Source organism: Parabacteroides sp. AF48-14 (assembly GCF_003477465.1).
In the GTDB taxonomy this organism is placed as follows: domain Bacteria; phylum Bacteroidota; class Bacteroidia; order Bacteroidales; family Tannerellaceae; genus Parabacteroides; species Parabacteroides acidifaciens.
The window spans coordinates 1-57,671 of sequence record NZ_QUDI01000026.1 but is presented as its reverse complement, the minus strand read 5'-3'; the positions used below and the strand labels follow the sequence as shown (position 1 = coordinate 57,671).

Here is a 57,671-nt window from a genome sequence, read left to right as displayed (position 1 = left end):
AGACGATGAAGAACTGATGGTGAAGCTCGTTCATCTGTTTGAGAAGATTTTCATGACTGTACATCATGTCGAACATATAGTCCAGCTGTTCGCGGGACAAGATGGAACCATAGGTCGGCTCCCAGATTTTAGATGCCAGATCTTGAATTAATTGGCAATCATTAACAGTTGCTTTCGTAATTGAGAACATTATTTCCTACTTTTAGATGAACAAAAGTACAAAAAATGAGGATATATTCGCAACAATTAAATTTTTGGATTGATTTTATGTATATGACAATGTTAATTCATAAAAAAGAATAACTTTGTAGGCGTTTAATACCTATACATGGGGAACAATTTAATAAAAAACATATAGAAATGGATACAAAGATTCAGGAACTGACCGACAAAATCTACAAAGAAGGAGTAGAGAAAGGTAACGAAGAAGCAGGGCGAATCATTGCCGATGCAAATGCTCAGAAACAAACGATATTGAGCGATGCGGAAGCAGAAGCAAAACGTATTGTGGCAGCTGCCGAAAAGCAGGCGGCTGAACTGAAAAAGAATACGGAGGCCGAGTTGAAATTGTTTGCTACCCAATCTGTAGAAGCGCTGAAAAGCGAAGTGGTAAACCTCATTACCGGAAAGATAACCTCTTCCAATGTGAAAGCGATCGTTTCTGACACTGCGTTCATGCAGAAAGTGATTCTGGAAATGGCAAAGGAATGGGCAAAGAAGGAAGCGATCACGATCCAGACTGCCGAAGCCGATGCGCTCACCAAATATTTTACCGCCAACGCCAAGAGCCTGTTGGACGGCGGCGTGAAGATCGAGAAAGTAAGCGGGCATGACGCCTCTTTCACGATTGTTCCGGCTGACGGCTCCTATAAAGTAAGTTTCGGGGAAGACGAGTTTGTCGCCTTCTTCAAAGAATTCCTTCGTCCTGGGTTGGTAGAAATGCTGTTCTGATATGGGTAAGTATTATTGCTTGATTGCAGGACTCCCCAATATCGCGCTCGACGATAGTAAACTGACCTATTCCGTCTGTGACTTCAGGCAGGAATTGGACGGCGTACTGACGAAAGCCGATAAGAAGCTGATCGATCTGTTCTTCCTCAAATTCGATAATAAGAACCTGATCGCTCAAGCTAAACAGCCGGATTCCGATCCGGACCCGCGGGGATGTATCACGTATGACGAATTCAATGCTTTGCTCAAAGCGTTGAAGGAAGAAGAAAAGCCACCCAAGAACGACCGGATGCCTCCTTATTTCAAGGAATTCTTCAAACTGTATCTCGAAAGCGAAGGGAAAGAGGACAAGCAGGATGTTCCATGGGAAGACCGCCTGGCCACGCTCTATTATGCGTATGCGATGAAAAATCATAACAAGTTTGTTGCAGACTGGTTCGAACTGAACCTGAACATCAACAACATGCTTACCGCGATAACCTGCCGTAAACATGGCCTTGATAAAGCCGAATACATCGTTGGAGACAATGAAGTGGCACAGGCGCTCCGTACGTCCAATGCCCGCGATTTCGGGCTGGGGGATACGGTGGACTATTTGCCCGATTTGCAGCGCATCGCCGAAGAAACCGATCTGATGGTTCGCGAAAAGAAAGTGGACCTGCTGAAGTGGGAATGGCTCGAGGAACATACGTTCTTTAAACCGTTCGATATAGAGAGTGTATTTGCATACCTGCTGAAACTGGAGATGATCGAGCGTTGGGTAACGCTGGATAAGGGGACAGGCGAGAAAACATTCCGCGAGATAGTGGGAGCAATGAAGAAAGGCAGCGAGAATGCCCTGGAAGAATTTAAAAGAAACAATGATAAATAAATTATGGCTACGAAAGGAATTGTAAAAGGAATCGTTTCCAACCTTGTGACTGTAGAGGTGGACGGACCGGTTTCCCAGAATGAAATCTGTTACATTTCCGTAGGAGGCGTCAAGCTGATGGCGGAAGTTATTAAGGTAATAGGTAAGAATGCTTTTGTACAGGTCTTTGAGAGCACCCGCGGTATGCGGGTGGGCGACGAAGCCGAGTTTGAAGGACATATGTTGGAGGTAACGTTAGGACCGGGTATGTTGTCGCGCAACTACGACGGTTTGCAGAACGACCTCGATAAAATGGAGGGTGTTTTCCTGAGACGCGGAGAATATACCTTCCCGTTGGATAACGACAAACTGTGGGATTTCAAACCGCTTGCCAAAGCGGGTGACAAGGTGGCGGCCGGTGACTGGCTGGGCGAAGTGGATGAAAACTTCCAGCCGCATAAGATCATGGTCCCCTTTACCTTTAAAGGTGAATATACGATCAAGAGCCTGAAAGAAGCAGGACAATATACCATCAATGAGGTGATCGCCGTCCTGACGGACGAAGCCGGGAAAGATGTGGAAGTGACCATGATACAGCGTTGGCCGGTAAAACGCGCCATCACTTGCTACAAGGAAAAGCCGCGTCCTTATAAACTGCTCGAAACGGGTGTCCGTACGATCGACACGGTGAACCCGATCGTGGAAGGCGGTACAGGGTTTATCCCCGGGCCGTTCGGAACGGGAAAGACCGTGCTCCAACATGCGATCTCCAAACAGGCGGAAGCCGACATCGTGATTATCGCTGCCTGCGGTGAACGTGCGAACGAGGTGGTGGAAATCTTTACCGAGTTTCCCGAACTGGTCGACCCGCATACTGGCCGTAAACTGATGGAACGTACCATTATTATCGCCAATACGTCAAACATGCCGGTGGCTGCCCGTGAGGCTTCCGTTTATACGGCGATGACAATTGCCGAGTACTACCGCAGCATGGGGCTGAAGGTATTGCTGATGGCCGACTCCACTTCCCGTTGGGCACAGGCATTGCGCGAGATGTCCAACCGTCTGGAAGAACTTCCCGGACCGGATGCGTTCCCGATGGACTTGTCGGCAATCGTGGCTAACTTCTATGCGCGTGCCGGTTATGTACATCTGAATAACGGACAGACAGGTTCCGTGACCTTTATCGGTACGGTATCCCCGGCCGGTGGTAACCTGAAAGAGCCTGTGACGGAAAATACGAAGAAGGTGGCCCGCTGTTTCTATGCCTTGGAGCAAGAACGTGCCGACCGCAAACGTTATCCGGCTGTAAACCCGATCGACAGTTACTCCAAATATCTGGAATATCCCGAATTTCAGGAATACATCGCCAAGCATATCTCTCCGACCTGGATCGACAAGGTGAACGAGATAAAGACCCGTATGTTGCGCGGTAAGGAAATTTCCGAACAGATCAACATCCTCGGTGACGACGGTGTGCCTGTGGAATATCACGTGACGTTCTGGAAGTCTGAGCTGATCGACTTCGTGATCCTGCAACAGGATGCCTTCGATGCGATCGATGCGGTGACGTCGCTGGCCCGCCAGGAGTTTATGCTGGATAAGGTTGTGAAGATCTGCCATACCGAGTTTAAGTTCGATACTTTCCTCGAAGTAATGGACTACTTTAAGCAGATGATCAACATCTTTAAGCAGATGAACTACTCCGAGTACGAGAGCGAACAGTTCAAGAAGTTCAACGATCAACTTGACGCACTGCTTGCAGAGCGCGCAGATAAATAATAGAAGCGTATGGCAACAAAAGCATTTCAAAAGATATATACGAAGATTACCCAGATTACAAAAGCGACCTGTTCGTTGAAAGCAACAGGAGTAGGGTATGACGAGCTGGCCTCTGTCGACGGCAAGCTGGCTCAGGTGGTAAAGATTATCGGCGACGAAGTGACCTTGCAGGTTTTCTCAGGTACGGAAGGTATCCGTACGAATGCCGAAGTCGTTTTCATGGGAAAGGCGCCTTCGTTGAAGGTGGGCGACCAGTTGGCCGGCCGTTTCTTCAATGCATACGGTGATCCGATCGACGGCGGTCCCATTCCCGAAGGTAAAGATGTGGAAATCGGCGGTCCGTCTGTGAATCCGGTTCGCCGTCAGCAGCCTTCCGAGCTGATCGCTACGGGTATTGCCGGTATCGACTTGAATAATACGTTAGTGACGGGACAGAAGATTCCGTTCTTCGCCGACCCTGACCAGCCTTTCAACCAGGTAATGGCAATGGTAGCCTTGCGTGCCCAGTCGGATAAGATTATCCTGGGCGGTATGGGTATGACGAATGACGACTACCTGTTCTTTAAGAATACATTTAGCAATGCCGGTGCGCTGGACCGTATCGTTAGCTTTATCAATACGACGGAAGACCCGTCTGTTGAACGTATCCTGATCCCGGATATGGCACTTTGTGCGGCTGAATATTTTGCTGTCCAGAAGAATGAAAAAGTACTGGTGCTGCTGACCGATATGACGAACTACGCGGATGCTTTGGCAATCGTGTCCAACCGTATGGACCAGATTCCGTCGAAGGACTCCATGCCGGGTTCCTTGTATTCGGATTTGGCGAAGATATACGAAAAGGCCGTGCAGTTCCCTGCCGGCGGTTCTATCACGATTATTGCCGTGACGACTCTGTCCGGTGGCGATATCACGCATGCCGTGCCTGATAACACGGGTTACATCACCGAAGGTCAGTTGTATCTGCGTAAGGACAGTGATGTGGGTAAAGTTATCGTCGACCCGTTCCGAAGCCTGTCCCGTCTGAAACAGCTGGTAACCGGAAAGAAGACGCGCGAAGACCATCCGCAGGTGATGAATGCCGCCGTCCGTCTGTATGCTGATGCCGCCAATGCAAAGACGAAGATGGAGAACGGTTTCGACCTGACAGACTACGACAACCGTACGCTGGCTTTCGCAAAGGACTATTCAAGCAAGTTGTTGGCGATCGACGTCAACCTCGACACAACCGAGATGCTCGACGTGGCTTGGAATCTGTTCGGTGAATACTTCCAGCCTGCCGAAGTGAATATCAAACAGGCGTTGGTAGACAAATACTGGAAAAAATAAATCCATGCCCATGAAAATGGAAATGCATGCCCAAGGAATTTAGTATGCATGGTTATGGAAATAATATAGATAATTATGGCAATAAAGTTTCAATATAATAAAACCTCCCTTCAGCAATTGGAAAAGCAGCTGAAGATGCGCGAGCGTTCCCTGCCGACGATCAAGAGCAAGGAAAGCGCCCTGCGTATCGAAGTGAAGCGCACCAAGGATGAAGTGACGAAATTGGAACTTCAGCTGGAACAGGAGATACAGAGCTACGAAAACATGGTCGCTTTGTGGAACGAGTTCAACCCCGAACTGATCGCAGTCAAGGATGTTTCGCTCTCCACGAAGAAGATCGCCGGTGTGGTCGTCCCTGTATTGGACGAGATCCAATTCGAGATCGGCCGCTACAGCCTGTTCAATGCCCCTGCCTGGTTTACCGACGGTATCGAGCTGCTGAAAAAGCTGGCGCGTACCGGTATCGAAGCCGAGTTCTCGGGTATGAAGCTGGAGTTATTGGAGCATGCGCGGAAAAAGACCACTCAGAAGGTGAACCTTTTCGAGAAGGTACAGATTCCGGGCTATAAGGATGCGATCCGCAAAGTGAAACGATTCATGGAAGACGAAGAAAGTCTTTCCAAGTCGTCACAGAAGATCATGCGGGCTAATCAGGAAAAGCGTAAAGCAAAAGAAGAAATAGAGGAGGCTGGAGCATGATAGTAAAGATGAGTAAATATGCCTTTATGGTATATCATAGAGAATATGATGCATTCCTCGCGACTCTCCGGGACCTGGGCGTCCTGCACGTGAAGGAGACGAATTCGATTCTGGACAATGCGGAACTGCAAGCCTTGCTGGCTGAACGTAAACGCGTCAACCAGGCAATCCGTTTCTGCAAGGCCTTGAACGAACAGTCGAAAGACACTGTGTTGGCACTGGCTCGCGAATTGCCGAAGAAGGACGGTTTGAAGCTGGTTGATAAGCTCGAAGAACTGCAGGAGCAGAAAGTACAGCTACAGGCAGCACGGGCTTCGCTGGAAAAGGATATCGCCTATATGGATATATGGGGCGAGTTCAGTTATGCCAATATCAACCGCCTGAAGAGAGCGGGATATGACGTGACATTCTTCAGTTGCCCGACATCCAAATACGAACCGAAGTGGGGGGATGAGTACAACGCCTTTCTGGTGAACAACTTCCAGTCGGTGACCTATTTCGTTACCGTGACGAAGACCGGCACTCCGATCGAGATCGACGCCGAACGTCCGAAGATGCCGGACCGCGGATTGGCCAAGTTGCACGCAGCCTACGAGCAGCTGATGGAGAACTTCAAGTCTCTGGATACCCGCACGAAGGAGTTTGCAGCCAAGCAATATAACACGCTGATCGAACTGGACAAAAACATCCAGAACGAATTTAACCTCTCGAACACGTTGGTGCAGACTGGCCGTGAGGCAGGTGACAAGCTGATGATCTTGGAAGGATTTGTCCCGACCGAAGATGCTCCGGCAATGGAAGAAGCGCTTGAAAAAGACGGCTATTACTTCCAGCCGATGGCGATAGAAGAGGGGGATAAGGTGCCGATCAAACTAAAGAATAACAAGTTCAGCAAGCTATACGAACCGATCACGAAGATGTTTTCGCTTCCGAACTATACGGAGTTTGACCCGACCCCGCTGTTTGCCCCGTTCTTCATGCTCTTCTTCGGGCTTTGTTTCGGAGACGGCGGATACGGGTTGCTGGTGATGCTGGTTTGTACGTTCCTCAAACGGAAGGTGAATCCGGATTTCAAGCCTTACCTGACTTTGTTCCAGTATCTCGGCCTTGCAGCCCTGATTGTCGGAACGTGTACGGGTTCGTTCTTCGGTATTGCGTTGGCCGATGTCCCGGCGTTCTCGAAGATGAAAGACTATTTTGTGAGCAGCGACAACCTGATGACTTTCTCTATCGTCATCGGTCTGGTCCAGATTATCTTCGGAAAGACGGTGGCTGCCTTCAAGACGAAAGCGCAGAAGGGGTTCAAATACAGTATTGCGCCTTTTGCATGGGTGTTGGTCATCACTTTCCTGGCATTAGCTTTCGGATTGCCGATGTTGAATATGCATCTGCCTGAAACGGTTCAGACCGTCTTTGTCGGTATTGCGGTTGTCGGCCTGGTAGTGGCTTACCTCTACAATTCGCCGGGTAAGAATATCTTTATGAATTTCGGGACGGGGCTTTGGAACACCTATAATATGGCTTCCGGGCTGTTGGGTGATACGCTGTCGTATATCCGTCTGTTCGCGATAGGTCTGACAGGCGCTATCCTGGGCGGCGTGTTCAACTCGTTAGCTGTGGATATGACGGAAGGTATGAATGTCGTGTTGCGTGCGGTCTGTATGCTGATCATCCTGCTGATAGGCCACTCGATCAACATCGGGCTTTGTACGATCAGTTCGCTTGTCCACCCGTTGCGTCTTATCTTCGTAGAGTATTATAAGAATGCTGAGTTTGAAGGCGGTGGAAAAGAATACAAACCGTTCAAGAAAGCATAACAAATAGGGAGTCGCTCCCTGGTAAAAAGTAATTAAATAATAACAAAAGAATAAATTAAAACAATTATCATTATGGAACCAATTTTATTAGCTTACATTGGAATCGCGTTGATGACAGGTCTGACTTTCATCGGTAGTAGTTATGGTGTGACGATTGCGGGTAACGCCGTAGTCGGAGCAATGAAGAAAAATCCGGATGCGTTAGGTACGTATATCGCCCTGAGTGCATTGCCTTCATCACAGGGTTTGTACGGATTCGTCGGTTACTTCATGATGCAGAAATTCCTGGTTGACAGTATTACGATGTTGAATGCGACAGCTATTTTCGGTGCAGGTCTGGTGTTAGGATTTGCCGGTTTGTTCTCTTCTATCCGTCAGGCAGAAGTTTGTGCGAACGGTATTGCCGGCGTAGGTGCAGGACACAATGTGTTCGGTGCAACTATGGTTATGGCCGTATTCCCTGAATTGTATGCAATTTTGGCTTTGCTGGTTGTTATCCTGATCGGCGGAACTCTTCCGGTTTAAAAACGAATGTATAAACAGAATCCCTTATCCGGTTCTCCGGGTAAGGGATTTGTTTTCTTAAAAAACAACGTTAGATGAAAAAACATTTACTATTGGTTATGCTTTGTGCGGGGATGCTGCACGGGGCAGGAGCACAGGCCCAGGACGTAGAACGTTTGCCGGGTTATGTGCAGGCGGAGCGCTTTACTAAAGAGAAACTGAACACAATGCTGTTCTCTACCACGGTCGATCCGCACTGGTTCCAGAAAGGAAACTGTTTCTGGTACGAATATAAAACAAGTGAAGGAAAAGCCTGGTATGTTGTCGATCCGGTGGCAAAGACCAAACGGCCGCTGTTCGACCTCGACGACGTGGCAGCCCAAATTACGGAAATTGTGAAAGATCCATTCACCGCCCAGCAACTGCCTATCCAGAAGTTGGAAGCGCAGGAAGACGGCCGCACCTTTACTTTCCACATCGTCTCTTCGCAGGATGCCAAGAAAGATACGACCGACAAGAAAGAACCGAAAAACAAGAAAGAGCTTTTCTTCTTCTCCTACGACTATCCGACACGCAAGCTGACCTGGCTCGAGGATAAGAAAAAGGAAACCGAATATCCTGACTGGGCCTCTTTTTCACCCGACGGCAAGACGGTTGTCTATGCCAAGGACTTGAATCTCTACCGCATGACCCGCGAAGACTACGAGAAACTGAAAAAAGACGATAAAGACAGTACCGTGACGGACATCCAACTTACCACCTTCGGCGTGAAGGATTTCGGTTTCGGTCAGCCCTACAGCCTGCTCAACACCGACACGCTTTGCAACGGCAAACGGAAAGGCGTCTGGGGCGTATGGTCGCCCGACTCCCGCTACTTCGCCATTACGGTGGAAGACGAGCGCGAGGTGAAAGACCTGTGGGTGATCAACTCCATGGCTTCGCCCCGTCCGACGCTGGAAACATACAAATACCAGATGCCCGGAGAAAAGGAAGCTCCCCAATATCATCTCTTCCTTTTCGATATGAACGACAACAGCCATAAGGAGATTCGTACCTCCGCTTTCAAGGACCAGACCTTGCGTGTGGCACGCCGGCCATGGCAACAGAGAGACCGCGACCGTAAAGAGGTGGCAAGCGTATGGTTAGGCGACAACAACCGCTTCTTCGTTACCCGTTCGAGCCGTGACTTGCACCGTATCGACATTTGTTCCTATACGATCGGACAGGATTCGATCCGTCCGATTATCGAAGAACGGATGAACACCTATCAGGAAGTGCGTCCGTTGGCCGCTCTCGCAAATGGCAAGGAACTGATTCAATGGAGCGAACGCGACGGTTGGGCCCACCTGTACCTTTATGACGGCGACGGCAACCTGAAGAACCGCATCACACGCGGTCCCTGGCATGTAGACCAGATCGTGAAGGTCGACGAAGCCAAACGTGTCGTTTACTTCCTGGCTAACGGAAAAGAAAAGGATGAGAATCCCTACTACGAACACCTCTATCGCGCTAATCTCGACGGAAGCGGCCTGCAAATGGTGACGCCCGGCGACTACTTCCATATCGCGAGCATGGACGACAATGCATCGTTCGTGGTCAACAACTACTCGCGCGTCAACACCATCCCGCGTACGGACTTGATGGACGCGAGCGGTCGCAAACTGATGTCGCTCGAAGAAAGCGATTTCTCACAACTGCTGGCTGCCGGCTACCAGTTCCCCGAACCCTTCAAGGTGAAGGCGGCAGACGGTGTGACCGATCTCTACGGCGTGATGTATAAACCGTTCGACTTCGATTCGACACGGACGTATCCGATCATCGACTATGTTTATCCCGGTCCACAGGTGGAAGCAACCGTTTATCCGTTCAGCCGCATGGGCGTCCGTACGGACCGTCTGGCACAGGCCGGATTCATCGTCGTTACTGTCGGCAACCGTGGCGGACATCCGAGCCGTTCGAAATGGTATCATAACTTTGGTTACGGCAACCTGCGCGACTACGGCTTGGCAGACCAGAAGGCAGCTATCATCCAGTTGGCAGACCGTTGCAAGTTTATCGACATTAACCGTGTCGGTATCCACGGCCATTCGGGTGGTGGCTTCATGTCCACCGCAGCGATTCTGCAATATCCGGACTTCTTCAAAGCTGCCGTTTCCTGTGCCGGTAACCACGACAACCGCATCTACAACCGTTGGTGGAGCGAGACGCACCATGGCGTGAAAGAGGTGGTCAGCGAAAAGGGCGATACGACCTTTGTCTACAACATCCGCACGAACGAAGAGATAGCCGGACAGCTGAAAGGCCACCTGATGCTCGTCCACGGTGACATCGACAACAACGTCCATCCGGGTAACACCCTCCGCGTGGTAGACGCCCTGATCCGTGCCGGCAAACGCTTCGACATGCTCATGCTCCCGCAACAGCGTCACGGCTTCGGCGACATGGACGAATATTTCTACTGGCGCATGGTCGACTACTTCTCCCACAATCTCCTGGGCGAACAGGAGACGTCGGTGGATATACCGAAAAGGTGAAAATAGTTGAGAGTTGAAAGTTAAAGAGAGAGGCTTCGCTCCGGGATAATCCGGATGGCGAAGCCTCTCTTCTTTTTTAACGATATAAGTAACCTCCTTGTAAGTAGTTTGTCGTTAGTATTCAATCCTTCAGCCCTGTGTTGTTATGGCAGGATTCCGATAAAACAATCGTAAGAAGAGGATATAAACGTGTCCTTTTAGTTTATTAACTAAAGAAATTAGTTTGAAAACTAAAATATTTAGTTTATTTGCCTGAAAGAATTAAAATATCATGAAACGACTGACTGCAAGAGAAGAAGAGATCATGGGCTATTTCTGGACAGAAGGCCCGTTGTTTGTGAAACAACTGCTCGAATTTTACGGCGAACCGAAGCCGCATTTCAATACCCTGTCGACTATCGTGCGCGGCCTGGAGGAGAAAGGATTCCTGGCGCATCATACGTATGGCAACACCTACCAGTACTACGCTGCCGTCTCGGAAGCGGACTACAGCCGGGGTACATTGAAAAACGTCATTGCCAAATATTTCAACAATTCCTATCTCGGCGTCATCTCGTCGCTTGTCCGGGAGGAGGAGATTTCGGTGGACGAGCTCCGGAAGCTGATCGACGAAGTGGAGAAGGGTAATAAGTAAAACTGCGCAAGTATGGGAACATTTTTAGTCTTTCTGTTGAAGTCGACCTGCTGCCTGGCGGCGTTCTATCTTTTTTACCGCCTGCTGTTGAGTCGAGATACGTTCCATCGGTTCAACCGGATGGCGCTGCTCAGCGTGATTGTCTTTTCCGTTGCTATTCCCTTTATCCGTCTGGTGACGGACGAGCCGGTGGCTGTGCAGCGCACGATGCTTGACATCGAACGGCTCCTGTTGATGGCTGCTGCACCGGTTGAGGAGACAACGGCACCGGCAAGTGACATGACGCTCTGGCTGACGGCCTTGTTTGCAATCTATGTGGCGGTTGCCTGTTTTTTGCGGGGCGGTTTCTCTATTCCGTCGGGCAGATTGTGCGTCTGATCCGTTCGGGTGAAGTGACGGCTCTGGACGGCGGCGTGCGGCTTGTTGTGGTCGACCAACCGGTCAGCCCTTTCAGTTGGATGCGCTACATCGTCATCTCGCGCATCGATATGGAAGAGAGCGGGACGGAGATTCTGACGCACGAACAGGCGCATATCGAGGCATGGCATTCGTTGGATATGTGGCTCGCCGGCGTATGTGTCGTCCTGCACTGGTTCAACCCTGCCGCCTGGCTGCTGAAACAGGAGTTGCAGAACGTGCATGAGTTCGAGGCGGACGAAAGCGTGATCCGGCATGGTGTGGATGCGCGGCATTATCAGATGTTATTAATCAAAAAAGCGGTCGGCACACAGCGTTTCACCTCTATGGCCAACAGCTTTAACCACAGTAAACTTAAAAAACGAATTACCATGATGCTAAAACAAAAATCAAATCCCTGGGCGCGGTTGAAGTACCTTTATGTCCTGCCCCTTGCCGCTGTTGCGGTAGTGGCGTTTGCCCGTCCGGAAATCTCGCGCTCTTTAGAAAAGATCTCAGCGGTCAACGTCCCGGAATTTCTTCCTGTTGTGGAGGCCGACCCTGTTATGGAAGCTGTTCCTGTTATAGACGCTGCTCCGATAGCGAAAGCGAAACCAGTCCCCGCGCTTGACGCGGGGCCGCAGGAGAACAGGCCTGTTTCGGTAAATACCGTTAGTGCTTCTGCGATCCCGCGTCAGGCGCAGGAACAGGCAGTACCGCAAGATACCGTCCGTGTAGTGGGTTATGGCGATATGCCGACGAACGTTGTAGTAGCAGACTCACTGGCCCCCCGTCCGCTCTTCATCATTGACGGCGTGGAGATGCCGGATTTCGATGCGAATACGCTCGACCCGTCTACGATCAGCAGCATTTCTGTCCTGAAAGATATGAAAAGCATTGAGCTTTACGGGAAGAAAGGAGAGCACGGCGTGATCCTCGTGACGACGAAAATAAGACCCGATCTTCAGCCGGAAGGTACGCTTCGCGGTACGATAGGAAATTTTAAGTTCCGTAAGCTGGAAGGTATCAAAATGCGTCCCGCTCCCCGTCCCGGTTCACATCCGGAGCCGGACCCGGTGCTCTTTATCGACGGCAAGGAATATCCTTACGACAAGCTCTCCGAACTTGATGAGACAAGGGTTCAGTCGATGACTATATTGCCCAAGAAATCAGCGGTAAAGAAATACGGGGACAAATATGCGAATAGAAGTATAATGGAAATAACCTTGAAGAAAGAAAATGAATAAGAGTTATCTGTATCAGGCGACCCTCGTGGCTTGCCTTTTCCTGGGCGCTTGCAGCGGGGATAAAACGGAGAGTGGACAGTTGGAGGTCATTCCTTTGGGAGCAGCTTTCGACCAGCAGGCGGAGTTGAAGACGTCGGACTGTTTCAAGAAGATACGCTATGTCCCGTTGGAGACGACGGACAGCGCGCTCGTGGGGCCGGGAGCTTGGGCAACCGTTCTGAACGACTGGATCGTGGTGACCTCCGGGCGTAAGCTTTGCCAGTTGTTCGACAAACAGACCGGGCGATTCATCCGTAATATCGGCCATGTGGGTGAAGATCCCGAAGGCTATTCGACAGTGCATGGCGGGTGGCAGAACCCCGGCACCAACAAGCTCTTTTTCCCCGGCTGGAATGGCAAGATGGTTGCTTACGGGGCGGATGGTAGCTTCGACCATATCTGGACGCCGCCGATTGCCGCTCCTGCATTTCCGGCGGTTGCTTCCTTTGATTATCTGGATGCAGACTTGATTGCGGGCTATTATTCGGCTACCGACAGCTTGCCGGCGCGCCTCGCCCTGTTTCGTGGCGATGAAATTGTCCGCGAACAATGGTTGCCGATAGACAGCCAGGGCGAAAAGGCTGTTGCCCCGGATGAGATCGCGTCCATTTCCGTCCAGAGGGATGGGGGCGACGGGGTGCTTATCATCAAATATAAGGACAACCGCTCTTCTATCACGTCGCTCGGCAACGCTTGTTTTTGGCATAACGATGGCGAACTTTATTTCAGGCAGGCGTTTAACGACACGATCTATCAGGTTTCGGCCGACAAGGAGTTTCGGCCGGTGCGTGTGCTGGATCCCGGTGTGCATGCCTGGGTTTACAACGAGCGGTTTGACGACAAGAAAGATGCAATCTATCCGGGGAAATTCATGGAGAACGAGGACGTTATCCTGTTCCGCTTCCTGACGAATGTCTATACTGACAATAGTAAAACCTATAATGCCCTTTACCGGAAGGCTGACGGAACGGTGAAAGTATATCCTTTCGAAGAAAAGATAACCGATGACCTGAACGGTTTCCTTCCCCTGCAACCGATCTCTATCTCTTCCGCCGGTGAATTTGCCGCCGTGCTCCCCTCCGAAGAGGTCGTCCAGTGGTTTGAGGACAATGCCGGCAAAACCGATCTCCCTGCCGCAGTTTCCGCCCTGAAGAAAGTGGGCGAGGAGGACAATCCGGTGATTGTCATTATGGAATAGGCAGACGTCTGTATTGTCATGGAACACTGATAACACTGATTAGGTGGATGGCCACGGATCTGTTTTATCCGTGTAATCTGTGTCCCATGACAATACTATAGTTTACTTTTTTGTATATTTACCAGCTAATAAATGGATAGTATGTTATGGAAAACTTTAAAGTCGGAATAATTGGAGCCGGGCATATTGCCCGTAAGATGGCGCATACATTGCGCGATATGGAAGGGGTAGAACCGTATGCCGTAGCCTCACGTAACTTCGGGAATGCCGAAAGTTTCGCACGTGAATGGGGTTTTACGCGGGCTTACGGGTCGTATGAAGAACTGGCGGATGATCCGGAAGTACAGTTGATTTATATCGCCACTCCCCATTCCTTCCATTTCGAGCATGCCCGGATGTGCATTGGGAAGGGCAAACCTGTTTTGTTGGAGAAAGCTTTTACGGCCAATGCCCGGGAAGCGGAGTTGCTGATCCGGCTATCGGAAGAGAAACAGGTTTTCCTGACAGAGGCGATCTGGACACGTTATATGCCTTTCTCCGCGACGCTTCGTGAGCTGGTGGACAACGGGACGATCGGACGGGTGATGATGCTGACCGCCAACATCGGTTATCCGATTGCAGAGAAGGAACGCATTGCCAGGCCGGACCTATGCGGGGGCGCTTTGCTGGACATCGGTGTCTATCCGATCAATTTTGCCATGATGCTTTTTGGTACGGAGATTACGGGGATTACCTCGGCTTGCGTGAAAGGGGAGACGGGCGTGGATTTGCAAAACAGTATTACGTTTGTCTATAAGAACCACCGGATGGCTGTCCTGCAAATGACAGCTTTCTGTGCGAATGACCGGCAGGGGGTAATCTCCGGGGATAACGGCTACATCATTGTCGATAATATCAATAACCCGCAACAGGCAGTCGTTTATTCGATTAACCATGAGGAGGTGGCCTGCTATACTTGTCCACCGCAGATAACAGGCTTCGAATATCAGGTGCAGGCATCGATCGATGCCATCCGTGAGGGAAAGATCGAAACGCCTTATATGCCGCATAGCGAAACCTTGCGTGTCATGCGGATGCTGGATGATCTCAGGTCGGAGTGGGGGGTACGGTTCCCTGCGGATGAATGATAAGGAGGGGGTGTAAAATATCCTTGTCCCCGCGCTTGACGCGGGGTCGCAAAAGAACAGGCCTGATCAATCAGTTGTTTATACTGCCGGTTCTAATGCGATCCCGCGTCAAGCGCGGGAACGAGGCAATTTTACACCCCCCTCTTACGTTAAATAACCTCATGTATGCGGACGTCGTCCGATCCCTCATTACATAATTCTATTTTCTTTACCTTCTCCAATGCTTCCTTGTCCAGCTTGATGTAACCTGCCGGGCCGGAATAGAGAACCTGTTTGGTTTTCCCTTTCAGCGGAGTCCCTTCCACTACGACACGGCTGCATGATGAGCCGGACAGGTAGAGTTCGAGTGAACCGCCTTTGCCATTGTCGATAGCAATACGTGAACCGGCTGGCAGTGTATTGGCTGACTCCAGGTTCTTGTCGTACATCAGGCGGGCGGGATCGATAGAAGTATCTTCCTTCGTCGTCACTGTAAAGTCGTAGAGATAGATTTGCATCTGCTTGTCCGTCGTGTTACGCATACGGATGTAGCGGGCTTCCGGTGCGATCTGCTCCAGCTGAAACGGGGTTGGTCGGCAGGAATGCTGGTGATAGCTGTCCATGTCTTTCCGTTGGCGGACCATTCGAATAGGCGTCCGCTATTTTCACTCTTCGGCAGGCTGAAGCTGAATGAGGTCGCCTCCTTCTGCAATTCCCAGGCAAGGCCGAAGGATTGTCCCGGCTCGATACGGAGCACTTCGTTCAGACGGTTGTAGCCGATCTGGTCTGCACTCTCTTTCAACGGCTGGTATTTCAATTGTTCGATATCCGTCAGGATGGAGGCTTTGCTCATTTGCGCTGTGGCCTGGTCTGCTTGATCGGGGAACAGCAGGTTACGGCCTGTCTGTAAATAGATTTCCTGTACAAACGGGGTCAGGACACGTGAGCCTGTCTTCACTCCCTTCTGATAGGGATTCTGATTGTATGTCCGGTCGATGGTGCGCATACTATCGAGCAGGGAGGTGAGGGAGAGATAGGTTTGCCAGGTGGCGGCACGATCCTCACCTTGTCCGGCCGAGGCAACGGCAAGAGCGGTCTGGCCGGCCTTGCCCAACAGATGGAATTGCATCAGCCAGGGTTTTATCTCATCTATCAGCGCCTTGTTGCTGCTTGTTTCGATAGCGGCAGGGGCTGCAGTGATCTCGGCAAACAACTGGTTCATCCGGTCGGAGGCGTCGGCATTATAGTTGTGCCGGCGGAAGTCGCGTAGGAATGTTTCAGCATCTCCGGCGTAGCGGACGGATTCATCCCGGCGATAGCGGTGGCCGTTAGGTCCCGGGTCGCAGTTGTTCTCACAGAAGGTGCGGAAGGCTTCCGGTGCTTCGGGCAGGATGAAGCGGCAGGCATCGGTGAAGTTGCTCTCCGGATTGTAGGCTTTCATGTTCCAGGCATAGTCAGCGACACCGAAGAGGGCCACCTTCGAGGCTTCCGCCCGTTCCATCGGGTTGGCAACGAAGCCCGACATGGCGTGTACGGCCTCCGGGTCAAGTCCATAGGAAGGTCCCATCAGCAGGTGGTCGCGGCAGTAGTCGCTTACCGGGAAGTTCCACCATACGTATGACGGGCGTTGGATACGTTTGTTCACCCATTCCTGCCCTTCGAGGGTGATGTCGTGGATGACGCTGTTGCCTGTCCACATCACATGGATGGCGGGATCGAGCGTCCGGCCCAATACGTCCAGATAGTCGCTTCCCGCCCAGGCACGGTTGTATTCCGTCGGGCACATGATAAGGGGGCTTACCCTTTCCTTCTTCTCGATAAACTCCTTTTGCAGGAAGTTGAGCAGGTCGGCTTGCTTGTCGGCCTTGGCCCCTTCGCCTGATATGTCGTCGAAGAAGACGGCGAAGGAACGGACGCCGAGGTCGTACATCATGCCGAACTTATTCAGGACGTTCATCCGGTCTTCGTCCGTCCACTGGATGTCTAATCCCGGGTGGATGGCCCAAACGAAGTCCACTTTGTTGGCGGCAGCTTCCTTCACCAGGTCCTTGATCTGGGCGGCCTCCTTCTCCGGATAGGGCTTGCGCCAGTTGGGAGAGCTGTGGTAAGGATCGTCCTTCGGGCCGTAGATGTAGGTGTTCATCTTCATCTTGCCGTAGAAGCGGAGCTGCTCGATACGGTCGGCATGGCTCCAGGGATCGCCGTAGAAGCCTTCGACGGTACCACGGAAAGCAACGTCGGGATAGTCGATGATGGTGCATATCGGCAGTGTCTGATTTCCCTGTTTATCTGTCTGAACCAATTGTCTCAGGGTTTGGGCGGCATAGAAGAGACCGCGGCTGTCTGAGGCGGCAATGGAGACTTCCGTAGGAGTGACAATCAAGCGATAAGCGCCGGATCGTTTCAACTCCGGTGCTTGCCCCTCTGTCATTGTGATCTTGAGGGGCAGGGCATCGGGCTTGTCAGTGACAGTCAACGTTTCTCTGATCAACCGCATGGCATCCGTGTCCGGGTCCTTGATCCCGGAGAGGGCAAAGCCATGAGGCGCATTCAGGCGGTTGGTCGACAGTGTAACCTCCTGCGGTTGCGGGTGGATGACCGGCAACGGGTTTTGTGCTTGCAGCGCACCTCCTAACAGGAGGGCGGCGGTTAGATTTAGTAGTTTCATATTGGGGTAATTTTAAGTGTTTAATTAGTGAACCTCGAACAACAACGTCTTCCCATTCACGTCGCTCCACTCCGTCAGGAGCTGGCGCAGGGCGGTGTATTCGGCAGGGGTATAGAGTTGTTTGCTGAGTTCGAGGCTGCGGGTGACGGTTGCTGTCTTGCCGCTCTTCTTGACAGACAGGGTGAGGCTACCGGCGGCGTTACGGATCGTCCGGTTGGCTTCCGGGGTGCGCAACTCCATGTTGTCGGGACATTCGACGGTGTAGGTGTAAACCTCATTTACCTGGCGGGGCAACAGGATGTTCTCTTTCCGCTGGCTGTTCAGGTATCCGTAACCCAAGTGTGAGAAGCCGTAGGCGGCATCCGGCAATACGATTGTCGCATATCCGTTCTGCACTTTCAGGGGCGCCGTGTTGTTGCTTTCGCTGTTGCCTGTCGTGAAGTAGGGCATCAGTGCATTGCCTATGGATTCTTTTGTGGATGTTACCACCTTGCCGTCTTTGAATGTCAGGGCGATGTCGCTCTTGATCTGATAGTCCTTAGGGACAGCGATAGCGACAGGCTTTCCGTCCGTCAGGCTGAAGAGCGGTGTCCGGTCGAAGTTCACCGTCTGTGGGCGACGGGTGGAATAAGTGGAGAATACATATAAGTCTCCGTTCACCATGCAGGATACAAACAGCTGGTCGATCGCTTTCAGTGCCAAGCCCTTGTCGGCGTGTGCCTGATAGGTTGCCATTGGTTCGGCTTTGAACCCTGCGCCGCTGAGCAAGCCGGCGAGCAGGTTGGCTTTCTCGGCCTCCGTCCCGTAGGCTGTGTTTACGATTTCGTAGGCGGGGCGCAGGCGGTAACCGGTCTGCTCGAGCGTCAGCGTGTTGTTGGCGATGTGATTGGTGGTGTATTCGAGGATTGCTTTCAGCTTGTCTTCATCCTTGGTGATGCCTTCTGTGAGGCTTTCGGCCAGGGTCGTGAGCTGCATGTCGCCGACGGGGTTGAACTGTTTGAACAGGGTGGCCAGTGCATCGCCTTCAGTCGCATAGGTCGTAGCCGCAAGGAAGGGCACATCGCCATTGGCAACCGAAACGAACGGTGCACGGGAGGCAGCCGGAAGGTTGCGCAAAGTCCAGGCTGTCGTACGCATCCCGTTGGAGAGCGTGACGGACGGTTTCGTCTTGTTGCCGGCCAATGTGAAGGCTAACTCTTTGTCGGCTGGCGTTACGATCGTAAGCCTGTATTCCTTGACGGGGGAGGACTGGAGCAGGGTTTCGAATACATCCACCTCCGGCAGGTAGCCCGGCTTGGAAGTGACTGTGTAGTCGAGATAGATCGTTGCGCCCAGCTCTAATCCGGTGTGGACAACCACCATTTCTTTCAGGTGGTTATAGGCCGGAGCGTCGGCTGCATTGCGGGGAAGGACTTCCACGAAAGCATTGTCCGGCGTCTTGATGACGGTACCGTCTTTCTGCCGGGTGTATGAAGAATTAATCTTCAGCTCCTGGTATTGCGGGTTGTAGACGATGAAGCTCTCTCCGTATGTGCCGTTCATGGCGGTGTGGGTGAAGAGTGTCAGTTCCATGTTGCAACGGAACTCCTGGCTGCCGTTGGAGTGGAGCGTCCAGGTCTTTTCCAACTTCTTGTATTCTGCCTCCGGGGCGCCGAACGCGGTGACTGTCACTAACAGGAGACAGAGGAGGAGGGCGAGTTTATGTTTGTTATGTATCATTGTAATCTATTGCTTTAATAATCTATCTTCTTTGTTCTGTTATTCTCCCTTTTGTGGGAGGATGCGATTACTTACCAGTAATCGGGTGCGATTGGTTAGGTATAATCGTATGCGATTACTTAGGACTAATCGGGTGCGATTACTTCTAAGCAATCAGTTCCCTTGTTTTATCACCAGATAATTGCCGAACGCCTTATGCGCATTGACGGCGTTGCGGAAACCATCCCAGTCGCCGGCCTCGTAAACGCGTTTCTTCAGGGCCAGCTTCTGATGAAGCACTACTTTACCGTCTCCTTGGCGGACATAGCCTTCGAAGTCGGCGGCGTTGCTCTGTTTACTGTCTTCCTTAGCCTCGCTAACCAGCTTGTATCCGGCGGGGAGCTGGATCGTTTCGTCCAATTCGACCAGGCGGGAACAGGCGTCCTTGAAACCATATTGGCGTTCTTCCAGGTCGGTATCGATACGGAGGTAGCTTTTTACCTGGTTGTAAAGATTATTCATCACCATCGGTTTGAACAGCATTTCCCCTTCTCCGGGAAGGGCATATCCAGGGATCTCATAACGGAACGTCATCTTGATCGGGGCGGCCTGGTAGTTCTTCGGGTCTTTGCCATAGTCAACACTGATCAGGCGGGCTTTGGGAGAGACGGCGAGAAGCTGTGCCTCCAATGCGCTCTGCCACTGCGTCTGCCAGCCACCGGTGAAGATACGGCGGATGTTGCTGTCCGACTGTCCTCGGCGGTAATGGTGAACTGTCCGGTCAGCGTGCCCTTGGCATCGAGCTTGTTGTCCGCCTTGATGCGTACGTAGTGGTTCTCGGGAGCGGAAACCGGGGTGAGGCAGAGGTCGGAACCTTCGGGGACGCCCGGCAGGTAGTTCTGCTGTTGTTCGGCGCTGCTCCAGAGTTCGCGGCAGAAGGGTACCCAGGTTGGGTCGAGCGGCATATAGGTCCCGCTGGATAGCTTCACGACGGCCACGCAATGGTTGAAGTGGTCGGCCGGAATACTTTCCACACGGCTACCTGCCATCGTCATGGCCGGATAGGCTTCGAAGCTGCCATGCGGAGGAAGGCGATCAGGGTGCCGGCGATATCTTTGCAGACGCCGCAACGGTCCGTATAGTTCATCTTCAGGTTATGCAGCGTGTAACCTTCGCCTTTACCCATCGAGATGCCGGAGTAGCGGATGTTGTCGGCAACCCAGTGGGTGAGGACGGCGATCTTTTCCATCTCGGTCTTCTTGCCCCGGATCAGTTCGTCCACTTTCTTCTGGGCTTCGGGAATGGCGTCGAAGCTGCCGTAGTCTTCGTTCACCTTGTTAAACCAAAGGGATTTGTCCTGCCAGCGCGGGGTGGAGGACATCATCAGCTTGGGTGCGGCGTCGAAGAGGTCGACCATGTTCGGCTCGCGACGGGTAGGCATGATGTCTGTGCTGACGAAGGTATAGGCTTTCCGGCCGTCTTCGTAGCGCATGGAAGAGGTGCATTCACCCTGGTAGAACTGGAACTGCATCTCTTTTTCCATCGGGATGTTTACCTTATATACTTTGCGGACGGTCGGTTCGGTTGCCCAGAAGGGGACGATGTCGTAGAACTGTCCGCGCATGGGCGGGATGAAACGGGATTCGTCGTCGCCGGCATCCGCAAGCAGGGCGTAGGTGAAACCTTTCTTGTCGATCTGATAGTCGATGATGTCGCCCGGGTCGAGGCGGCCTACTTCCATCATGATCTGGCGGGCTCCCCAGTAAATGGCACGGGCGGGAGCGGCATAGTCCTGTTGTTGGGTGATGTCGAGATTGACCACGTCGCCGTTGGCTTTGTAGATCGTGACGCGGTGGAACTCGGCGTGTGCCGTCAACGGGTCGTAATCGTATTTGAGAATGCGGTTGGCGACGGCTCCGCGAGTGTTCATCACTTTGATGATTTTACAGACGGCGAATGAGCCGGAGCCGGTCGGCTGCACGGTCACGGCGGTACTGTCCAGCAGGCTTACACAGTCGTAGCCTGCATATAATTCCGGCTTCTGCAGAGTCGGATCGGGTGCAAACCGGCAACTCTCCTGGCTTGTCCGTATGTGGACGCAGCGCCTAAGAGAAGGGCGGATGCTAAGATAGATAGGTGCTTCATGTTTTATAGTGTTTATTAATTGTCCATTGTCAATTATCCATTGTCAATTGTATAGCCAACTTCCGGCAGGCGGCCCGGTCGATCTTTCCACTGCCTGTGAGGGGGATCGTTTCGACCTGCAGGACGTGTTTCGGGCGCTGGTATTTGGGTATTGTTTCAAGTGTATCGGCGAGGAACTTCCTCGCTGGCTCTGTTTCTTCGACCAGCAGGACGACCGCCTCTCCGAATTTCGGGTCCGGGACCGATGTGATTGCAAAGTTAGTAGAAATAACGGGACGCAAAGCCTCCTCGACGCTTTCTATCTGTATTTTTATGCCGCCGCTGTTGATGATGTTGTCTTTCCGCCCCAGGATGCAGAAACGGCTGTCCGGGAGGAGTTCGGCGACGTCGTTGGTGACGAGTGTTTCGTCTGTGACAAGCGGGGCGTTTATGACCAATGTGTTGTCTGCCGAGAGTAAGAGGCTGACAGAAGGGAATGGCGTATAATAAGGAGATGCATCCGGCCCGTTCAGCCTGCGGAGGGCGATGTGGGAAAGGGTTTCCGTCATCCCGTAGGTGGAATAGACCTGGTTGGGCAATGCCTGTATTTCCTTTTCCAGTTCGCGGTTGATGGAGCCGCCGCCTACGATCAGGATATCGGTGCGGCAGAGGCGTTCTCGCTCTTCCGGCACCTGTAGCGTATTATAGACTTGCAGCGGGATCATGGCGGCAAAGCGGAGTGGTGTCTCTACATCCTGCATCGGATGTCCGGAAGGTTCGCGCACCACCAGGTCGAGCCCGGCAACCAGTGAACGGACGACCATCATCTTACCCGCAATATACCGAAGGGGCATGCAAAGCAACGCCTTGTCGCCTTGCCGCAGTCCAAGGTAGTCACAGGTCAGGCGGGCGCTGTTTTCCATCTGCTCCTTGCGAACCGTGATCCGCTTGGGCGTACCCGTCGAGCCGGAAGTTTGCACTTCCAGCACGGGCGAGTCGTTATGCCATTCGGACAGGAACAGGTCGAGGTCGTCTCTGATCATTTGCTTTCGGGGATAAACCAGAGGCGGTTGTCCCGAAGCTCCAGTGGTGCGTCGATATTGTCGGTGAAAAGTGCCCCGGTGCCTAAGCCCTGTGGCAACGGGTTGTTGAACGTGGCACACCATTGTGCGATAGCGTTCAAGCCGATATTCGACTCCAGTGCGGAGGTAATCCACCAGCCGATCTGTTGCTCTTCCGCCTCCTTTAGCCATTCGCTGCCGCCATATAGGCCGCCGTGCAGGGAGGGTTTCAGGACGATGTATTGCGGACGGATGTAGGAGAGCAGTTCCTTCTTTTTCTCCGGCGTGTTACAGCCGATCAGCTCTTCATCGAGGGCGATCGGAATCGGTGAGGTGGCTGCTAACTGTGCCATATCGTCCCATTGTCCGGCACGGATCGGCTGCTCGATCGAGTGCAGGTCGAATTTGGCCAGGCGGTCCAGTTTCTCCATTGCCTCGTTGGGCGAGAAAGCACCATTGGCATCGACACGCAGCTCGATGTCGCGGGCGGAGAACTGTTCTCGGATGATACGCAGGATGTTCAGTTCCTTTTCGAAGTCGATCGCCCCGATCTTCAGTTTGATGCAACGGTAACCAGTCTCGATCTTCTCAGCCACCTGTTCCGTCATTTCTTTATAGCTCCCCATCCAGATCAGCCCGTTTATAGGAATACCCGTTTCACCCCGTGAGAAAGGCGTGTCCCACAAGGCAAAGCTATTCGCCTCGAATTGCAGTAAGGCTGTTTCCATTCCGAACAGGATCGAAGGATAGTTACGCAGTCCTTCGATGTCGATTTGGCCTGTATTGGTGAATTGCTGGCAGGCTTTTGCCAGCACCTCTTCGTATTCGGGAATATCGTCACAGCTAAGATTGGGCAGTGGAGCGCACTCTCCGCACCCCCAGCGTTCGGGAGCATCTTTGGAACTTAGCATCAGGAACCAGCTTTTCCGTGTCGTGTAAGTCCCGCGTGAAGTGCCTGCCGGTTTCTTGAAATGCAGATCTCTGGGGTAGACTTCTAATTTGTAGTGCATAATGTATTCGGCTTACGGAAATTTAGGATAATCCTCGAAGCGGGGACGGCGTTTTTCGAGGAAGGCTTTGCCGCCTTCCTGGGCTTCGTCGGTCATGTAATAGAGCATGGTGGCGTCGCCGGCAAGCTCCTGGATTCCGGCTTGCCCGTCCAGTTCGGCGTTGAGGCCGGCTTTGATCATGCGGAGGGCGAGCGGGCTGAGCAGCATCATCTCTTCGGCCCAGCCGACATATTCGTCTTCGAGCTTATCCAAGGGTACGACTTTGTTTACCAATCCCATGTCGAGTGCTTCCTGCGCATTGTATTTGCGGCAGAGGAACCAGATTTCGCGCGCCTTCTTCTGTCCGACGATACGGGCCAGGTAAGAAGAACCGAATCCGGCATCGAAGCTACCTACACGAGGTCCGGTCTGTCCGAAGATCGCGTTTTCAGAAGCGATCGTCAGGTCGCAGACTACGTGCAGCACATGGCCGCCTCCGATGGCAAAACCGTTTACCGCCGCAATCACCGGCTTCGGGATCGAGCGTATCTGCTTCTGCACATCGAGCACATTCAGGCGGGCTACGCCGTCTTTGCCGATATAACCGCCATGGCCTTTCACGTTCATATCACCTCCGGCACAGAAGGCTGTGTCGCCGGCGCCTGTTAGCACGATTACGTTAATATCGGGGCGTTCGCGGCAGATATACAAAGCATCGCTCATCTCCGTTGTCGTAGTCGGAGTGAAAGCGTTGCGATAGCGTTCGCGGTTGATAGTTATACGGGCAATCCCGTTGTAGAAATCGAATAGGATATCTTCATATTCTTTGATTGTTGTCCATTCTCTCATTACGAATTATGAATTATGAATTGTTTGCTTTTTGTTGTTTTAGTTGATGATAATACTCTTTGAGCAACCGTACATCTTCCGCCGCATCCGTGAATACCTCCATCAACATCGGTTGGCTGTAAGGTGTAGGCTGTGTGAAGGTTGTCATGACTTCCGTTAGTTCTTCGGCGTTGTGCACGGGGAAGTAGGCAAAGCCTCGTTCTTCGGCCCAACCTTTGGCGGAAGTCTTGTGCGTGGCCGTCACAAAGCGGTGTGTCTTGTCCTCCATCTTCAGACCGGGTAAGGCTTGGAATATTTCGCCCCCTCCGTTGTTGAGCAGGAGGATGCGCAGGTTACATCCGTAGTTGACGTTCCAGAGGGCATTCATGTCATAGAAGAAACTCAGGTCGCCGAGCACCACAAAGTTCAACTTGTCCGAGCAGACGGAGTAGCCGATGGCAGTCGAAAGCGATCCTTCGATACCACTTGTCCCGCGGTTGCAACAGACTTCGACCTCTTCCGGAAGCGCATAAAGCTGTGCATAACGTACGGTCGAACTGTTCCCCAAATGCAGCGCAGCTGGTGTGGGGAGCGACTTGATCAGCGCTCCGATAGCCGCCATCTCCGAATAGGCGAACTCCGGTTCCGGCAGGTTCCGGGTGTTGTTTTCCCAAACGCGCGGGAACTCCGTCGTCCGGTTCTCCAACAGGTAGGCGATCTTCTCGAGGAACTCGAACGGGTCCATCTCGATCACCGTCGTCAGCGAGCCGTAGAGGTCTGCCACTTCGCCGTCGAGCGAGACGTGCCAGTGTTCACGGGGCGGATGTTTGCGCAGGAATTGCTTGAGACGCTTCGACACGATATGTCCGCCATAGGTAATCACCAGATCCGGCACCATCTTCTCCTGCGTCTCCTCCGGCAAGGCGTAGAGGGCTGCGTCGAAGTTCTTTACCGGTATGCCCGGAACAGTCTTGTTTCCGGTATGTTCCGTCAGCCAGGCGAAATGCTTATAGAGCAGTTTGGAGATTTTCTTTTCGAAGAGATAGATTAGGCTCATCTGTCCGGCGATGATCATGCGGCGGTTGTAGTTGTTCAGCCGCTCGATCAGTCCGCCGTACTCACGGTCGTAGACATTCAGCCCCTGGTAGCGGGTGATGATGCGCACCTTGGGCAGCTCCTCTGCCGTGAAACGGAACAGGGGCTCGGAAACCGGTACATTGATGTGTACCGGTCCTTTCCCGTGATGGTTGAGTTCGAGCAAGGCTTCGTTGATCAGGCGGTTGCAATACCACTCGTCTTCGTCGGTATGTATCTCCGGCAGGTTGACGGATTTCTTGACCAGCGAGCCGAAAACACCCGGTTGCGGAAGCGTCTGCCCGTCCATCTGCCCGATCCACGCGCCGGGACGGTCAGCCGAGATCACGACCAGCGGCACTTGCTGGTAGAAAGCTTCCGACACAGCCGGATGGATGTTCAGCAGCGCACTGCCCGATGTACAACAGATGGCTGCCGGCTGTCCGCCATGTAACGCTAACCCGAGGGCAAAGAACGACGCACTCCGTTCGTCCGTCACCGGATAACAGGAGAAAAACGGATGGTTGGCAAGCGTGTGCACGATAGGCGAGTTGCGGCTACCGGGACACAAAACTATTTTCTTAATGTTATGCTCGATGAGCAGCGCTACGAGCTGCTGGATGTTTTTCTTGTCTGAATACATAAACTTATCTTAGCGCTTCCACATCTTCTGCATGAATAGGAATCTTCTTACCTAACAGGCGGGCCCCATTCTCTGTGATCAGATAGTCCTCTTCGTTGCGGATGCCGCCGAAGTCTTTGTAAGTAAACAGCTTTTCGTAGTTGATAAACTCTGTAAACTTGTTCTGGCTTCTCCACAAGTCCATCAGTTCAGGGATGAAATAGACACCCGGTTCGATCGTCAGGACAAAGCCCGGTTCGAGCTTGCGGCCCAGGCGTAAAGACTTGCGGCCGAACTCCGTGCTCTTGGGCTGGCCGTCATAGCCGACATATACTTCGCCTAAGTTTTCCATGTCGTGGACATCCAGTCCCATCATGTGGCCCAGTCCGCAAGGCATAAACATCGCATGGGCACCGGCTTTCACCGCTTCCATCGGGTCGCCCTTAACGAAGCCCAGGTCTTTGAGGCCTTCCATAATCACCTTGCAGGATAGTTCATAGACGTCGACGAAAGGAACGCCTGGACGCAAAGCTGCAACGGCTGCTTCATGAGATGCCACTTGGATATCGTAAATCTCGCGTTGGCGGGTAGTAAACTTGGAATCTGCCGGAATCGTGGACGACATATCGCCGGCATATCCCATTTCCGTTTCGGCACCGGCGTCAAGCAGCAGCATATCGCCGCTCTTGATCATATTACTGTGGTCATGGTTGTGCAACGTCTGTCCGTTGATCGTCGCAATGATCGGGAAGGAGAGCTCGTAGTTGTTAGCGTAAGCCACTTCCGCAACAGCGGCGGCCACTTCACATTCGCGGATACCCGGACGAACGGTACGCATGGCAGCTAAGTGCATGTCGGCAGTCACGATACATGCTTTCTCAATCTCGGCAATCTCTTCTTCGCTCTTATAATTACGCTGGTTGACAACGCCCATGATGAACGGAACGGATGGCTTTTCAGCTCCCGGAACAACGCCTAACCATTGGAACAGCTTGATTTGATGCTCGGCACGGTAAGTCGGCAGGTAATGAACCGGCTGGCCTTTCTGCTGTGCATTCTTCAGGTAAGCTTCGATCTCCTTGAACGGACGCACTTCAGTGATACCGGCCGCTTCGCTCTTCTCTTTCAGTGTCGGTTGCGTGCCCATCCATACGATCGCGTCGATGGTGAGCTCGTCTCCGAAGATAATCTCGCGGTTGTTGTCTATATCGATAATGGCGGACAGCCCGGCGTAGGGGAGTCCGAAGAAATACAGAAAAGTGGAGTCCTGGCGGAAGTGATATGTGTTATCGGCATAATTCATACCGGACTCGTCGTTACCCAGAAACAACAGCAGGCCGGAACCTATCGTTTGTTTCAATTTAGCCCTGCGGGCGATATAAGTTTCTTTTGCAAACATGATATTATAAATTTGGTTTAATGCTACCAAAGATAGGCATAAATTGTCATCCCTACCTAACAGGGTCCTATTATTTTTACAGGCGTCCCTGCTTCTATCTAAAAATTCCTTAAATAGTTTCAAGGTGTCCCTACCTTTGAAACTAAAGTTTCATGCCGGGGAAACTTTAGTTCCATCGGGAAGAAACTTTAGTTCCCTGCCGTGAAACTTTTCACGGATGCCGAGCCGTTTTTTTACTTGACCGGATAGATTGTCGACCGGTTGATATAAGTCAGGGCGGCGCCTATAGCTGTCCGGTATTCCGAATACTTGGGGATCAGGAAACGGACGCCGTACATTTTTTCCATCTTCGGAAAGACCTCCTTGCATTGGGGCAGTTGCGTCAGGTTGCCGATCAGCACGAAGTCTTTGATCGAACTGTTCAGAGACGCTAAGAAGGCTGCCTGGCCGATGGATTGCAGGACCATGTGGATAATGCCGGATGCGATGTCTTCGGGCGACGCATTGCCGTCCGCCTTTCCGAAGTTGGAAGCCGTGGCATCCAGCGGCAGGTCCGGCAGTGGCCTGTTGCAGATGTCCTGTATCTGGAGGTCGATGTTGGTCAGCGTCCCCTTTTGCGCCATTTCGGCAATCAGATGAATGTCTTGTGTCTTCAGGAGCAGGCGCGACAAGCCCAGCAGGGTTCCGCCTCCGACACCGAGTCCGCCGATATGCCGGATCTGCTGTCCTTCCACCTTCACGAAGGAAGTGCCGGTGCCCATGCTCACCACGATCAGGTTTTCCTGCGGGATGGCGTATCGGGCGCCGAGGCCGTTCGCCATAAACTCGTCGGCCTTGGCTGTCGGCAGGCCGTATAGCGGTTGGTCTATATAGGCGCTTCCCACGCCGGTCAGCATCACCATTTCTATTTCGGACAGCGTGATCCCGTTGTCGTAGATGTATTTGCCGAATGCGCCGAACAGTGACGTGACCGGATCGGTCGCCTTGACGAACATAGGCGATTTAATAGCCTCGTTTTCTATCCCGACGATCTTAGTCGTGCTGCCTCCCACATCAATACCGATTACTACACCCATATTATTACGAATTTAATGTAAAGTTTCTGCTTCTTTTCGCTTGCAAAGTTATAACTATTTCTTACATTGTCCCGGCAAATATAACCTTTATATAGTATGAAGATACGGCAGATAAAAGCACTTACCGACGCGACAGTCGTCTGTGGAGGCGACCGGGAGGATTATGAGGTGCAATGCGCTTTCGCCAGCGATTTGATGAGTGACGTCCTGACGACGGACTGTAGCGACGTGCTTCTCGTCACCGGTTTGTGCAATACGCAGACGATACGGACGGCAGAGATGGCGGATATTCCCTGCATCCTGTTCGTGCGGGGAAAGAAGATCACACCGGACATGCTGCAACTGGCGGCGGAGAACGATATGATCCTGATGGAGACGGACCATTCCATGTACCACGCAGTGGGTGAACTGTATAGTCGCGGTCTTCTGCCGGTCTATTAAAACGAAGGAGGTGCGGATATGCAATTCAGATTTGAACTGGAAGGAGGAAACTTCTCGAAAGCCGGCTATGCTTCAAGCCAGATAAAGAAAGTGTTGAAGCAATTGTCTGTCGACCCGCGCGTGATCAAACGGGTGGTGGTCGCCTTGTACGAAGCCGAAGTCAACGTGGTGGCCCACGCCTGGCGCGGGACGGTGCAGGCGGATATCGATGCAGACAAGATCGGCCTCCTGTTGCAGGACGAAGGGCCCGGCATCCCCGATATCGACCAGGCGATGCAGGAAGGCTATTCCACGGCGTCGCCCGCCGTACGTGAAATGGGATTCGGTGCCGGAATGGGACTGCCCAATATGAAGAAGAATGTAGACGAGTTAACGATAGAAAGCAAAGTAGGGAAAGGCACGACCGTTCGTATGCTGACCTATTTCGCCATGAAAAACAACTAAGCCATGGAAGAGACAAAGTTTTATCACGCATTAAAGATAGAGGAGGAGCGCTGCGTTGGCTGCACCCACTGCATGACAAAGTGCCCGACGGGAGCCGTCCGCATCCGCGACGGGAAAGCCTCCATCCGCAAGGATTGGTGTGTGGACTGCGGCGAATGCCTGAAAGCCTGTCCGACGGAAGCGATCTACGTGGAGCAGGACGACTTTCAGAAGATATTCGATTACAAAGCCCGTGTCGTACTGGTCCCGACGGTCTTTATCGGGCAGTTCTCCAAGTATAAGACAGAGGAGGAAATCTTCAGTGCGCTCTACGAGTTAGGCTTTACGCACGTCTATCAGGTCGAGTTTACGGCGGATATGATCCACCGCGAGATGCTCCGGCAGATGGAGCAGGCGGAGGAAAAGCCCGTGATCAGCTCTTTCTGTCCGGCTATCGTCCGGCTGATACAGGTGCGCTTCCCGGCGTTGGTCGATAATATCCTGCTGGTCAAGTCGCCGGTCAACGCGACGGCCACTTATTATCATAAGGTATTGGAAGAAGACGGCTTCCTCTCCGACGAGATCGGTATCTTCTACGTGACGCCCTGTGCCGCGAAGATCGCTGCGTTGAAAGGGGCGGAAGGCTATTCGTCCACGATCAAAGGCGTGATCAATATGGACACCCTATATAATAAGGTATATCATATCCTGAAGAACCGCCCGAAAGACTATAAGCCGGAATGCGTCCTCCCGCCGGCATTGACCAAGAAGGAAATGCGTTGGAGCCAGACCGGGGGCGAAGCCAAACAATTCTCCGGCCGCTGCCTGGCGATCGACGAGATTCATAACGTCATCGAATTTCTGGAACGGATGGAGACGACGACCGAAGTGCGCAACGTGGACTTCCTCGAACTTCGCGCCTGCGACCGTAGTTGTGCCGGCGGCGTGCTGGCCGTGGCCAACCGTTTCCTGACGGCCGAGCGGGTTATGAAGCGTTCGATGAAGCGCGACAAGGCGCCGCTGATCTATTCCGACCGGATAGAGGCGTTGGCTTACCTGAAGCAACACATCACGATCCGACCGCTCGAACCTAACCCGAAGTTGAAGTTTGAAGGCAATATCGAGGAAGTATTGAGCAAGATGGAGCAGGTGCGCAAGCTGATGTGTTACCTGCCGGGCATCGACTGCGGCGCCTGCGGTTCGCCTAACTGCCAGGCGTTGGCAGAGGACATTGTTCGCCATGAAGCCCAGTTCAGCAGTTGTGTCTTCATGCAGCGCAACATGGAAAAGCACGGGAAGTTGGATAAGGAACATGCCTTCCGCCTGATCGAAAAGACCTGGGGGAAGGATCGTCTGAATAAAGATTGTTATAAGAAAGGAGCTAAATATGAAGGTCAGTGATTTAGTACGTGAGTTGGGGTTGACGGTGTTTTGCGGCGAGGCCGGGTTAGCTGCGGAGATATCCGGCGGCTACACCAGCGATCTGCTGAGTGATGTAATGGGACATATGGAGGAAGGGATGCTCTGGATTACGATGCAGACCCACCAGAATATCCTGGCTGTCGCCACGCTGAAAGATGCCGCCGCCGTCCTGATTGTAAACGGGGCCGTGCCGGACGAAGAGACGTTGGCAAAAGGGAAAGAAGAGGATGTCCCGTTGTTGGGGACTACGCTTTCTGCATTCGAGGCAAACGGCAGAATCTATCAACTGTTGCACAAGGCATGAACGAATACCGGGTAGACTTGCATATCCATACCTGCCTTTCGCCCTGTGGAAGCTTAGAGATGAGTCCGGAGCTGATTGTGGACACCGCCCTTGCGCAGGGCCTGGACGCAATCGCCATCACGGACCATAACAGCACGCTGCAATGTCCCGCCATCCAGGCGTTGGGAAAGGAGAGGGGATTGACGGTCTTTGCCGGAGCCGAAGTCACCACCCGCGAGGAGGCGCATTGCGTCGCCCTCTTCGCCGATGATGAGGCCCGTGCCGCCTTCCAGGAATATCTCGACGCCCACCTGCCGCCCGTCCCGAACGATCCCGAACGCTTTGGCGACCAAGTCTGGGTGAACAGCCAGGGCGAGATACTTGGCGAAGCCCCCTATCTGCTCATTTCCGCTCTCGACCAGCGTGTGGAACAGATTGCGGCGGAGGTCCGGCGGCTGGACGGGCTGTTCGTTGCGGCGCATGTGGAACGCCCTTCGTTCAGCCTGATCAGTCAGTTGGGGTTTATCGATCCTTCCTTGCCGCTGGATGCCATCGAGTATAACGACCGGGGGCGATACGAACAGCTTGCCGCCCTTCATACATATCTCGGCCGCTATGTCCGCTACGCCGCCTCCGATGCGCATTACCCCGGGCAGATCGGCACAAAATACGCCCTGCTGAAAGCCGATGCGCTCACCTTCCGGCATCTGGCAATGGCTTTCCGTGGGGAAAACGGCCACACGATTCAGACAGCATGAATAATCTATCTTTCCATATCACCGATATTACCGCGAACAGCATCCGGGCGAACGCTTCGGAAGTACAATTATATATATATGTAGGAAACGGCGAGATCATTATCCGCATCACCGACAACGGCTGCGGGATGGACCGCGAGACATTAGCCCGCGTCACCAACCCGTTCTACACCACGCGGACGACGCGTAAAGTGGGCCTCGGCATCCCTTTCCTGATCCAGAACGCCGAGCAGACGGGCGGCTCTGTCACGATCACTTCCGAGCCGGGAAAGGGGACGGAGGTAACGGCCCGTTTCCGTTCGGACAATATCGACTGTCCGCCCTGGGGCGACCTGCCGGGGACAGTTGCGATGCTGATTACGGGCAATCCGACGGTCAACGTCTCTTTCGAATATCAGTCGGACGATGCGGACTTCTCCGTCAGCACCGGTGAGATCATGGAAATCCTGGACGGCATTCCGCTTAGCCACCCGAAAGTAATGTTGCTTATAAAGGAAATGATAAAGGAGAATATCGGGGGCTGAACTAATCGGGTACGATTACTTAGAAGCAATCGGGTGCGATTAGTGGTAAGTAATCGGATGCGATTAGTTAGGTGTAATCGGGTACGATTACTTGGGAGCAATACGGATCTCTTATTTTCCCTTCGTTTTGCCCAAGTAATAGTGGTAACGTTCCATCACCTCGCGCACATAATTGAAGGTTTCCGAGCCACGCAGGTAACCGTGCTTGCAGACCGGATCATTGTAGTATTCCGGATCGTTCTTCAGGCGGATATATTCGGCCACGTTGTCATCCCAGACATATGGATTCTTGCCATACTTCTCTGCCAACCGCTGTGCGTCGTAGATATGCCCGATGCCGGCATTGTAGGAAGCCAACGTAAACTTGATCTTCTCGACCGGGTCTGTCACCTTCCCGAAACCCTGGCGGAAGCGGCGCAGGCAATCCACACCCGTACGGATGCCCGTATCCGGCTCTTTCAGTTCATGAGGCGTTACGCCTAATGCCTTGGCCGTGTTCGGCATAATCCCCATCAATCCCTCTGCGCCGGCCCATGAGACGACATCCGGATTGAAACGGGATTCCTGGTAACCGATGGAGGCCAACAACTGCCAGTCCCAACCGATGTTCTTGGCATGTTTGCGGAAGAGGTCGTCGTAAGGGGAGATATGGCCGTTCTTGACCTCCGGCAGTTCGGCTGTGATGGGTTGTTTGCTGAGTTCGAAGTAGCGTTTGATCAATGCCTTGTAGACATGTGTCCCCGCCTTGTCGGACGCCCAGTCGTCGATCGCCTTAGCCAGTTTGGGACTGCTTTTGCGAACTACCCACGAAGAGCGTTGCAGGAAACTGATCTTTAAGGAGACGTTCAGGTTCCAGAAATAGGTCTTGTTCAGGCGGGCAATATTCTCGTCGCTCACGGTGTAGGGGATTTCTCCCTGTGAAACCATACTGATGAGGTCTTCCGTTGTCACCGTATCGGCAGTTACTTCGTGGATATGAATACCGCCGCCCAATTCCTCATCCAGATTCTTCAGCCGTTCGTAATAACGAGTGCCCGGCTTTACGTAGACCTCTTTTCCAAGCAATTCCGTTACGTCGGTAATCACCTTGTCGCCTTTGATGGCACGCTGGATAAGCACCTGGCTGTCCTGTTCCTCCCGGCCACAGTAGATCACCTGGTCTTTCAGCTGGTTACTGATCTGGATCGGATAAGCCACGACGTCGGCTTCGCCTGCTTCCAGCATCTCGATCAGCCGCGCCGGGCTTTCGGCTACTTTCATATTCAGCTTCAATCCTTCCGAGCGGGCAAAGTCCTTGATCAGTTCGTATTCGTAACCCATCGGTTGCATCTTGTACTGGAAATAGGAGGTCGAACTGTAGAGCGTGACGGCGGTTATCTCGCCCTGCGCCTTGAGTTGCGGCAGGTCGATCGTAACATCATCCTCCTGCCTCTCTTGCTGCCCGGCACGATTACAGCCCGACAGCAACAGCGTCGCAAAAAACAGAAGGACAACCTTATTCATTTCTTTCTTACTTATTAATTCTTACTTTTTAATTTCTCCAACAGCACAACATTCTCCACATGATGCGTATGTGGGAACATATCCACCGGCTGAACCTTCTTGACAGCATATTTCACGCTGAGCAGGCTCAGGTCGCGTGCCTGTGTCGCCGGGTTGCAGCTTACGTAGACGATACGTTCCGGTTCGGCAAAGAGGATCGTGTTGATCACGTCGTCATGCATACCGGCACGGGGCGGGTCTGTGATAATAACATCCGGACGGCCGTGTTGGTTGATGAAGTCCTGTGTCAGGATATCCTTCATATCACCGGCATAGAACAATGTATTCTCGATCTTATTCAGTGCCGAATTAACCTTGGCGTCTTCAATCGCTTCGGGCACGTATTCGATGCCGATCACTTTCTTTGCCTGGCGGGAGACGAAGTTGGCGATTGTTCCGGTTCCGGTGTAGAGGTCGTAAACCATCTCATTGCCGGTCAATCCGGCAAACTCGCGTGCAACTTTATACAGCTCGTAAGCCTGCTCGCTGTTGGTCTGGTAGAATGATTTCGGGCCGACCTTGAACTGAAGTCCCTCCATCTCTTCAATGATATGATCCTTTCCACGAAAGACAATTACTTCCTGGTCGGTAATCGTATCGTTGCATTTTTCATTGATCACATACATCAACGAAGTGATCTCCGGGAATTGCTCGGCCACGTAGGAGAGGAGCGCTTCACGGCGTTCCGTATCCTCGTAGAAGAATACCAGCACGACCATCAGGTCGCCCGTCGAAGCAGTGCGGATCATCAGCGTACGGACAAACCCCTCCTGGTTGCGGAGGTCGAAGAACGGATAGCCCTCGTGCGTCAGACAGTAATCTTTGACAGCCAAACGGATGCGGTTGGAAATCTCATTCTGTAGCCAGCACTTGTGAATATCGAGCACCTTATCGAACATACCGGGAATGTGGAATCCGACGGCATTCATACAATCGAACTTGGCGCCGGTTTTCACCTCTTCTTCCGTCAGCCATTTCTTGTTGGAGAAGGTAAATTCGAGTTTGTTGCGGTAGAAGGTCGTATGTTTGGAACCCTTGATCGGAAGGACTTCTTCCATCTCGATCTTGCCGATGCGCGTCAGGTTGTCGATTACCTGTTTGTGTTTATAACGTATCTGTTCCTCATACGGAAGGTGTTGCCATTTACAGCCGCCGCATACACCGAAATGTTCGCAGAACGGCACTGCCCGTTGGGGGGAATATTCATGGAAATGCATCGCTTTTCCTTCTGCGTAACTATGTTTCTTGCGTGTCAATTGTATGTCAATGACGTCTCCGGGTGCGACGAAAGGTACAAATACCACCATGTCGTTAACCCTCGCGATAGCCTTTCCTTCTGCGGCTACATCTGTTATCGTTACCTTTTCTAATAAAGGCAACTGTTTCTTATTTCTTGCCAAGATGATTAATTATTAGTTTGGCGCAAAGATAAAGATAAAAAATGAAAGAAAACGGCTCTCGTGACTTATGCCGGTTGCTGCCGTTCTGTTTTTTTCCGGTTGTCGAATATATCCGTCATGTGTTCCAATGCCCATCCGACAAGATTTTCGATGTGAGGCATCAGGGTTTTGCCTGTTTCCGTCAGCTGGTATTCTACGCGGGGAGGCACTTCGGCATAGACTGTCCTCGAAACAAGTCCGTCGGTCTCCAATGTCCGCAGCGTTACGGTCAGCATACGCTGAGAGATGTCGGAGATTGTCTTTTGGATATCGCTGAAACGCATTGTCCCATTCGTGTTCAGCGTGATCATGACAAGCATCGACCACTTGTCGCCGAGCCTGCACAAGATGTCCCGGATGGGACAAGTTCCGGTAGGATGAAAATCTTTCATATTTTTCTTGTATGTAGTGTCTTGTATATCAACAATGGTTACATCGATGTAAGTAGCTTATTCAGAGGTGCCTTCTTGTTTTACCGAATCAGACTACTTATCTTTGCTGTACAAAAGTAATAAAGTTACGAAAAAGAACTATTGTATCACTAAAATTATTATTATCATGGCAAAGAAAGTAGCTGTTTTGGCAGTGAATCCGGTAAACGGATTTGGTTTATTCCAGTATCTGGAAGCGTTTTTTGAAAATGGTATATCTTACAAAGTGTTTGCAGTCAGCAACACAAAGGAGATCAAAACCAACTCGGGTATCACCTTGTTTGCAGACGATGTCATTGCAAACCTGAAAGGACATGAAGATGAGTTTGATACAATGGTCTTTTCCTGTGGCGATGCGATCCCGCAGTTTGCACAATATGCTGGTGAGGCTTACAACCAGGATTTGATGGCTGTCATTGCTGCATTCGGTCAGAAAGGTAAAATCATGATTGGACATTGTGCGGCTGCCATGCTTTTTGATATGGCAGGTGCTGTTGATGGGAAGACCGTTGCTGTTCATCCGCTTGCAAAGCCGGCAATCCGGAAAGGAAAGGCGACAGACAATAAATCGGAAATAGATGGAAACATTTATACAGCCCAAGACGAAAACAGTGTCTGGACGATGATGCCACAAGTGCTTGCAGCTCTGAAATAAGAATGGAATTACTGTGAAAAAAGGACGATACTACTCGAGTTATCTATGTTTAGTATCGTCCTTGTTCTATGTTTATTCAATATTCTTTTTCTTTCTTCTTGAAGGTACATCCGGGATGTTTTCCCGAACGAAACGTTTGAAGCCGCTCAAAGATACTTTATAGTAGTCAGCCAGTTCGGCGTATGTAGCATTTTCTTCTTTCAGTTCTCTTTCAATCCGGCTTTTCTGGGAGAGAAGAAATTCTGTTTTGGGGCTTCCCAATGGGCGTCCTAATTTTGTTCCGCTGTTTTTGCTGGCCGTCAATGCTTCTTTTGTCCGGGCGGAGATAAGTTTGCTTTCTATTTCGGAGACAAGCCCGAATGTAAAGGCAAGCGTTTTGCTGTCTACGTTATCTTCAAACGAATATCCTTCCTTGATGCAGTAAAGCGTTACTTTTTTCTCTATACATAATAATATTAAATGCATTATCTCCATCAATTTCCGGCTAAGGCGAGTGACGTCGGAAACAATGAGGATATCTCCTTCCTGCAGATTTTTTATTACGTCTTCGAGCTTGTTTTTCCCCTTCGGAGATTTTTAGCATCTTTCAACCACTTATCAATCTTAATTTTTTTTGCTTTAGCAAATTGTTCGATTGCATTTTTTTGACTCTCTGTTTGTTGTTTATTAGAATATGTACGTATATAAGCGATTGTCATATTTCTTAATTATTAAATTTTTGTTTTACCTTATGGTATATAACAGATTGGTTTGTAATATGTTCATTCTAAAATTAATAAAGGTGGTATACATGTTGCTGTAATCATCTCCTATTCTGTTGCGAATGTACGCAAATAAAAAAGACAATGAAATATTTGGTAGTTAAAAATAAATACGTACCTTTGCACCGCAATCGAAAATAAAGGGGTTGCAAAAAACGGGGTGTAGCGCAGTCCGGTTAGCGCACCTGCTTTGGGAGCAGGGGGTCCCAAGTTCGAATCTTGGTACCCCGACACAAAAAGCGAGCTGATATAATTTATATCAGCTCGCTTTTTGTATATAATCGCTTTCTTCTATTGTATGTCACAACCGTATTCTTTTCATGTCACGGCTGTCTACCTTCTATGTTACAGTTGGATTTCTTTTGTTTTACAGCTGTGACATGAATAGCGGAGAAGTGCATAGGTACAAGGCATTCCGTATGAGACACTCCGTTCGCCGGGTTATCCGTTCCTCTACGGCACAACTAACCCGTGAGGATGCTGCTGGTAATCCGAATGCCTATTGGGGAACTTTCAGGCTGCGCAGGTCGCTGCCCGATACGTTCTGGAATACGCTTAGACCGAATTCCGGGATAACGGCCATCACATGGTCGAACACGTCGGCCTGAATGCCTTCGTACAAGACCCACTCTTTTATGGAAGAGAAGAAATACAGTTCGATGGGAATACCTGTTTCGGTCGGTTGCAACTGGCGGACCATGCAGGTCAGTTCTTTGCTTACTGCGGGCAGGCTTCTCAAGTAGTTTACCAGATAGGCCCGGAAGACGCCGATATTGGTCTGCCTCCGTCCGTTGATCAGGATGGAAGCATCGATATGGTGCTCTTCGTTGTATGCTTTCAGCTCTTTTTCCTTTTCATCGATATAGTCTGTCAGCAAAGATATCTTGCGGAATTTAGACAGCATCTCCGGGGTACAGAAACAAACACTGTTCATGTCGATATTGATGGAGCGCTTGATCCGTCGTCCGGGAGATTCGGACATGCCGCGCCAGTTCTGGAAGGCGTCGCTCACCAAGGCATAGGGCGGGATAGTCGTGATGGTGTTGTCGAAATTCTTTACTTTGACGGCATTAAGCGTCACTTCGATAACTGTTCCGTCCGCACCGTATTTAGCCATTGTGATCCAGTCGCCCGGACGGAGCATGTCGTTGGCCGATAGTTGTATGCCGGCAACGAATCCCAGGATCGTGTCTTTGAATACCAACATCAGGATGGCTGCCGAAGCGCCTAATCCGGCAAATAGCGTCGTGGGTGATTTCCCGATCAGGATGCTGATAATCAGTATAAAGCCGATAAAGAAGACTGCCACCTGCAACAGTTGGATGAATCCTTTCAGCGGTTTGTTCTTGAGGGATTCTTTCCGGTTGTATATCTCGTGTACGACATTCAGGGACGCGTTGATGAAGCGCAGGGAAACGGCAATAATATAAATCTGGCATATCATTTGCAGGATTCCCAGAAGCTTGGGCGTTTCGTCAGGCGGGAAAGCCAACGGCAACAGCGCATATACCAGTATGGCCGGTATCATGTGCATCAGCTTGTTGATGATCTTGCGCTCAACGATCAGGTCGTCCCACTGGTTACGTGTCCTTTTCGCCAGACGTTTGAACATATTCAGAAAGATGTAACGGCAGATATAGTCGATAGCTACTGTTGCCAGGATTATGAGCAGAAGGATGATCAGGTTGTCTATCTCGGTTGCCGAACTGCTGATGATACCCCATTCAATCAAATGACTGTTAACCCATTCTTGTATTGCGTGCATAAATAAATTATTATTGTTTGGTCTACAAAGCTACAAAAATTCAGCATTATTCCGAATACTGGTAAACTTTCAACTCGAACTTAGGGACCATCGCGAAGAAATGGTCGAATATGTCCGACTGGATGCGTTCGTATTCTTTCCATACTTTATTGCGGGAAAAGAAATAGATTTGGATCGGGACGCCGTACTCGGTCGACTGCAACTGGCTGATGATTAAATCCAGATCGGTATTGACAACCGGAAGGCTGGTCAGATATTTTTCCACATAGACGCGGAACACTTGTGAGTTGGTGGGCACGACGCCTTCATCCGGCTTATAATCGGCAAGCAGCGGGATCTCTTTGCGGAAAGTGTCCAGCATTTCCGGCGTGCAGAACTTGATGGTGTTCAGATCGAGATAGATGGATTTCATCACACGGCGGCCTCCCGATTCGGTCATTCCCCGCCAGTTTTGGAAGGAACCGTTGACGAGCGTATAGGGGGGGATGGTGGAGATCGTATTGTCGAAGTTCTGGATCTTGACCGTGTTCAATGTGATCTCCTGTACGATGCCGTTCGCATTGGAACCGGGCACCGTGATCCAGTCGCCTGGCCGGAGCATATCATTGGCGGAAAGTTGGATGCCCGCCACAAACCCCAGGATCGAGTCTTTGAATACCAACATCAGGATGGCTGCCGAAGCACCTAAGCCGGCAAGCAGGGTAGCCGGCGATTTGCCGATCAGGACACTGATCATAACGATTCCCCCGATGAAAAAGACCAGTACCTGCAAGACCTGCATGAAGCCTTTTATCGGGCGGTTCTTGCTGACGGGCCGCAGGTTGTACATGTCCAGGAAGACAAGGATGAAACCGTTGATCGCCAGCAACAGGGCGAACACGATATAGACCGCGCATATTTTCTGGGATAACAACAGGAGTCCTTTCCCCTTGATAAAGGCGAGCGGGAGCAGGGCATAGACCAAAATGCCCGGTATCGTATGGACCAGGTAGTGGACGACCTTCCGTTTGATAAGAAGCGTGTCCCATTGGTAATGCGTGTGTTGCGCCAGTTTCTTCATGCTGCCGACAAAGATGGCCTGGCATAGATAGTCCACTCCGACTGCCAGCATGACCAACAGTACGGCAATAATTATCTCATCGAATGTATTTGCAACTTTGGGATCTATTCCCCAACCGGTCAGGATGCCATTCATCCAGCTGCCTAAGTTTATCATATCGTATCTGCTTTATAGGGATAACAATTAATTATCCTTTTGGTTTATCCTCAATTCCTACTATCGTTGGTTCTCATTAAAATTATTATCTTTGTCAATTATATTGCAAATATATAACATGACCGTGAAACTAAAAGTATTGATGATGGTATTCGCATGTTGTTCTTATCAATTGCGGGCAGAGGACCTGAACGCTCTCAAAGTAAAAGAATATAAACTGGAAAACGGATTGACCGTTTGGCTGAATGAAGACCACAGCCAACCGAAAGTCTTTGGTGCCGTTGTGGTAAAGGCAGGCGCGAAAGATTGTCCGGATACGGGCATCGCCCACTATTTCGAGCATATGATGTTTAAGGGGACAGACCGTATCGGGACGCTCGACTACGGAGCCGAGAAAGTCTTGCTGGATTCCATTGCCATGAAATATGACGAACTGGCGCTTACCGAAGACCCTTCGTCTCGCATTCGCCTCCAGAAGGAAATCAACGAGCTGAGTATCCGTTCATCCGAATATGTGATACCCAACGAGTTCAACCGGCTGATCAGCCGCTTTGGCGGTTCCGGCCTGAATGCCGCTACCTCATACGATGCCACCATTTATTTCAATACCTTTTCCCCGCAATATATGGCCCAGTGGGCGGAGATCAACAGCGAACGGCTGATTAATCCCGTCTTCCGTCTTTTCCAGAGCGAGTTGGAAACGGTGTATGAGGAGAAGAATATGTATGGCGACTTTATCGGCGGCCAGGTGATGGACACGCTCTTGTCACGCTATTTCAGTCCGCATCCGTACGCCTATCCGATTATCGGGAGCACGAAGAACCTGAAAAACCCGCGGTTGACGGAGATGCGCAAGTTTTTCGAGGACTATTACGTCGCCTCCAATATGGCCCTGATCCTTAGCGGCGACTTCGATACGGAGCAGGTCATGCCGGTGTTGGAGAAGACTTTTTCACGTATCCGTCGCGGACAGGTACCGAAGCAGGATAAAGTGATGCTGCCCCCGTTTAACGGGCGGGAGAAGATGAAAGTGAAGTTCCCGATCCCGTTTATCAAGCGATGGGGCTGGGGTTCCGGGGCGTTTCGGCCAACCATGAAGACCAGGTCGCGCTGAATATTGCGGTCAACCTGTTGAACAATGCCAACGGGACAGGCTATTTAGACAAACTGATGGTGGAACACAAGCTGATGGGAGCTATCGCGATCAACGAGAGCATGAACGAGGCAGGGATTCTGGCGGTTGCCATCATGCCCAAATTGCTTGTCCAGTCTTATAGTTCTGCCGAGAAGATGGTCTGGCATGAGATCGACCGCGTGAAAGAGGGCGATTTCAGCGATGAAGTGTTCAACAGCCTGAAGCTCGAACAGAAACGGCAGTATGCTTCCGCCTTGGAGAATATCGATTCGCGTGCAACGGTCATGATGAATCTTTTCTCGCAAGGGAAGAGTTGGGATGATTATCTGAACGAAGTGGCGCGGATCGAGTCGATCACGAAAGAAGATGTCGTGCGTGTCGCTCAAAAATACTTTAGCGATAACTATTTGTGTGTGACTAAGAGCACCGGGAAATACCCGAAGGACAACCTGCCGAAGCCCTCCTTCGCTCCGGTCGTTCCCCGCCATGCGGATGCCTCGTCTTCCTATGCCAAGCAGTTGGAGCAGTTGCCGGCGCAATCCGTGACTCCGCGTTTTATCGATTTCAAGAAGGATGTGCAGACGTTGGAGCTTACCCCTTTAGTGACGCTCTATGCAACCCCCAATCCGCTGAACGATATCTTTACTTTTAATATCACCTATCGGATCGGCGCTTTGGAACAACCGGCCCTGATGCAACTCGCCAACTATTTGCAATTCTTGGGGACGGAGTCGATGCCGTTTGAACAGTTCCGTACCCGCTTGCAGTCGATCGGGAGTACGCTTGCTTTCGATGCGACGGCGGATGCTTTTACGATGAAAGTGACCGGTTTCGACAACCATATAGACGAGACAATGGAGCTGGTGGGCGATTTTATCCGCCATGCCAAAGCAGACGATAAGAAGATGCGCCAGATCGTGGACGATGCAAAGGTGACGGAAAAAGCCTTTTTCAAATCGAGCGATAATGTCGCGGCAGCTTTGTTGGAGCAGGTTAAGTATGGCGACCAGTCGCGCTACCTGCGCAAACTGCCGCTTTCGCAGATCAAGAAGCTGAAAGGGAAAGACCTGCTGGCCGTCTATGACCAGGTCCGGAATGTACAGTGCGACTTGCATTACTGCGGTACGCTGTCTCCCGAAAAGGTGGTGGAGACAGTCCGGCGGCATATCCCGCTGGAACGGGCTACGGTAGCCTCCAAATCACCTTACCGGCGCGAGCTGCGGGAATACGACAAGCCGACGGTATTCTTTATCAATATGCCGGATATGACGCAGAGCATCGTCTATAGCTATGTAAAGGGCGATCCTGTCGATGACACGGCTTCCCGTCATGCCTCCCGTCTTTTCTCCGTCTATTTCGGTGGCGATATGTCATCATTGATGTTCCAGGAGATAAGGGAGTTCCGTTCGTTTGCCTACCGGACGAACGGGCGCTACCAGTTGCCGAGCCATGCACATAAGGGTGCAGCCGGAAGCTTTACGGCGATGCTTTCCACACAGGGCGACAAGACGCTGGATGCGCTGGGCGTACTGGATTCGCTGATCCGCGAGATGCCTCTGAAACCGGAACGGGTGGATGCAATCCGGCAGGCATTGGTCAACCAGACCAATAATGAATACCCTGCTTTCCGTAACTTATCCGAGAAAGTGGCCGCTTTCAGGATGGAAGGTTTCGAGCAAGACCCCGGCGAAGCCTTTTTGCAGGATGTCGCCAAAATGGACATGCAGGATATTTCCCGCTTCTACCGGGAGCAGGTCAGCGGCCGTCCGGTGGTCTACGTGATCGCCGGGAATGAGAAACGTATCGACATGAAGAAACTGGCTGCATTCGGTACGATCGTTAAAGTAAAAAAGAAAGACATATATAGATAATGTATAGTAAAGACGAACTCAAAAACCTGAAACTTGAATTTTGGGAAAGTTTCGCCTCGTTCTGTGAAGTACAACCCTATTTGAGAGGACGTAAGAAGGTCTGGACCTTGTACGATACGAAAGTCAGAGGAGTCGAACTTAAATTCGACGCCAACCGTGAAGGCGCATTTGTCATTTTGGAAGTAAACCACCGGAGCGAGGAAGCCCGGTTGGAGATGTTCGAACGCTTGACGTGGTATAAGGAAACGCTGGAAACGGATTTCCCGGAGGGGTTGATATGGGATATATGTTTTGTGCGCGACACAGGCAAACAGGTCGCCCGCATCTACACGGCAAAGTTAGGAATCGACTTCCATCGCCGCCAGGATTGGGGCGAGTTCTTCGGGTTTATGGCAAGCCAGATGTACCTGTTGGAACGCAACTTCATGTCTATCGCTGAATATTTACGGGAATAAGTAGCCCTGTTCCCGCGCTTGACGCGGGATCGCAAAAGAACTGTCGGTATGAAATATCGGATCAAGCCTGTTCCTATGCGTTCCCGCGTCAAGCGCGGGAACGGGATAGTACATAACTTCTTATTAAGGCAATAATTTACCATATTATGAAGATAAATAATATCAAACAACTCATAGCTGTGGCTGCTATCGGTTTATTGACAGCTTGCGGAAGCCCCGCGCCGGATGCCGTGCTGTTGCAACCGGGTGTCAGTCGTGAGTTGGCGCAGTACAGGAAAGAACATTTCGGGGATGTTCGCTATCATCTCTTCTTCTCGATCCCCGAATCCCGTGAAGAAGCCGTTACCGGCAAAGCGGAGATCGTGCTTTCTCTTCGGGAAAAGCAACCGCTTATCATAGACTTTCGTGGGGAACCGGCGCAGGTGGCGTCCGTCTTGCTGAACGGCAAGCAAACCCCTTATACGGTCAAAGACGAGCATATCGTGATCGAAGCCGGCGAGGTGGCGGCAGGTGAGAACCGCGTCGCAATCGAATTTACGGCAAACGACCAGTCGCTCAACCGGCGGGACGAGTTTCTGTACACCTTGCTTGTGCCCGACCGTGCCCGCACGCTGTTCCCCTGTTTTGATCAGCCGGATATGAAGTCGCTCTTCACCCTGTCCTTGGAAGTTCCCGCCGCTTGGCAGGCTGTCGCCAATGGGGCAGTCGAACAGGTCGACTCGATGACCATAGCCGGACGCCGGCGGATTCTTTTCCGGGAGACGGAGCCGCTCAGTACCTATCTCTTCTCTTTTGTCGCCGGGAAGTTGACGCGGGAAACCTTTTCGCGCGACGGACGGCATATCTCGATTTATCACCGTGAGACCGATCCGAAGAAAGCGGCACAGTGTCCGGAGATTGCCTCCGAAGTCTTCGATGCGCTTGAATGGCAGGAGAACTATACCGGCATCCCGTATCCCTTCGCCAAATACGACCTGATTATCCTTCCCGGCTTCCAGTTCGGCGGCATGGAACATACGGGAGCTACCCTCTATACGGACGGACGCATGTTCCTGAATGAGAACCCGACGTTGAACGAACGCCTCTCGCGCAGTGCCCTGATCGCACACGAGACTTCACACATGTGGTTCGGAGACTTCGTGACGATGGAGTGGTTCAATGACGTCTGGACAAAGGAGGTCTTTGCCAATTACTATGCTTCACAGATGGTCGAGCCGTTGTTCCCTGACGTGAACCATTCCCTCAATTTCATGCTCGATTATATTCCGGGCGCTTACTCGGAAGACCGTACGGCAGGGGCGAACCCCGTCAAGCAGGACTTGGCGAATATGTGCGACGCCGGGCTGATGTACGGCAATATCATTTACGATAAATCCCCCGTTGTCATGGCAATGCTGATCCGTATGATGGGGAAGGATGCCTTTCGGAAAGGCATACAGGAATATCTGAAGACCTACGCCTACGGCAATGCGACCTGGGACGGCTTGATCTCCATCCTGGACAACTATACGGACCGCGACCTGAAAGCCTGGAGCCATGTCTGGATAAACGAGAAAGGTATGCCGGAAATCCGTTCGGAGGTGAAAGGAGACAGCCTGATCGTCACCCAGTCCGATCCCTGTGGACGGGGATTGCGCTGGCCGCAGGTGGTGACGTACGCTGTTATTACCGATAGTCGTACGGACAGGGTATCCGTTTCATTAGGATCCGATGGGAATGTCTCAAAAACCCTTGTCCCCGCGCTTGACGCGGGGCCGCAAAAGAACAGCCCTGATCAATCAGTTGTTTATACTGCCGGTTCCGTCTGGGTTCCGAATGCCGACGGTACAGGCTACGGCTTTTTCCGTGTGGGAGAGAAGGAGCTCGACGGCCTGATGTCCGTCTTGAAGACTCACCCGGATGAAGTGCTGCGCGGTTCCCTGTTGATTACCTTATATGAGAACCTGTTGAACCAGACAATCCCCGCCGGCCGCTATATGGATGCCATGCTGGATTATCTGCCCGGAGAGAAGAACAGCTTGTTGTTCTCTGCCGCTTTGGGATATATCGGCAATTGCCAACGCCTGTATCCGTCCGCTCCGGAGAAGCTGGAACAAGTGCTTTGGCAGATCGTGACGACGGCGGAACAACCCCAGTACCGTTTGCAGGCATTCCGCCAGTATCGTTCCATCGCCCGCTCGCCGGAAGCAGTCGCCCGTTTATATGCACTCTGGCAGGACCGGAAAGCACCGGCAGGCTGTTCGTTGAGCGAGAACGACTATATCGGCCTTTCCTACCGGTTAGCCCTGCTGATGCCGAAGAAAGCGGACGAGGTTGTCGCTACCCAGCAATCGCGCATCACGAATCCGGACCGCAAGCGGCAGTATGCCTTTATCTCGCCCTCCGTCTCGCCGCGGAAGGAGGTGCGCGACAGCGTGTTTGCCTCCCTGCTTGTAGCCGAAAACCGCCGTGTCGAACCGTGGGCATCGGCCGCCTTAGCCAACCTGAACAGTCCGCTGCGCCAGCAGGAAGCGGTTGCGTATATCCGTCCCGCTCTTGAAGCGATGCAGGAGATACAGCGAACAGGCGATATTTTCTTCCCGCGCAACTGGGCGAGTGCGTTGCTTGGCGGACATACCTCGGCAGAAGCGCGGAAGGAGGTGGACGACTTCTTTGCCGCCCATCCCGATTATCCGGTTCTGCTCGCGAATAAAATCAGGCAACAGGCGGACCATCTCTACCGTTTGCACGATTAAGTAGAAAAAACGGCCTGTTTGAGTAATCTTTTGTAAGTTTTATTTGCTAATTCAATTATTATTGTAACTTTGCAGCGTAAAAATAATAACAAATGAAAAGAACAGTTCTGCATCACCATCATCATCATTACAACGGGCAATAGTTCGGTGGGCTGTTTGGTATGTAGAAACATATAAGATAAATAAGTAAGGCTTGCCGTTATACGGTAAGCCTTATTTTGTTTTTGGAAACGAACAATAATATATAAACGAAATAAACATGTTACGAATTGCAGTACAATCGAAAGGTCGTCTTTACGATGAAACAATGCTTCTGTTAGAAGAAGCCGGTATTAAACTGAACAGGGGAAAACGCATTTTGCTGTTGTCGGCAAAAGGTTTTCCGGTGGAAGTGCTGTTCCTGCGCGACGACGACATTCCCCAGTCGGTGGCAAACGGCGTGTCCGACATCGGTATCGTCGGTGAAAACGAGTATGTGGAGAAAGGGCAGGAAGCTAAGTTGATCAAACGCCTCGGATTCAGTAAATGCCGCCTTTCGCTCGCCATCCCGAAGGATGAAGACTATCAGGGCGTGGAGTGGTTCGAGGGCAAGACCATTGCCACCTCGTATCCCGAAATCCTGAAGGCCTACCTGACAGAAAAGGGAGTGAAGGCAGACTTGCACGTCATCAGCGGTTCGGTGGAGATCGCACCGGGTATCGGCCTGGCGGATGCTATATTCGATATCGTCAGCTCCGGCAGTACGCTGGTAAGCAACCAGCTCAAAGAGGTGGAAGTGATCATGCAGAGCGAAGCCCTCTTGATCGCCAACAACAACCTGTCCGAAGAAAAGCAGGCGATTCTGGATGAATTGTTGTTCCGCTTCGAAGCCATCCAGGTGGCGGAAGGTAAGAAATACGTCTTGCTGAACGCCCCGAAAGACAAGATGCAGGAGATCATCGAAGTATTGCCGGGGATGAAGAGCCCGACCATCACGCCGCTTGCCGACGAGAACTGGGTATCCGTCCAGTCCGTGATCGCCGAGAAACATTTCTGGGAAATCATCGGCAAGCTGAAATCATTGGGAGCCGAAGGCATATTAGTCATACCGATTGAAAAGATGATCCTCTAAGCCATGGAAGTAATCAAATATCCGTCAAGAGAAGAATGGGCTTCGTTGGCCCAGCGGCCGGCTATGGATGTGACGGCCCTGTTCGACACCGTACGTACGGTGTTGGATGAAGTGCGCCGGGAAGGGGATGCAGCCGTTATTCGGTATGAAGAGAAGTTCGACAAGATAGACCCTTTGACCTTCCGATCCCTCCGGGTGTCGGAGCAGGAATTGCTCGAAGCCGAAGACCTGGTGGCCGAAGACCTGAAACAAGCCATCCGCCGGGCAAAGGAAAACATAGAAACCTTCCACGCCTCACAACGCTTCACCGGTAAGAAAGTGGAGACGGCGCCGGGTGTCACCTGCTGGCAGAAAGCGGTCGCCATCGAGAAGGTCGGGCTGTATATTCCGGGAGGGACGGCGCCGCTGTTCTCAACGGTCCTGATGTTAGCAGTTCCGGCACGTATCGCCGGTTGCAGGGAAATCGTACTTTGTACGCCTCCGGGCAAGGACGGGAAGGTACATCCCGCCATCCTGTTTGCCGCGAAGGTGGCCGGTGTCAGCAAAATATTCAAGGCAGGAGGTATCCAGGCGATAGCAGCGATGGCCTACGGCACGCAGTCAGTGCCGAAAGTGTATAAGATATTCGGCCCCGGAAACCAGTATGTGACGGCCGCCAAGCAGTTGGTCAGCCTGAAAGAGGTGGCGATCGATATGCCTGCCGGCCCTTCGGAAGTGGAGGTGATTGCCGACGAATCGGCCAACCCCGCCTTTATCGCAGCCGATTTCCTGTCACAGGCGGAACACGGCGTAGACAGCCAGGCCATGCTGGTAACAGCTTCCGAAGGTATTGTCGAAGGTGTCATGCAAGCCATCGAGGAGCAACTGGACCGCCTTCCCCGCAAGGAGATAACGGAAAAGTCCCTTAGCCACAGCCGTATCATCGTGCTGAAGGACCGGCAGGAAGTGATCGACTTCACGAACCTGTATGCACCGGAACACCTGATTATCCAGACTGTCGATTATGCCGCTATCGCCGGACAGATCGAGAACGCAGGCAGTGTCTTTATGGGCCCCTACACACCGGAAAGCGCAGGCGACTATGCCTCCGGAACCAACCACACGCTTCCGACCAACGGATATGCCAAGGCTTACAGCGGTGTCAACCTGGACAGCTTCATCAAGAAGATCACTTTCCAGGAAATCACGGCAGACGGCATCCGGCAGTTGGGAGGGACGATCCAAACAATGGCCGCCAACGAACAGTTGGAGGCGCACAGAAATGCAGTAACAATCAGATTGAACACATTATGAAAGACTTAAAAGACTTAGTCAGACCCAACGTCTGGAACATGAAACCCTATTCATCCGCACGCGATGAGTTTCAGGGCAATGCCTCTGTTTTCCTGGATGCGAACGAGAATCCGTTCAACAGGCCGTACAATCGCTATCCCGACCCGATGCAATGGGAACTGAAGAAGAAGATTGCAGAGATCAAAGGCGTGAACCGCGAATCGATCTTCTTAGGGAATGGCAGCGACGAACCGATCGACCTGATCATCCGTGCTTTCTGCGAGCCGTCTATCGACAGCATTGTCAGCATAGACCCCTCTTACGGCATGTATGAAGTGGCGGCCAATGTCAATAACGTAGAGTTCCGGAAGGTTAAGTTGGATGATAAGTTCGACCTGGATACGGACAACCTTCTGAAAGCGGCGAACGATTGGGTGAAAGTAATCTTCCTCTGTTCCCCGAACAACCCGACGGGAAACAACCTGAGCCGCGACCGGCTTTATAAGGTGTTGGAGACTTTTCAGGGGATTGTCGTGATAGACGAGGCGTATGTCGATTTCTCTATCGAACCCTCTTTTCTTGCCGAGTTGGAGAAGTTCCCGAACCTGATTGTCCTGCAAACCATGTCGAAAGCCTGGGGAGCAGCCGGAATCCGCCTGGGAATGGCGTTTGCCTCTCCCGAGATCATTGCGATTCTCAATAAGATCAAATATCCGTACAATGTGAACCTGCTGACACAGGAACGCGCCCTCTATGTGCTGGAAAACCAGGAACGCATGGAGAACCAGCTTCGTTCGATCCTTTCCGAGCGTATCCGCCTGCTGGCTGCATTGCCGGAGCTGAACTGTGTCCTTAAAGTCTATCCTACGGATGCAAACTTCATCCTGGTCGAAGTGACCAATGCGGATACGATCTATAAGAATCTGGTGAAATATGGAATTATTGTGCGTAACAGGACGAACGTGACGATGTGCAACGGTTGCCTCCGCATCACGGTCGGCAAACCGGGCGAGAACGACGCCCTGCTGGACGCCCTTAAAAAGATGTAAGCATGAAAAGAGCTTTATTTATAGACCGTGACGGCACGTTGGTGATAGAGCCGCCTGTGGACTATCAGTTAGATAGCTTGGAGAAGTTGGAGTTTTATCCGAAAGTCTTCCGCAATCTCTATTTTATCCGGAAGCAGTTGGACTTCGAGTTTGTGATGGTGACGAATCAGGATGGGTTGGGAACGGCTTCCTTTCCGGAAGAAACGTTCTGGCCGGCGCACGACAAGATGCTGAAAACGCTTGAAGGCGAAGGCATCTGCTTCGACGATATCCTGATCGACCGTTCTTTCCCGGAAGACAACTCGCCGAACCGCAAGCCCCGTACGGGAATGATGGGCAAGTATCTGTCCGGCGAATATGATCTGGCAAACAGCTATGTGATCGGTGACCGCCTGACGGATATGCAGTTGGCCGTCAATCTGGGCGCTAAAGGCATTTGGTTGCATGCCGATGACGACGAAGCCCGCCAACTGTTGGCTGCCAATCCCGCTATTTCCCCCGTTCTGGTTACGGATGACTGGGACCGGGTGACCGAATACCTTTTTGCCGGCGAACGGCGTGCCGTAGTCCAGCGCACGACGAGGGAGACGGATATCTATGTGGAAGTGAACCTGGACGGACGTGGTGCGACGGAGATTGCAACCGGTCTCGGCTTCTTCGACCACATGCTCGACCAGATCGGCAAGCATTCCGGCATAGACCTGACCGTTAAGGTGAAAGGAGACCTGGAGGTGGACGAACATCATACGATAGAAGACACGGCCATCGCGCTCGGAGAGGCTTTGCTGAAGGCCTTAGGTGACAAGCGGGGGATCGAACGGTATGGCTATTGCCTGCCGATGGACGACTGCCTGTGCAGTGTGGCGCTCGATTTCGGGGGACGTCCCTGGCTCGTTTGGGATGCCGAGTTCCATCGTGAGAAGGTGGGGGATATGCCGACCGAGATGTTTCTCCACTTCTTCAAAAGCCTCAGTGATGCCGCCCGCATGAATCTGAACATTAAAGCGGAAGGCGCCAATGAGCACCACAAGATAGAAGGAATCTTCAAAGCCCTGGCACGCTCCATTAAAATGGCTATCCGTCGCGATATCTATAAATACGAGCTCCCGAGCACGAAGGGAATGTTATAGGTCCCGTTTTTTTTCGGACGGGAGCGGTTTTTTTTCGGACGGGAATCATAAATGGGGGGCACGTGGGGGCAGGTAAAAAGCGTTTTCGTAAACTTTAAAATAAATACTACGTGACGTGTGCTATAAAAGGGGCACACGTCGTAATTAAAAATATAAAAGTTACGGAAAACGCATTTTACCTGCCCCCACGTGCCCCCCACAGGTTAAAAAGAAAGAGATATTTTTGCGTAAGCACTTGTTTGTTAATATCTTGCCCATTTCTCTTTTTTGCCCATCTTTCTGTCGTACTCCCCATTTGTGCCGTTTCACCAGCACAAAAGTGGGCTCAACTGCCGGAAAAAGGCGTTTTTATGACGTTTTGCAGAAGTCAAAATCCGCTGTTTTCAGCCGCTTTTCGAGTTTTCAGTCGTACCTACTCGTCGTAGATAAGGGCTAAAAACGGTCATTTTCGATACATAAAAGGCTCGATAACGTTAGTGTGCCCGTTCCCGGAACTCCGAGGGGGTGACGCCTTCTTTCTTTTTGAAGAAGGTGGAGAACTGTCCGGCATTCTCGAATTTGAGGCTGTAGGCTATTTCCGATATGTTCAGGCTGCTGCCGGTCAGAAGCTCTTTCGCTTTCAGCAACTTTTGCTGTAACTGGTACTGGGCGGGCGAGACACCCGTGTATTCTTTGAACATACGGCGGAACCAGGAGTAACCAAGCCCTAACTGGGAAGCGATTTCCTCCGGTGTCAGCGGGTTTTCCACCATTTCTTTCATCAGGATGCGGGCTTCGTTGATTTTATCTACCACATATGTATTGGTAAAGGAGTTGTTCCGCCTTTTATAATAGACCGTCCCCATTATGTGGAGCACGATACTCGAGATCATCTCCTGATAGCCGGTCTTTTCCTGCGAGGCGAACTTCAGGATATCTTCATACAACCCGACAATGGTCGCACTCAGCCCGATATGCTGCAACGGCTCTTCGCGGGTAAAGAAACGTTTTTCCACGCGTCTGTCGATGTGCATGCCCCGGAAACCGACCCAGTATTCGTCCCAGCCGGTTTCGCTGTCCGGATAGTAACTGTGCCATTCGCCGGGGAAAAGCAGGATCATGGTGCCGGCGCTGATCTTCTGCTCCTTGCAGGACTGGGACGAGAAGTAGCCGCTTCCCTTTGTGATATAAACCAGCTGGTACTCGTTCAGGATGCGCCCGGTCTGCGGTTTGAAATTGTAATTGTCCGGGTGTTTGGAAAGAGGATAATTCCCTTTGGGGGGAATGAACTGGTAGCCGACAGTGGTGACGACAATTCCCCATTCTTCATCCATCGCACTTATCGCCAGATATCTTAATTGATCGCTAATTTGTTTCTCCATCGCATCTGTCAGATTTGAAAGGTTTAAAATCATTTTCAAAAGCAAAGGTAATCATTTACCCATTACTTTTGTCATTATAAAATAAAGAACTTTGTTGTACCATGAAGAAATATAACTTTTTAGCCTTCGACATTGGAGCAACCAGCGGACGTGCCGTTCTTGGCACTCTGGCAGGTGGCAAATTTGAAATGCAGGAACTCCACCGCTTCCCCAATGCAATCATGGAATTGCACGGAAAATATTACTGGAACATATATCAGCTATATGATGCTTTGAAAGAAAGCCTTATGGTTTGTGCGCGCCGGCAGATTGTCCCCGATTCGATCGGGATCGATACCTGGGGCGTCGACTTCGGTTATCTGGCAAAAGACGGTTCTTTGCTGGGCTTGCCGCGCGCCTATCGCGATCCTTATACGGACGGGGCGCCGGAAGCGTATTTCCAGCGCGTTCCCCGTTCGGAAGTGTACCGCTTGACCGGCATCCAGATCATGAACTTCAATAGCCTGTTCCAACTGTTTCGTGCGGGGCAGGAAGGATTCGGCCCGTTGGAGGCTGCTGAAGAGATTCTGTTTATGCCCGACCTGCTGTCCTATCTGTTGACAGGCAAAAAGGTATGTGAATATACGGATGCGTCCACTTCCCAGATATTGAATCCGGTGACGAAAAAGTTCGAGGCCTCTTTGTTGGAGGCAGCAGGTGTTTCGCCTTCCATTATGCGGGAGGTGGTGATGCCGGGTACATTGGTGGGAGAGCTGACCGATGCGCTCGCTAAAGAAACCGGGATAGGCAAGGTGCCCGTTGTGGCGGTTGCCGGACACGATACGGCTTCGGCAGTTGCCGCCGTCCCCGCCGAGGACAAAGAGTTCGCCTACCTGAGTAGCGGAACCTGGAGCCTGATGGGGATCGAGACGGAAGAGCCGATTATCACGGAAGAATCTTTCCGCCATAATTTCACAAACGAGGCGGCATAGACGGGACAACCCGTTTTCTGAAGAATATCACCGGAATGTGGCTGCTCGAACAATGCCGGAAAGAGTGGGAGAAGGCCGGACGCGATTATTCCTATCCGGCGATCGTCAAGATGGCGGAACGGGCGACCCCTTTCCGTAGTTTTGTGAATCCCGATGATCCGCGCTTTGCCAACCCGGCAAGCATGACGGAAGCGATTGCCGGATACTGCCGTGAAACGGGGCAGCCGGTGCCTGCCGAAGATGACGAGTTTATCCGTTGCATCTTCGAGAGCTTAGCGTTCCGTTACAAGGAAGTCTTGACATTGTTATCGGAAATAGCACCTTTCCCGATCCGCAAATTGCACGTGATCGGCGGAGGTTCGATGAATAACCTTCTCAACCAATTTACGGCGAATGTAATTAATATGCCGGTCGTGGCAGGGCCTTCGGAGGCGACGGCGATCGGCAACTGTATGGTGCAGGCGAGGGCGGCCGGACTGGTGGCCGACCGTTGGGAGATGCGCCGTATGATCAACTCTTTCCTCTCACCGTCCGTCTTCTATCCGGAAGGCAGCGGCGAGTGGGAAGAGGCTTTCAGGAAATATAAATCTGTAACCTCATAAAAATAAGGCCATGACAAAAGAAAACATTATCAAACAAGCGTATGATGCGGCTGCCGAACGGTATGCAGCAGTTGGAGTAGATGTAAAAGACGCAATGGACAAATTGCAGAAGATTTCCCTTTCGATGCATTGCTGGCAGGCGGACGACGTGAGCGGTTTCGAGAACCAGGGCGGTTCGCTGACAGGCGGTATCCAGGTAACGGGTAATTATCCCGGCCGTGCCCGCACGATCGAGGAAGTACGTGCCGACGTATTGAAAGCGGCGTCGCTGATCGCCGGCCGGCACCGGTTGAACCTGCATGAAATATATGGCGACTTCCAGGGTAAGAAGGTCGATCGCGATGAAGTAGAGCCTGTCCATTTCGAAAGCTGGATGCAGTGGGCGAAGGAAAACGGGATGAAGTTGGATTTCAACAGTACCTCTTTCTCGCATCCGAAGAGTGGCGACCTGACGCTGGCAAGCCCGGACGACGATATCCGTAACTTCTGGATCGAGCATACGAAACGTTGCCGCTGGATCAGTGAAGAGATGGGCAAATATCAGGATGATCCTTGTATCATGAACCTCTGGATTCACGACGGAAGCAAGGAAGTCCCTGCCAACCGCCTGAAATACCGCCAGATATTGGAGCAATCCTTAGATGAGATTTTTGCTACGAAGTATGCCAATATGAAAGACTGTATCGAAGCCAAGTTGTTCGGTATCGGTCTGGAAAGCTATACCGTCGGTTCATACGATTTCTATTTAGGCTACGGTGCGAAGAAGAATAAGATCGTGACGCTTGATACGGGCCATTTCCATCTGACGGAAAGTATTGCCGACAAGGTTTCCGCGCTTCTTCTCTTTACGCCGGAGATTATGTTGCACGTGAGCCGTCCGGTCCGTTGGGATAGTGACCACGTTGTGATCCTGAGCGACGACCTGCTCGACCTGGCACGCGAGATCATCCGCTGCGAGGCGCTGGACCGTGTGCATATCGGGTTGGACTACTTCGATGCTACGATCAACCGTATCGGCGCTTATGTGATCGGTTGCCGTGCTACACAGAAGGCCTTTATGCAGGCGCTTTTGGAGCCGTCCGCCACTTTACAGCAATACGAGGCCGAAGGCAAATATTTCCAGCGCTTAGCTTTGCAGGAAGAGCTGAAAAGCCTGCCCTGGACGGCTGTCTGGGATATGTTCTGCCTGCAAAACGATGTTCCTGTAGGCGAAGATTATATCGCTGAAATCGAGAAGTACGAGGCTGAAGTCACAAGCAAACGTTAATAATGTGCCAATATGCCAATGTGGCGCTTCGCTAAATGTGCCTCTATTGGCAAATTGGCAAATTAGCACATTGAAAAATTATTATTTTATGGAAATAATCATCGGTTTAATCATCATAGCGATCGGGAGTTTCGGGCAGAGCAGCTCGTACGTCCCGATCAATAAGGTTAAGGACTGGAGTTGGGAGAGCTTCTGGCTGGTGCAGGGTATCTTTGCCTGGCTCGTTTTCCCGTTCTTAGGTGCGCAGCTTGCCATTCCCGACGGAAGCAGCCTTGCCGAACTGTGGAATGCAGGCGGGGCTATGGGAGCTGTCATCTACGGTGTCCTGTGGGGGATAGGCGGTCTGACTTTCGGGCTTAGTATGCGCTATTTAGGTGTCGCGCTCGGTCAGAGTATCGCGCTTGGCACCTGTGCCGGCTTCGGTACCCTTTTCCCGGCGGTGTTCGGCGGAACGGACCTCTTTCATGGCGACGGGTTGATCCTGTTGATCGGTGTGTGTATCACGCTTGCCGGTATTGCCGTGATCGGATATGCCGGGAGTCTTCGTGCCCGTAATATGACGGAAGAGGAAAAGAAGGCGGCAGTGAAGGACTTCGCCCTGACAAAAGGGTTGCTGGTCGCTCTGTTGGCGGGTGTGATGAGCGCCTGTTTCAATTTGGGGCTGGAATCCGGCGCTCCTATTCTTGAAAAGGCCAAGCAGTCGGGCGCAAGCGAACTGTTCGCGTTGAACCCGGTTATCCTGTTGGTGACGATTGGAGGCTTTCTGACGAATGCTTCCTACTGCATATTTCAGAATATACGGAATAAGACAGGGAAAGATTATTTCTCGGTATCGGGTGGTACTTTGCTGAATAATGTCTTATTTTGCGCGTTGGCAGGGGTTTTATGGTATTCACAATTCTTCGGGTTGGGGATGGGAAAGAGCTATTTCGCCGATTCTCCGGTGATGTTGGCTTTTTCATGGAGCATCCTGATGTCGTTGAATGTGATCTTCAGCAATGTCTGGGGAATTATCCTGAAAGAATGGAAGGGAGTGAGCAGGCAGACGATCATCGTTTTGATCTGCGGTATGTGTCTCCTGATATTCTCGCTCTTGCTGCCTAATTTGTAAAGACTTTGTAAGAGCGTTACATCTTAGAGGGCTTAAATTCGTCCTTATAGCGTCTGTGTCTTGGCGGTCCCGGATCAGGTCCGGGATGACAGCCCCGCCATCTCATCCTAAGCACTGGAAATTAGCTTAGGATGAGGTTGCGGGTCAAGCCCGCACTGACACGTTACATAAATAGTATATAAATAAAATGGAAAGAATCAGAAACAATGAACAATTAATGGCCGAAATCGGCCGTATCGCCGAAGTTGCCGGCTATCTCTGGACAAAAGGATGGGCGGAACGCAACGGTGGTAACATCTCTGTTAATTTGACCGACCTGATGAGCGATGTCGAAAAAGCACTGCCCGCATTAGGCCCGGCTATTCCTTTGCAAGAGGCGATGACGGCTCTTGGAGGGGATATTTTCTATGTCACCGGAACCGGAAAGCGGATGCGCTATGTGGCGCAAGACCCGTTTGCCAACGGTTCCCTGATCCGTATCGCTAAAGATGGGAAAAGCTACGATATAATTGCCGAACAGTTGGTCTTGCCGACCTCCGAACTGCCTTCCCACCTGATGATGCATAATTATCTGCGTGGATTGAGACGTAACAATAAAGTCGTTTTGCATACACACCCGACCGACCTGATCGGCATGACGCATTGCCAGCCGTTCCTCGATTCGGAAAAGATCACCCGTACTTTATGGAGCATGATTCCGGAATGCCGTATCATCGTTCCGAAAGGCGTGGGTATCGTTCCGTACGAAATCCCGGGGACACTGGACTTGGCGCGTGCCACTATCAAGCAGTTGGAGAAACACGATGTCGTATTCTGGGAAAAACACGGAATCCTGGCAGTGGGCGAAGACCTGATCGAATGTTTCGACGCAATCGACACCCTGAGCAAATCCGCTCAGATTTATTTCAGCGCCCGCATGGCTGGATACGAACCCGCCGGCATGACCGACAAGCAGCTGGATGATTTGGTGCCGGCGTTCGGATTGTAATATACGATTGCAAATGATGATTTAACGGAATGTTGACAAACGAGGCTTGTTTCGTGCTGCAGGCTCTCTTTTGCCGTCTGCTTCAGCTGACGGTTAACAAGATTGGAGGCAAAGCCTCTTCCTCTGTGGCTTTAGCCCCTTTAACAAAGGATTATCCCATTGGTGTTTAAAGGGGTTAAAACCCACAGAGGAATCCGACAAAGCCGGGCATTTATTCATCCGTTCGTTTCAGAGACTGTGTGAAAAAGCCCAAGAAGAAATTGTAAAAGAGTAATAGAATTCTTATCTTTAAGGGACAGAAAAAATAAGAACTATGCACTATATAACA

At 51.6% G+C, this 57,671-nt stretch carries 44 protein-coding genes, 1 tRNA gene and 4 pseudogenes (1 of these 49 running past the window's edge); 32 read left to right on the top strand and 17 right to left on the bottom strand.

All coding sequences use genetic code 11. From position 1 onward, the window contains the following. Nucleotides 1–190, bottom strand: the 5' end (the start) of a protein-coding gene (locus tag DW083_RS13365) for a GNAT family N-acetyltransferase (protein WP_122332702.1). It extends 308 nt beyond the left edge of the window; the window shows 190 of its 498 coding nt (coding positions 1–190); it begins with the start codon at nt 188–190; the stop codon falls past the left edge of the window. A 170-nt stretch (nt 191–360) separates the two neighbouring features. On the opposite strand from DW083_RS13365, the gene DW083_RS13360 reads away from it, so the two are divergent. From DW083_RS13360 to DW083_RS13305, 13 genes are all read left to right on the top strand, one after another. After that, on the top strand, nt 361–951 hold the full coding sequence (locus DW083_RS13360; protein ID WP_115501078.1) for a hypothetical protein: 591 nt from the start codon (nt 361–363) through the stop codon (nt 949–951). A 1-nt stretch (nt 952) separates the two neighbouring features. Beyond that, complete coding sequence (locus DW083_RS13355) at nt 953–1,822, top strand: DUF2764 domain-containing protein (protein ID WP_122332701.1); 870 nt, start codon at nt 953–955, stop codon at nt 1,820–1,822. Between the two features lie 3 nt (nt 1,823–1,825). After that, a complete protein-coding gene (locus DW083_RS13350) occupies nt 1,826–3,583 on the top strand; it encodes a V-type ATP synthase subunit A (RefSeq protein WP_122332700.1) in 1,758 nt (585 codons plus the stop codon). A 9-nt stretch (nt 3,584–3,592) separates the two neighbouring features. Beyond that, nucleotides 3,593–4,912 (top strand): V-type ATP synthase subunit B, encoded by a 1,320-nt coding sequence (locus tag DW083_RS13345; protein ID WP_115501075.1) that lies wholly within the window; start codon nt 3,593–3,595, stop codon nt 4,910–4,912. A 75-nt stretch (nt 4,913–4,987) separates the two neighbouring features. Further along, on the top strand, nt 4,988–5,611 hold the full coding sequence (locus DW083_RS13340) for a V-type ATP synthase subunit D (protein WP_115501074.1): 624 nt from the start codon (nt 4,988–4,990) through the stop codon (nt 5,609–5,611). Further along, nucleotides 5,608–7,428 (top strand): V-type ATP synthase subunit I, encoded by a 1,821-nt coding sequence (locus tag DW083_RS13335; protein ID WP_122332699.1) that lies wholly within the window; start codon nt 5,608–5,610, stop codon nt 7,426–7,428. Before DW083_RS13340 ends, DW083_RS13335 begins: the two co-directional genes overlap by 4 nt. Before the next feature lie 72 nt (nt 7,429–7,500). After that, on the top strand, nt 7,501–7,953 hold the full coding sequence (locus tag DW083_RS13330) for an ATPase (RefSeq protein WP_115501072.1): 453 nt from the start codon (nt 7,501–7,503) through the stop codon (nt 7,951–7,953). A 74-nt stretch (nt 7,954–8,027) separates the two neighbouring features. Then, nucleotides 8,028–10,466 (top strand): DPP IV N-terminal domain-containing protein, encoded by a 2,439-nt coding sequence (locus DW083_RS13325; RefSeq protein WP_122332698.1) that lies wholly within the window; start codon nt 8,028–8,030, stop codon nt 10,464–10,466. Nucleotides 10,467–10,737: 271 nt separating this feature from the next. Then, nucleotides 10,738–11,100 carry a BlaI/MecI/CopY family transcriptional regulator gene (locus DW083_RS13320; protein ID WP_122332697.1) on the top strand — a complete coding sequence of 121 codons (363 nt, stop codon included), beginning with the start codon at nt 10,738–10,740 and terminating at the stop codon, nt 11,098–11,100. 12 nt (nt 11,101–11,112) lie between these two features. Next, nucleotides 11,113–11,478 carry a hypothetical protein gene (locus DW083_RS22905; RefSeq protein WP_233552200.1) on the top strand — a complete coding sequence of 122 codons (366 nt, stop codon included), beginning with the start codon at nt 11,113–11,115 and terminating at the stop codon, nt 11,476–11,478. After that, nucleotides 11,469–12,743 (top strand): M56 family metallopeptidase, encoded by a 1,275-nt coding sequence (locus DW083_RS13315; protein ID WP_233552199.1) that lies wholly within the window; start codon nt 11,469–11,471, stop codon nt 12,741–12,743. The genes DW083_RS22905 and DW083_RS13315 overlap by 10 nt, the downstream gene beginning before the upstream one ends. Next, nucleotides 12,736–13,980, top strand: coding sequence for a DUF4934 domain-containing protein (locus DW083_RS13310; protein WP_122332696.1), 1,245 nt, complete (start codon nt 12,736–12,738; stop codon nt 13,978–13,980). The genes DW083_RS13315 and DW083_RS13310 overlap by 8 nt, the downstream gene beginning before the upstream one ends. Before the next feature lie 146 nt (nt 13,981–14,126). Then, the gene (locus DW083_RS13305) at nt 14,127–15,107 is read left to right on the top strand and encodes a Gfo/Idh/MocA family protein (RefSeq protein ID WP_122332695.1); all 981 of its coding nucleotides are present in this window, start codon (nt 14,127–14,129) and stop codon (nt 15,105–15,107) included. A gap of 149 nt (nt 15,108–15,256) precedes the next feature. Here the strand turns inward: DW083_RS13305 and DW083_RS13295 are convergent. From DW083_RS13295 to coaW, 9 genes and pseudogenes are all read right to left on the bottom strand, one after another. Continuing rightward, nucleotides 15,257–17,754, bottom strand: a pseudogene (locus tag DW083_RS13295) (beta-N-acetylglucosaminidase domain-containing protein). Nucleotides 17,755–17,778: 24 nt separating this feature from the next. Further along, the gene (locus tag DW083_RS13290; protein WP_122332693.1) at nt 17,779–19,473 is read right to left on the bottom strand and encodes a DUF3857 domain-containing protein; all 1,695 of its coding nucleotides are present in this window, start codon (nt 19,471–19,473) and stop codon (nt 17,779–17,781) included. A 153-nt stretch (nt 19,474–19,626) separates the two neighbouring features. Continuing rightward, nucleotides 19,627–21,499: pseudogene (locus DW083_RS13285) on the bottom strand (DUF3857 domain-containing protein). Between the two features lie 127 nt (nt 21,500–21,626). After that, a complete protein-coding gene (locus DW083_RS13280) occupies nt 21,627–22,619 on the bottom strand; it encodes an AMP-binding protein (RefSeq protein WP_122332692.1) in 993 nt (330 codons plus the stop codon). After that, nucleotides 22,616–23,647: an o-succinylbenzoate synthase gene (locus DW083_RS13275; protein WP_122332691.1), complete on the bottom strand. Its 1,032-nt coding sequence runs from the start codon at nt 23,645–23,647 to the stop codon at nt 22,616–22,618. Before DW083_RS13275 ends, DW083_RS13280 begins: the two co-directional genes overlap by 4 nt. 12 nt (nt 23,648–23,659) lie before the next feature. Beyond that, nucleotides 23,660–24,475, bottom strand: coding sequence for a 1,4-dihydroxy-2-naphthoyl-CoA synthase (gene menB / locus DW083_RS13270; protein WP_115501288.1), 816 nt, complete (start codon nt 24,473–24,475; stop codon nt 23,660–23,662). Between the two features lie 13 nt (nt 24,476–24,488). Then, complete coding sequence (gene menD / locus DW083_RS13265) at nt 24,489–26,171, bottom strand: 2-succinyl-5-enolpyruvyl-6-hydroxy-3-cyclohexene-1-carboxylic-acid synthase (protein WP_122332690.1); 1,683 nt, start codon at nt 26,169–26,171, stop codon at nt 24,489–24,491. A 4-nt stretch (nt 26,172–26,175) separates the two neighbouring features. Then, on the bottom strand, nt 26,176–27,549 hold the full coding sequence (locus tag DW083_RS13260) for an aminopeptidase P family protein (protein ID WP_122332689.1): 1,374 nt from the start codon (nt 27,547–27,549) through the stop codon (nt 26,176–26,178). A 233-nt stretch (nt 27,550–27,782) separates the two neighbouring features. Further along, a complete protein-coding gene (gene coaW / locus DW083_RS13255; protein ID WP_122332688.1) occupies nt 27,783–28,625 on the bottom strand; it encodes a type II pantothenate kinase in 843 nt (280 codons plus the stop codon). Between the two features lie 96 nt (nt 28,626–28,721). On the opposite strand from coaW, the gene DW083_RS13250 reads away from it, so the two are divergent. From DW083_RS13250 to DW083_RS13225, 6 genes are read left to right on the top strand one after another with little or no spacing between them, the layout of a single operon-like run. Then, nucleotides 28,722–29,066 (top strand): hypothetical protein, encoded by a 345-nt coding sequence (locus DW083_RS13250; protein WP_115501291.1) that lies wholly within the window; start codon nt 28,722–28,724, stop codon nt 29,064–29,066. A gap of 18 nt (nt 29,067–29,084) precedes the next feature. After that, nucleotides 29,085–29,510 carry an ATP-binding protein gene (locus DW083_RS13245; RefSeq protein WP_115501292.1) on the top strand — a complete coding sequence of 142 codons (426 nt, stop codon included), beginning with the start codon at nt 29,085–29,087 and terminating at the stop codon, nt 29,508–29,510. A gap of 3 nt (nt 29,511–29,513) precedes the next feature. Further along, a complete protein-coding gene (locus DW083_RS13240) occupies nt 29,514–30,890 on the top strand; it encodes a [Fe-Fe] hydrogenase large subunit C-terminal domain-containing protein (protein WP_122332687.1) in 1,377 nt (458 codons plus the stop codon). Next, nucleotides 30,877–31,215, top strand: coding sequence for a DRTGG domain-containing protein (locus DW083_RS13235; RefSeq protein WP_122332686.1), 339 nt, complete (start codon nt 30,877–30,879; stop codon nt 31,213–31,215). Before DW083_RS13240 ends, DW083_RS13235 begins: the two co-directional genes overlap by 14 nt. Then, nucleotides 31,212–31,952, top strand: a complete 741-nt coding sequence (locus DW083_RS13230; protein WP_122332685.1) for a PHP domain-containing protein — start codon at nt 31,212–31,214, stop codon at nt 31,950–31,952. Before DW083_RS13235 ends, DW083_RS13230 begins: the two co-directional genes overlap by 4 nt. After that, complete coding sequence (locus DW083_RS13225; RefSeq protein ID WP_122332684.1) at nt 31,949–32,476, top strand: sensor histidine kinase; 528 nt, start codon at nt 31,949–31,951, stop codon at nt 32,474–32,476. Before DW083_RS13230 ends, DW083_RS13225 begins: the two co-directional genes overlap by 4 nt. Before the next feature lie 111 nt (nt 32,477–32,587). Here DW083_RS13225 and DW083_RS13220 read toward each other — a convergent pair whose 3' ends face one another. The 3 genes from DW083_RS13220 to DW083_RS13210 form a co-directional block, all read right to left on the bottom strand. After that, nucleotides 32,588–33,979 (bottom strand): transglycosylase SLT domain-containing protein, encoded by a 1,392-nt coding sequence (locus DW083_RS13220; protein ID WP_122332683.1) that lies wholly within the window; start codon nt 33,977–33,979, stop codon nt 32,588–32,590. A gap of 14 nt (nt 33,980–33,993) precedes the next feature. Further along, nucleotides 33,994–35,418, bottom strand: a complete 1,425-nt coding sequence (gene rlmD / locus DW083_RS13215; protein WP_122332682.1) for a 23S rRNA (uracil(1939)-C(5))-methyltransferase RlmD — start codon at nt 35,416–35,418, stop codon at nt 33,994–33,996. A 65-nt stretch (nt 35,419–35,483) separates the two neighbouring features. Continuing rightward, nucleotides 35,484–35,849 carry a helix-turn-helix domain-containing protein gene (locus DW083_RS13210; RefSeq protein WP_115501416.1) on the bottom strand — a complete coding sequence of 122 codons (366 nt, stop codon included), beginning with the start codon at nt 35,847–35,849 and terminating at the stop codon, nt 35,484–35,486. Nucleotides 35,850–36,015: 166 nt separating this feature from the next. Between DW083_RS13210 and DW083_RS13205 the strand changes: the two genes are divergently transcribed. Next, complete coding sequence (locus DW083_RS13205; protein WP_122332681.1) at nt 36,016–36,543, top strand: DJ-1/PfpI family protein; 528 nt, start codon at nt 36,016–36,018, stop codon at nt 36,541–36,543. Between the two features lie 72 nt (nt 36,544–36,615). On the opposite strand, the gene DW083_RS13200 is transcribed toward DW083_RS13205, so the two are convergent. Further along, entirely contained in the window at nt 36,616–37,053 is a 438-nt protein-coding gene (locus tag DW083_RS13200; protein WP_233552205.1) for a recombinase family protein, read from the bottom strand. A 407-nt stretch (nt 37,054–37,460) separates the two neighbouring features. On the opposite strand from DW083_RS13200, the gene DW083_RS13195 reads away from it, so the two are divergent. Further along, nucleotides 37,461–37,535: transfer RNA gene (locus DW083_RS13195), tRNA-Pro, on the top strand. A gap of 268 nt (nt 37,536–37,803) precedes the next feature. Here DW083_RS13195 and DW083_RS13190 read toward each other — a convergent pair. After that, nucleotides 37,804–39,069, bottom strand: a complete 1,266-nt coding sequence (locus DW083_RS13190) for a mechanosensitive ion channel family protein (protein ID WP_122332680.1) — start codon at nt 39,067–39,069, stop codon at nt 37,804–37,806. 46 nt (nt 39,070–39,115) lie between these two features. Next, nucleotides 39,116–40,285 carry a mechanosensitive ion channel family protein gene (locus DW083_RS13185; RefSeq protein ID WP_122332679.1) on the bottom strand — a complete coding sequence of 390 codons (1,170 nt, stop codon included), beginning with the start codon at nt 40,283–40,285 and terminating at the stop codon, nt 39,116–39,118. 145 nt (nt 40,286–40,430) lie between these two features. Between DW083_RS13185 and DW083_RS13180 the strand changes: the two are divergent. The 7 genes and pseudogenes from DW083_RS13180 (at nt 40,431) to hisB (ending at nt 51,043) form a co-directional block, all read left to right on the top strand. Beyond that, nucleotides 40,431–43,291 (top strand): annotated as a pseudogene (locus DW083_RS13180) (M16 family metallopeptidase). Continuing rightward, nucleotides 43,291–43,746 (top strand): DUF4268 domain-containing protein, encoded by a 456-nt coding sequence (locus DW083_RS13175; protein ID WP_115497797.1) that lies wholly within the window; start codon nt 43,291–43,293, stop codon nt 43,744–43,746. The pseudogene DW083_RS13180 and the gene DW083_RS13175 overlap by 1 nt, the downstream one beginning before the upstream one ends. 146 nt (nt 43,747–43,892) lie before the next feature. Next, nucleotides 43,893–46,481 carry a M1 family aminopeptidase gene (locus DW083_RS13170; RefSeq protein ID WP_122332678.1) on the top strand — a complete coding sequence of 863 codons (2,589 nt, stop codon included), beginning with the start codon at nt 43,893–43,895 and terminating at the stop codon, nt 46,479–46,481. Nucleotides 46,482–46,740: 259 nt separating this feature from the next. Continuing rightward, nucleotides 46,741–47,592, top strand: coding sequence for an ATP phosphoribosyltransferase (gene hisG, locus DW083_RS13165; RefSeq protein WP_122332677.1), 852 nt, complete (start codon nt 46,741–46,743; stop codon nt 47,590–47,592). Nucleotides 47,593–47,595: 3 nt separating this feature from the next. Continuing rightward, nucleotides 47,596–48,885 (top strand): histidinol dehydrogenase, encoded by a 1,290-nt coding sequence (hisD, locus tag DW083_RS13160; RefSeq protein ID WP_122332676.1) that lies wholly within the window; start codon nt 47,596–47,598, stop codon nt 48,883–48,885. Beyond that, the gene (gene hisC, locus DW083_RS13155) at nt 48,882–49,913 is read left to right on the top strand and encodes a histidinol-phosphate transaminase (RefSeq protein WP_115497793.1); all 1,032 of its coding nucleotides are present in this window, start codon (nt 48,882–48,884) and stop codon (nt 49,911–49,913) included. The genes hisD and hisC overlap by 4 nt, the downstream gene beginning before the upstream one ends. 2 nt (nt 49,914–49,915) lie before the next feature. Next, entirely contained in the window at nt 49,916–51,043 is a 1,128-nt protein-coding gene (hisB, locus tag DW083_RS13150; RefSeq protein ID WP_122332675.1) for a bifunctional histidinol-phosphatase/imidazoleglycerol-phosphate dehydratase HisB, read from the top strand. Between the two features lie 473 nt (nt 51,044–51,516). On the opposite strand, the gene DW083_RS13145 is transcribed toward hisB, so the two are convergent. After that, complete coding sequence (locus DW083_RS13145; RefSeq protein WP_115497815.1) at nt 51,517–52,404, bottom strand: AraC family transcriptional regulator; 888 nt, start codon at nt 52,402–52,404, stop codon at nt 51,517–51,519. Nucleotides 52,405–52,505: 101 nt separating this feature from the next. Between DW083_RS13145 and DW083_RS13140 the strand changes: the two are divergent. The 4 genes and pseudogenes from DW083_RS13140 (at nt 52,506) to rhaD (ending at nt 57,343) form a co-directional block, all read left to right on the top strand. Continuing rightward, a pseudogene (locus tag DW083_RS13140) lies at nt 52,506–53,977 on the top strand (rhamnulokinase family protein). A 10-nt stretch (nt 53,978–53,987) separates the two neighbouring features. After that, nucleotides 53,988–55,244: an L-rhamnose isomerase gene (locus DW083_RS13135; protein WP_122332674.1), complete on the top strand. Its 1,257-nt coding sequence runs from the start codon at nt 53,988–53,990 to the stop codon at nt 55,242–55,244. An 88-nt stretch (nt 55,245–55,332) separates the two neighbouring features. Next, nucleotides 55,333–56,355, top strand: a complete 1,023-nt coding sequence (rhaT, locus tag DW083_RS13130; RefSeq protein ID WP_122332673.1) for an L-rhamnose/proton symporter RhaT — start codon at nt 55,333–55,335, stop codon at nt 56,353–56,355. Nucleotides 56,356–56,542: 187 nt separating this feature from the next. Further along, complete coding sequence (gene rhaD / locus DW083_RS13125) at nt 56,543–57,343, top strand: rhamnulose-1-phosphate aldolase (protein WP_115497788.1); 801 nt, start codon at nt 56,543–56,545, stop codon at nt 57,341–57,343. The last annotated feature ends 328 nt before the right edge of the window (nt 57,344–57,671 follow it).

Bases quoted from the DNA above. Each gene is read 5' to 3' on its own strand.
- DW083_RS13360 (WP_115501078.1), top strand. From the start codon at position 361: ATGGATACAAAGATTCAGGAACTGACCGACAAAATCTACAAAGAAGGA.
- DW083_RS13355 (WP_122332701.1), top strand. From the start codon at position 953: ATGGGTAAGTATTATTGCTTGATTGCAGGACTCCCCAATATCGCGCTC.
- DW083_RS13350 (WP_122332700.1), top strand. From the start codon at position 1,826: ATGGCTACGAAAGGAATTGTAAAAGGAATCGTTTCCAACCTTGTGACT.
- DW083_RS13345 (WP_115501075.1), top strand. From the start codon at position 3,593: ATGGCAACAAAAGCATTTCAAAAGATATATACGAAGATTACCCAGATT.
- DW083_RS13340 (WP_115501074.1), top strand. From the start codon at position 4,988: ATGGCAATAAAGTTTCAATATAATAAAACCTCCCTTCAGCAATTGGAA.
- DW083_RS13335 (WP_122332699.1), top strand. From the start codon at position 5,608: ATGATAGTAAAGATGAGTAAATATGCCTTTATGGTATATCATAGAGAA.
- DW083_RS13330 (WP_115501072.1), top strand. From the start codon at position 7,501: ATGGAACCAATTTTATTAGCTTACATTGGAATCGCGTTGATGACAGGT.
- DW083_RS13325 (WP_122332698.1), top strand. From the start codon at position 8,028: ATGAAAAAACATTTACTATTGGTTATGCTTTGTGCGGGGATGCTGCAC.
- DW083_RS13320 (WP_122332697.1), top strand. From the start codon at position 10,738: ATGAAACGACTGACTGCAAGAGAAGAAGAGATCATGGGCTATTTCTGG.
- DW083_RS22905 (WP_233552200.1), top strand. From the start codon at position 11,113: ATGGGAACATTTTTAGTCTTTCTGTTGAAGTCGACCTGCTGCCTGGCG.
- DW083_RS13310 (WP_122332696.1), top strand. From the start codon at position 12,736: ATGAATAAGAGTTATCTGTATCAGGCGACCCTCGTGGCTTGCCTTTTC.
- DW083_RS13305 (WP_122332695.1), top strand. From the start codon at position 14,127: ATGGAAAACTTTAAAGTCGGAATAATTGGAGCCGGGCATATTGCCCGT.
- DW083_RS13290 (WP_122332693.1), bottom strand. From the start codon at position 19,473: ATGATACATAACAAACATAAACTCGCCCTCCTCCTCTGTCTCCTGTTA.
- DW083_RS13280 (WP_122332692.1), bottom strand. From the start codon at position 22,619: ATGATCAGAGACGACCTCGACCTGTTCCTGTCCGAATGGCATAACGAC.
- DW083_RS13275 (WP_122332691.1), bottom strand. From the start codon at position 23,647: ATGCACTACAAATTAGAAGTCTACCCCAGAGATCTGCATTTCAAGAAA.
- menB (WP_115501288.1), bottom strand. From the start codon at position 24,475: ATGAGAGAATGGACAACAATCAAAGAATATGAAGATATCCTATTCGAT.
- menD (WP_122332690.1), bottom strand. From the start codon at position 26,171: ATGTATTCAGACAAGAAAAACATCCAGCAGCTCGTAGCGCTGCTCATC.
- DW083_RS13260 (WP_122332689.1), bottom strand. From the start codon at position 27,549: ATGTTTGCAAAAGAAACTTATATCGCCCGCAGGGCTAAATTGAAACAA.
- coaW (WP_122332688.1), bottom strand. From the start codon at position 28,625: ATGGGTGTAGTAATCGGTATTGATGTGGGAGGCAGCACGACTAAGATC.
- DW083_RS13250 (WP_115501291.1), top strand. From the start codon at position 28,722: ATGAAGATACGGCAGATAAAAGCACTTACCGACGCGACAGTCGTCTGT.
- DW083_RS13245 (WP_115501292.1), top strand. From the start codon at position 29,085: ATGCAATTCAGATTTGAACTGGAAGGAGGAAACTTCTCGAAAGCCGGC.
- DW083_RS13240 (WP_122332687.1), top strand. From the start codon at position 29,514: ATGGAAGAGACAAAGTTTTATCACGCATTAAAGATAGAGGAGGAGCGC.
- DW083_RS13235 (WP_122332686.1), top strand. From the start codon at position 30,877: ATGAAGGTCAGTGATTTAGTACGTGAGTTGGGGTTGACGGTGTTTTGC.
- DW083_RS13230 (WP_122332685.1), top strand. From the start codon at position 31,212: ATGAACGAATACCGGGTAGACTTGCATATCCATACCTGCCTTTCGCCC.
- DW083_RS13225 (WP_122332684.1), top strand. From the start codon at position 31,949: ATGAATAATCTATCTTTCCATATCACCGATATTACCGCGAACAGCATC.
- DW083_RS13220 (WP_122332683.1), bottom strand. From the start codon at position 33,979: ATGAATAAGGTTGTCCTTCTGTTTTTTGCGACGCTGTTGCTGTCGGGC.
- DW083_RS13210 (WP_115501416.1), bottom strand. From the start codon at position 35,849: ATGAAAGATTTTCATCCTACCGGAACTTGTCCCATCCGGGACATCTTG.
- DW083_RS13205 (WP_122332681.1), top strand. From the start codon at position 36,016: ATGGCAAAGAAAGTAGCTGTTTTGGCAGTGAATCCGGTAAACGGATTT.
- DW083_RS13190 (WP_122332680.1), bottom strand. From the start codon at position 39,069: ATGCACGCAATACAAGAATGGGTTAACAGTCATTTGATTGAATGGGGT.
- DW083_RS13185 (WP_122332679.1), bottom strand. From the start codon at position 40,285: ATGATAAACTTAGGCAGCTGGATGAATGGCATCCTGACCGGTTGGGGA.
- DW083_RS13175 (WP_115497797.1), top strand. From the start codon at position 43,291: ATGTATAGTAAAGACGAACTCAAAAACCTGAAACTTGAATTTTGGGAA.
- DW083_RS13170 (WP_122332678.1), top strand. From the start codon at position 43,893: ATGAAGATAAATAATATCAAACAACTCATAGCTGTGGCTGCTATCGGT.
- hisG (WP_122332677.1), top strand. From the start codon at position 46,741: ATGTTACGAATTGCAGTACAATCGAAAGGTCGTCTTTACGATGAAACA.
- hisD (WP_122332676.1), top strand. From the start codon at position 47,596: ATGGAAGTAATCAAATATCCGTCAAGAGAAGAATGGGCTTCGTTGGCC.
- hisC (WP_115497793.1), top strand. From the start codon at position 48,882: ATGAAAGACTTAAAAGACTTAGTCAGACCCAACGTCTGGAACATGAAA.
- hisB (WP_122332675.1), top strand. From the start codon at position 49,916: ATGAAAAGAGCTTTATTTATAGACCGTGACGGCACGTTGGTGATAGAG.
- DW083_RS13145 (WP_115497815.1), bottom strand. From the start codon at position 52,404: ATGGAGAAACAAATTAGCGATCAATTAAGATATCTGGCGATAAGTGCG.
- DW083_RS13135 (WP_122332674.1), top strand. From the start codon at position 53,988: ATGACAAAAGAAAACATTATCAAACAAGCGTATGATGCGGCTGCCGAA.
- rhaT (WP_122332673.1), top strand. From the start codon at position 55,333: ATGGAAATAATCATCGGTTTAATCATCATAGCGATCGGGAGTTTCGGG.
- rhaD (WP_115497788.1), top strand. From the start codon at position 56,543: ATGGAAAGAATCAGAAACAATGAACAATTAATGGCCGAAATCGGCCGT.